The organism is Acinetobacter tandoii (genome assembly GCF_008867985.1).
Taxonomy (GTDB): domain Bacteria; phylum Pseudomonadota; class Gammaproteobacteria; order Pseudomonadales; family Moraxellaceae; genus Acinetobacter; species Acinetobacter tandoii.
The window spans coordinates 230,687-288,357 of the sequence record NZ_VXLD01000001.1; the positions used below are offsets into that span (position 1 = coordinate 230,687).

Here is a 57,671-nt window from a genome sequence, read left to right on the forward strand (position 1 = left end):
TAATTTGTTGCAAGTTTCTTAGTTTTAAATGAGAAATAGCGCTGTTGAGTAAGGCAGAACCTATACCCTGATGCTGCATTTCGGGCAATGTATAATTCAGCAGTATTTTGCCAGTGTCACTGACCATAATAAAACCGACAGTTTGTTGATTGACGCTGTAAATCCAACTGTCGTTATAATGCATCCATAACAATAAATTACTATGCGTTTTGTTTTCCAGCCAAGCCTGAATTTTACTTTCCACACGTTGATGATCTTGTACACAGGAACGGATACTCTCCTGCAATACATGAAGAATCTCAGGAATATCCTGAATTTTTGCTGCCCTAATCATTGTTTGTTCTTATTTCCTGAAAACAGGCTTATTTCATGTGAATTCGTGACATTGGAACAGTAGAGATTTGTTGTTTTTTTGGTGTGTTTTAGGGTTGATCTTTTAATAAAAAGTAGCCCTTAAATTTGAAGTAAATCACAAATTTTAACGAACTGTATATGCATTTAACTGATTTTTAAGATAATTGGGCTCATCCAAAATATAAAACAGCGTATGATATAAGTGAGCGTAATGCTGAAAATATGCCTGAATAGGGGGACAATATGTTTAAAATTATTGTTTTATGTTTATTAGGCTTTGCCCTGACAGCAGCGTGGCAGATTTTTATCAAAATTAAAGTGACTGAAAAGTATCGTGCTCGCTATTTTTCTAAAACCCTACCCGAAGATGCTCAAACAGAGCTGACGGAAACAAAATTAATAGAAAGCAAAGTAATCGAAATTGAATATTATGATCAATTGCTGTTTGATGATGCTGTGAAACAGTTTTTTGAGCAAAATATTCATATTCGCGATATTCAAGCAGCAGAAGAAATCCAACATAATTTGCTTAAAAAATTACCTGCTAAAGCGTTAACCCAAATTCGCAAGCTAGATTTAAATGAGTGGTCGATTTATTGGAATTTCTATGACCAGTCACTTGAATATTATGTTGGAAAGTATGGCGTGTTTTGTAGCCATGTTGACCGAAATGGTGCAGAACATAAGTCTGAGTTTAAGACGCATCCTGAAGTCACAGATCTCGTCTTTTAATCGCGTCAAAAGTTTCAAGATCATCTAGTTTGCCTCTTTTTATTGCAACTTGCGTTCTATGAAAAATTTCTCATAATGTGCCATCAGTTTTTAAAGTGAACCATTGATGTCTGGACTGGAAATTTTTGCTGTCATCATCAGCGTGATTGGCGTGGCGTTAACCATTAAACGCAATATGTGGTGTTGGTGGTTTAATTTTCTCGCTTTCGTTTTATATGCTTATTTGTTCTATACTTTTAAATTGTATGGAGAAACAATTTTACAGTTTTTCTTTATGGTGGTGAATTTCTACGGGTTTTATCATTGGCTGAAAGGTAAGCAGCAAGACCATTATATCCGTATCGAGCCGATTAAAACTAGTACGGTAATTTGGCAAATATTGTTGTCTGCACTGGCTGGATTGGCCTTTGGATTAAGTCTGAAATTCTGGACAGATGCAGCGGTGCCGATGTTAGATGCACAATTGGCAGCATTTAGCTTATTGGCAACCTATTGGACTAGCCGCAAACATATTGCGACATGGGTACTTTGGGTGTTTGTAGATATTGTTTATGTCGGGATGTTTATTTATAAAGATCTGTTTTTGACTGCAGGTTTATACGCTGCCTTTGTTGGTTTAGCCGCTTTTGGTTGGTGGCAATGGATTCAAGTCCAGAAAAAACAACACTTGGCAGGCATAAAAGCTGAATAGTAGGATTGGGGCAAGTGAATGTTGATCCATTTTAATCAAGCCAAGTTACAGCAGTTTGATGAAATTGCCCGTAAAATTATTCAAAATCCAGAACAATATTTACAATTTGATTCAGTTTCAGACTTTTATCAAGCCACTTGGCTTGACCTTTTTCCTAAAGGTACGACTTGGGCTGCAACAGGTTTAGATGATGGTGCTACAGAATTCTACGCCATCATTGAATTTCAACATCATTATTTAAAGATCAATTGCTTATCAGAAATCAGTGTGACTTTTGGCATTTCCAATACGTAAAACAAAAAATGGGTCAATGACAGTCTAAACAGAATTGACTTTAATCAGTCATGATATCAACGTATAGTCAACGTTGTTTTGTAATGAAAATACTCGCGCTTTTCCAATAGGATAAAACAAAAAAGAAGGAACCGTCATGGCACATCAGTTTATTGTCAATGCAACCATACAGGGTGTATCGCTAGAAGAATTTAAACGTTTAGCTGCTGATACGAGCCTACATGAACAAGTTTGTCGCCGAATTCCAGGTGAAAATTTGGAAATTTTAGAATCAAAAAAAGTAGGCGACATCTACACTCTGAAACGTGCTTATAATTTAGATGTAAACATTCCAGACATTGCCAAAAAACTATTAAAAGATGCATTTCGCTTGCATCGCACAGATATTAGTAATCTTGAAGCGATGACGTCTACTGTCGATTTAGGTGCGAATTTACCTTTACAAGCCAGTTGTAACCGTTCAGTCAAAGGCTCAGATCAACATATTGAATTTCAATTAGAGTGGACGGTCAAAGTGAAAGTCCCTTTAATCGGTGGAATATTAGAGAAACATGCTGAAGGGGAAATTCGTAAGTTCAGTGAAATTGAATTGACGATTGTTGAAGATGAATTAAAAAAGAATTTAACTGTTTAAACTTATTTAGGGCTGAGATCAGCAAAGGGCACAAGACTAGATGGCGCCCTTTGCTATTCCAAGCGATTAGGCTTGATTTACCTAGATATTCTAATATTTAGCTCTTTAATTTCGCCAACGCTTTTTTTAGTGGAAGTTTATCTGTCGCAAAGCCATAAATTGCAGCAAACGGTAGCGCTGTTCGTGCCAAATAAGCTACACGCCATAATCCACCATGATTGGCACCCTGCATCATCAACTCTAAAGGATGATTCATTACTGTTTCAGGATTTGCGACCGAGTCAGGATTACGTAAATCATGAATCCACAGCGCCGCCATAATGGCATTGGTCGTTTCAGGTTTAAAAGCTTCGACATCAAATAAACTGGCACCATTAAAAGCGGCTTTGAGCAGCGGATTTTTGGTCACAGAGTGTGTGGTGGTCGATGGGGCAATATTAATACTTACACGTTGCCCTTCATGACGAGCCAGAGTTGCGCGCCATTGCTGAATACGTTTCGCCAATGCGTAGTTCGGGCCTTGTTCAATCACCAGGCAGTCTGCGATTCCATAGACTTGACCATTGTCAGATTTAATCAGGTCATGCAGGTTTCTCTGGAAAAAATGTTTTAAAGATGCTGTTGCTACACCTTTAGTCAGCAGCTTCTGCATTTGAGAGCGATAACGGAATTTGTCTGCTGAAGACTCAATCACTTCTTTGGGTACAGCATAAACATCAGTTGGCGTACACATAAACATTAAGCTGGTGTCGGCTTTTTGTTCACTAACGACTTTCATAATGCTGTCCATGGCCATGGCAACGCGGACATGCTTCTCTCCATCGAGATAAGCAATAGCTGCCAAATCCAGTTGATGTTCGCTTTGTAATAGCCATTGTGCAATTTCTGGAGTTTGGGTAAGTAAATTTGCCCCAAGCTTGGCATAGAGTTCACGAGTTGGCGTCTGGTCGGAAAGAGAAGTCTGACTTGGTGCATACAACGTTGCATTACCATTTTGAATGGTATTGAGAATTTTTTGCCAAACTTTGCTGTTAGGTAAATCCACAGCCACAATATTGGCTTTCCATTTGGACAGCCATGTCAGTGGACCTGCTTCAGAACCTGCACCAAATAGCACCATGGTGCGGTCAGAAAGATCGAACCATTCAGGGTGTGCATTGGCTAAACGTAAGGCGTCTGCATGAGAAGGTTCAATAATGCCGTCATCTTCCCATTTTTGAACTTGTGCAAGTAAAGCTTCACCTTTGAGGTTTTGTCCGTGATAAGGAATGTACCATTCTGGATCAACTAAGCTTTCACCTTTTAACTGAACAGTATGCAACTGAGCTAAGGGCACATCCATCATGTCTTTTAATAAATAACGTTGACCATTACGGTAAAACTCAAAACTATGTTGAGCTTTATGCAGACCTTGTTTTGCAATGCTAATCGGATTGCTGCAATTGCGAATGCCATGTTCGACCAAGGCTTTAAAGTACTTTGGATAGTTTTTACGCCATTTCTTTTCTTTTAGCACTTGTTGGGCAGATTGATTGTCTACAATCGATAATGCCTCAGCAATAATTTCCTTGCCTGTGCGAGTTGTACTTGGTTTTTGAGTATCGGGTTGAACAGGGAACTGTAGACCCTCTAAAGTGCTGGACATGCAAAAAATCTCGTCTGATTACAGTATTAATATACAGATGTATTCATTATCTATGCCAAATTAAAGTTTGGGGTGGCATTAACTACCAATTTATGTCCTGAGCGTCTAAAGTTTTAAACTCAGTTTGTGAAAAGCTTGGAAGAGTGCGCAGAAATTTGCATAAATATTGAGGAAAATTGAAATCAGCAGGCACTGTCAGTCTAGTCAATCGACTGACAGTCAAAGAAAAATTCAATTTAAGCTGTGACTTAGCAACGCCCTTTCTTGGCTTGACCTGGTGGGCAGAAATCACCACCATGTTCGTAGTGTCCTAAGTTGCCATTCGGGTCAACAACAATACTGCCTTCGCGTGTATGTACAGCACAAGCCGTGAGTATGTTTAAGCTGAGACAAGTAGCGATAATCATGAGAAATTTATACATATATTTATTCTCCATATTCTATCTATTGTTTTAAACTTAATTTTAGTCAAATTATTTTATTGCTGCGATTTGTTTTATGTAAAAGCTGTTATGAAATAAAAGTTATTTTTAAAAATGGGGGGAACGTGAATGTATCCCCCATTTTTGATTAATCTAAAATATTAAAATGGTAGCTGGGTTAGCTTATTGAAGAAATGTGGAATTAAGCGGGGTTCAAGTAAAATGGTCACAACGACGCCATAAGCTGCACCCCATAAATGTGCACTATGATTAATATGAGAGTTGCCCCGTTTTCCTGACCAAATGCTATAGGCAATATAGAGCACCGCAAAAATAATCGCAGGTACAGGAATAAAGAATACAAAAATCAGCTTCCATGGTTCAAACAGGATATAAGCAAACAGAACCGCAGACACGGCACCTGAAGCGCCAAGACTGGCCCATTGGAAGTCGTTTTTGTGTTTTAAGTAGCTTGGTAAAATAGCAAAAATTAATCCACCCAAATAAAATAGGGCAAAGCCAAGGTCGTAAAAATACTGACGATAAAAGCTTTCAATAATACTCCCAAAGAAAAATAGGGTAATCATGTTGAAGAGCAAATGAGCGCCATCCGCATGAACAAAACCATGCGTGATAAAACGGTCATATTGTCCTTTTTGCATTGCAGGTGGCCAAAAGATCAAGCGACTCATCAATTTCTGATTGGAAAATGCCAGAAGGGAAACCACCACAGTAATGATAATCAGCGCAACAGTATGGTTGAAAGGCAGATTTAGCATATAGAAAAGGTTCAATTTTTAATGACTCAATCTCAATAATGCCATTAATTGATTCATTGCACAGGACTTTTAGAATAAATCCGACAATTTTAGTTGATTTTTTTTAATTTACCCGCATCTTCAGTTAAAATAGCGACTTCAGCTTGAGGAAATATTGTTATGTCGACTGAGAACACCAGCACTGCAGTTGCAGAAGAAATTCCAAACTTATTGATTACACCAACTGCACAAGAGTATTTACGTGATTTATTGGCGAAACAAAATACTCCAGGTATTGGTGTACGTGTTTTTGTGGAACATCCTGGAACACCTCGTGCTGAATGTTGTATGGCATATAGTGCGCCTGAAGAAGTTGTGCCAACAGATTATAAGCAAGACTATCCAGATTTCCCTGCTTATGTTGACGCACCATCTATTCCATATTTATTAGATGCAGTCATTGACTACAACAAAGACCGTTTTGGTGGTCAGTTGACTTTCCGTGCGCCAAATTCAAAAGTTCCACGTGTTGGGCCTGATGCTTCTGTCGAAGAGCGTATTACTTATGTTTTACAATCTGAAATCAATCCAGGTTTAGCAGGTCACGGTGGCAACTGTGCTTTGGTTGAAGTGGTTGCAGATGAAGAGCATGGTCTAACTGCTGTACTTAAATTTGGTGGTGGTTGCCAAGGTTGTTCAGCGATTGATGTGACCTTGAAACAAGGGGTAGAAACGACTTTGAAACAACACGTTCCAGAGTTACAGCGTGTGATTGACCAGACGGATCATACCCAAGCAGAAGGTGCATATTTCAAGTAATTACTTGAACGTAATAAATTAAAAACCTCCATAGTATGGAGGTTTTTTTATGTCTGTTTTATACAAAATGACCCTGATTTTAAATAACTATTTAATAGTAATGAGAATAATTATTAATAATAATTGCATTTATATTTATGTTTGTTACACTCTGAAACCGAAATTTCACGTTTTTTTCTATCTTCCACACCTTTGGGATATTTGTATGAACAGACGTATTGTCCAATCAGCATTAGCACTTTCAATTTTGTCGGTCATAAGTGTGATGAGTAATGCTGAAGATTTACAGACAGAACAGCAAACTTCTTCAACTGCGCAAATTACGACACAACAAACAGATCCAACCAAACTTGAAAAAATTGTTCTGACTGCCGAAGAGCAAGTAAAGCAATCCCTAGGGGCATCTATCATTACTGAAGAAGATTTAGATAAGCTTCCTGTAGTGAATGACATTTCTGAATATGTTCGTCGTATGCCTGGTGTGAATTTGACAGGTAACAGTGCAACAGGGCAACGTGGCAATAACCGTCAAATTGATATTCGTGGTATGGGGCCGGAAAATACCTTAATTTTGATTGATGGTAAGCCCGTTAACTCTAGAAACTCAGTTCGTTATGGTTGGCGTGGTGAACGTGATACGCGTGGAGATTCAAACTGGGTACCAGCAGATGCAATTGAATCGATTGAAGTGTTACGTGGTCCTGCTGCTGCGCGTTATGGTTCAGGTGCCATGGGTGGTGTGGTCAATATTAAAACCAAGAAAGTAACCAATGAAGTACATGGTTCGGTTGAGCTTTATACCAATCAGCCAGAAGATTCCAAAGAGGGAGCAACCAATCGTGTTGGCTTTAATTTAAGTGGTCCGATTGTTAAAGATGTTTTGTCTTATCGTTTGTATGGTAATTACAACCAGACCGATGCAGATGCACCAGATATTAATCCGCTCACTGCGTCGGGAACGCGTGCGGCAGGTCGTGAAGGTGTAGAAAATCAAGATATTGCAGGACGACTGGCTTGGCAAGTGAATGATCAGCAAACCCTTTTGTTGGATATTGCAACAGGTCGACAAGGCAATGAATATACAGGTGATATTCAAAACAGTAACTTTGATGCTGCTGGTACAGGTGGAAGCTTTAGCAATGCAGATTATGTCCGAGGCTTATTAGGCCAAGAAACCAATACCATGTATCGGGACAGTTATGCTTTAACGCATGAAGGAAAATGGGACTGGGGCGATACTAAACTCATCGCACAATACGATAAAACCAAGAATAAACGTATTCCAGAATCTCTTGCTGGTGGGCCAGAAGGGAGTCCAAATTCATTTAATAAAAAGACTTCTACATTAGAGACGTTGCGTTTTAATGCGGAAACGAATATTCCTTTAGAGATTGTTGTTCCTCAAGTTTTAACTGTGGGTGCTGAATGGGTAGAAGATGACTTCAAGGATCCATCGAGCACAGTACAAACTGATGCTTCTGGACTCATCAACTTATCTGCTGACCGTGAAAGCATGCAATCACGAATCGCTTCTGCCTATATTGAAGATAACTTTAAGGTGACAGATAGTACTGATTTAGTCCTTGGTGTTCGTTTTGATGATCATGATAAATCAGGTTCGAATTGGAGTCCGAGCTTAAACATTACCCAAAAATTGGGCGATTACTTTACCCTGAAAGGTGGCATTGCAAAGGCGTATAAAGCGCCAAATATGTATCAAACTTCAGAAGGTTATTTGTTATATACCCGTGGTAATGGTTGCCCAATTAAAGCCACACAAATTTCCCAATGCTATTTAATCGGTAATGCGGATCTAAAACCTGAAACCTCGATTAATAAAGAACTGGGTGTTCAATTCGAAAAAGATATGGTCAATGCCAGCTTAACGTGGTTTAGAAACGATTATGAAAATAAAATTACAGCAGGAGAAACTGTTTTAGCCACTTCAACAGCGGGTCATAACATTTTACAGTGGGAAAATGTGCCTGAAGCATTGATTCAAGGGCTCGAAGGAAGTGTAACCTTAAGCTTTGATAATGCAAGTTGGACCAATAATGTAACGTATATGATGGATTCGGAGAATAAAAAAACAGGTAATCCGCTGTCGATTGTACCGAATTATACGATTAACTCCATCTTTAACTATAACGTGACCGATGCCATGGATGTGAACTTTGTATATACCCAGTATGGTCGCCAAAAGCCACGTCAATATGCAGAATCGAATACTGAAAATGGCGCTATGAATGTTACTGCCGTGAAAAGTTATGGTATAGCAGGCATTAATGCAGGCTATAAATTTACGGATCAAATCAGTGGTCGTCTTGGTGTTAGCAATTTGTTTGATGAAAAATTATTACGTGATAACTCTGTGAACCAAACTTATAACGAACCAGGTCGTGCTTATTATGCAAGTCTGAAATATGAGTTTTAAGCTGATTTAAATGTAGAACAAAAGGGCGCTATTCAGCGCCTTTTTTCAAGATTGCTAAGGTACTGTCAGAATAATAGAACTTCTCTAAATAATGACGTGCACGTTGAGTGAGGTAATCTGATTGCAGCATATTCTGAATAATCGGTTCTAACAGATGTTGTAACTGATTTTGGATTAATGCTTCATCAATATTTAAGTCACGGAACAATAAATCAAAGCTTCGGTCTTGATTCCGTGCATACCATGCAGAGATGCCATCTTTCACTTGTTGTGCCATGTATTCACTTTGACGTAAGTGATCCCAAATTTCATGACCTAAACCAACAGTGTGTTGTAAGTCATCAATTTCGATATAATTTTTTAACACATTGAGCGGAAGGTCTTTAATTTTATGCCATAAATTGGCTTGAAAATGATAAAGCTTATCGTCATTAAAATGCTGATTTAACACTTGTTCACTCATTTGACTGAGTTTCTGAATATTTTTTTGTAAATAATGCTGAATGGCTTGATCTAAGTTTGAATCAGTCACACTTTCTAAAACAGATTTCCCCATTTTCATAAAACGAGAAACGCCCGGCACATGCTTGACCATAACGGAATTATCTAAATAGTCATGAATCGCGTGTTGAATCAGTTGCGTGATCATGGCAGCGAAAGCAGGGTTATTCACAACGGTATGAATTAAGCGTTGTCTATGCCCACTTTTACTGGCGACATATTGAGCAATTTTATCGACAGTAAGCACAGGAATGGCATCTGCGATTTTGGTCTGGTCATTTGCGGGATGAACCAAGGCAAAGCGAATATGTTCTGCAACTTGTTCAATTAAAAAATCACTGGCAGGCGTCTTTAAGATTTGCTGGTCAATTAATTGATGAATTTGTTCGACTGTCCAAATTTGTTTTAATTTTTGCTTTCTGAACCAATAATAAAACTCAACAAATTCATTTTTAATGGTTTCTGACTGAGTAAATTCATGATTTAAAAATTGTAGATGAGCTTCGATCAGTTGCTCAATCATCGGGTGTTTTTGCATAAAAGCTCAAATTTAATGTAAAGGAATCAGTTGATCCGCCAATGGATTTTTCAGATTTTGGGTCTTTGCGAGAAATGGGAGGTAATAATTCGCAACTTGTTTATCTGCTTCCAATAAAGGCATATGACCCACATTGTTCAGGATGACAGGTGCTTCGGCACGTTTCAACAGAGATTTTAATTCATCTGCAACTTCAACATTAAAGATTTTATCCTGTTTGCCCCACAAAATTAAAGTTGGTGCTTCTACATTGCGGGTAATTCGAGCAAATGTTTCAGGGGTATAGATGCGATTTAACGTCGAAATTTGCTCAATGACTAGATTATTTATACCTGATTGTGCAATCAAGAGTTGTTCTTTAGCATGTTTGAGCTCTGGAGAAAGTTTGGGGGGATTCTGCATGATCTCATGACGAACCTCATCATAATCACCAGGTTTTGACACAATAATATGCTTTAAAAAATGTGGGTCTCTCGTGTAGGGGGTGTTGGCTTTTTTGTAGATGCCTGCACTATTTAATAGAAATAAACTTTGTGTATCAAAAGGATATTGCGCAGCATAGAGAGTTGCAATTGAACCACCTAAAGAGTGACCTGCGATATTCAATTTATTCTCGATATCTATAGCTTCAGCAAATTGTCGAAGGCTGGAGGTGACGTTCGGAACAGCAATATCAAAATTGGATGGAACTTTGGTGTCCCCATAAATGGGTAGGTCGGGCACAATGACGTGATAGTTGGGAGTGAGATAAGAAGCAACGCGATTCCAATTGTCACGATTTCCTCCAAACCCATGAATCAGTAAAACAGTAGGTTTTTGACTCGATCCTCCTTCGTTATAGCTCCAAAAAATATCTCCGACTTTGAGGGTTTTGGTTTTTAATCCGCAATCTTCACGTTCTTGTTGTAAATAATTTTGTAGCGTAATTTGCTCGGGAGAAAGTTGTGGATTTTTAGCTGAAGCAACATTGGGCAATGACATCGTAATTAGGATTCCCATTGCAGTAACAAAATGAGAAAAATATTTACGAGTTTGTGTCATTGACTTAAATCCTTATCGCTAAAATTCTGTTGTAGAAAATCTATTCTTGAAACTGCAAAAAACTGGAATTGGTATAAAGAATAATCTTTGACTTTATAAAGATCTATTGTAAATACAATCACTAAAATGTCACGAACAAGTTTATTGAAATGATTGATATAAAAATAAAATAATGTGATTTACTTCAAGATAATAACAAAAAGCACTTGAACTTTTTTGCCAATCTAAAAAGGCTTAGCCGTATTCTTTTTTGCAAGTGACATTCCTTTTTGCTGGTATTAGAATATTGAAACTTCAAATCATGGTGGAAAAAAGAATGCTAACGGCTCAAGAAGCATTAGACCGTCTTAAAAAAGGAAACCAACGTTTTGTTTCTGGGGAAACAACCCTCCCTAAACAATTGACGCACCAAGAACGTGCTGAAATGGCAGAAGATCAAAATCCTTTTGCAATTATACTTGGTTGTTCAGACTCGCGTGTTCCTGCCGAGATGGTTTTTGACCAAGGCTTAGGTGATTTATTTGTTATTCGTGTCGCGGGTAACGTGGTTGCTCCTTCGCAAGTGGGTAGTGTGGAATTTGCTGCTGAACGTTATGACTGTGCAGTAGTTGTTGTTCTTGGCCATAGCCATTGTGGTGCCATTCAAGCGACCATTGACACTTTAATGAACCCAGAGTGTCCACCATCAAATAATTTGATGTCGATTGTGAACCGTGTGCGTCCTTCTGTCGAAACTTTGATGCAAACTGAGTTGAAACACGATTTGAAAAAACTTTCGAACCACGCTGTCCGTTCAAATGTGTTTGCTTCGGTAAATCAATTACGCCATGGTTCAGCTGTATTAGAACAATTAATTGCGAAAGGCAAGATGATTGTGGTCGGTGCGGAATATTCACTTGAAACAGGTGAAGTGATTTTTTTTGATTTCTAAGGCATTTGATCTATAAAAATATAGACGTGATTAAAGGCGCTTTATAAAGCGCCTTTAATATATGGATAAGCTAAATTCAGTAATTGGGGTTGTGCTTGAGCATTAGGATGAATTAAATCTTTTTGCATTAAATTCTGATGACCCGCGATGCCTTCTAAAAAGAAGGGCAGTAATTTCACTTGATAGCGTTGACTGACTACAGTGTAGTTTTGTTGAAAAGCCTTGCTATAGGCTGTGCCATAATTTGGCGGCATTTTCATTCCAAATAAAATGACTTTGGCTTTTGCCTTTTGGCTTTGCTCAACTAATCGTGCTAGATTTTGTTGAATCATTTGTGGTGGTTGACCACGTAAACCATCATTTCCGCCCAGTTCGATGACCACAATATTTGGCTTATAAGTAGCAAGTAATTTGGGTAAACGTGCTAAAGCACCACTGGTAGTTTCACCGCTCACACTCGCATTGACCACTTGATGCTGTTTCGGATACTGTTGGTCTAATCGTTTTTGTAACAGTGTGACCCATCCTTGCTGTGGCTGCAAACCATAACCTGCGCTAATACTATCACCGAGAATCAGAATAGTTTTAGCTGAAGCCATTACTGGACTTAGGCAGAGCATGAGTCCCATCACCCAAGAATAAACGAATACTTTAAAACGATATTGACGCATAGTAACTGACGAAAACCTGAGCACAATAGAAGAGAGATTCATCATGCCACAAGCCGTAATTTCTGCCCAGAATTTGACACAAAAAATACATCTTGCAGATAAAAGTCTCTCAATTTTTGAAAATCTAAATCTCGACATTATGGAAGGTGAACAAATTGCTATTACAGGACGTTCGGGTTCTGGTAAGTCGACTCTATTGGGAATTTTGGCCACGTTAGATCAAGCCAGTGCTGGTGAATTAACTGTTTGTGGAGAAAATATTGCGGCGCTTAATGAAGAACAACGAGCGCTTGTCCGTTTGAAATATATTGGTTTTGTTTTTCAGTCTTTTCAACTTTTGCCGCACTTAACCGCATTAGAAAATGTCATGTTACCTTTGCGTTTGCACGCTAATTTTCAATATGCAGAGGCAGAACACCGTGCTTTAGAGCTACTTAAAAAGGTCGGGTTAGAGCGACAGGCAGAGCAAACGCCAAAAGTACTTTCTGGTGGAGAACAACAGCGTGTGGCGATTGCACGTGCTTTAATTAGTCAGCCTAAAATTATTTTTGCAGATGAACCTACGGGTAATTTAGATAGCCAAACAGCCAAAGAGATTGAGCAGTTATTATTTGCTTTAAATCAGGAACTAGGCACCACCTTGGTACTGGTTACGCATGATTTGAAATTGGCAAGACAATGCCAACGTCATCTCCATTTATTTGAAGGTCAGTTGCATGAACACGTGCAGGGTGGTGATCACGTATGAGTGCTCTATTTCGACCTTTATTGCAGCAAAGTCTGAAAAGTAGTGGAATGTATCTGCTGATTATTGCTTTGGTACTGGCGATTAGTGTAACGACTGCACTGAAATTTAGTAATGAGCAAATCCAGAATGCGGTGACTTTACAAGCCGCAGAGCTGATGGCGGCAGATTTAGTGTTGTCAGATCAGTCGGAAATTGAACAACGTTGGAAAGATCAGGCGACAGCCCAACACTTAAAACAGTCACAGGTTACCGTGTTTAACTCCATGGCGCATACAGAGTCGCAATTTGTCATGGTGAATGTGAAAGCGGTTGATGCACATTTCCCGCTCCGAGGGAAACTTCAGTTACAACCGGAGCTACATCGCCCTATTCAAAGTGGTGAAGTTTGGTTAAGTCCACGGGTGATGGACTTATTGCGGGTAAAGTTGGGAGACCAAATTCAAATTGCAGATGGTACGTTTAAAGTCACCGCAAAGATTCAACATGACTCCAATCAGGAGCTTGGCTTTTCAGGTTTTTCACCGACAGTGATGATTGCACAACAAGATATTGCACGAACAAATGCTATTCAAGTCGGCAGTCGAATTGATTACCGTCTATTGATGGCGGGCGATACGAATAATATTCAACAGTTTCAAACACAATTCAAACAACAACAGAAAACGACAAAGAATGTCACGGGAATTAATACAGAAGATGCCAATGGGTTGAAACTGCGGAATGCCACCGAAGGCAATACTCGTCTGATGCGCCCAATAGAGAATTTAGATACCTTTTTACAGTTGGCGAATATTCTGACTATTTTGCTGTGTGGTATCGCGATTGCATTGACCAGTCAACGCTATGTACAACAAAATCAAGACTATATTGCGTTATTGCGTTGTATGGGGGCTTCTAAATCCCAAATCTTAAAAGTCTATGCTTATCTTTTGTTATTTATGTTGAGCATCGCGATTTTGATTGGTGTGTTGCTTGGTGTTGTATTGGGTTATGGCTTATTACAGCTCATGCTACAACTGATTCCGAACTTGCAGCTACAATTTTCTGCATGGGCAATGCTGAAAGGCCCTTTGCCGATTGCCATATTGACTAGTGCAGTGGTATTAACAGGTTTTATTTTGCCGAATTTGTGGCAGTTGATGTACACCCCGCCAATCCGTGTGATTCGTCAACAAACGCAATCTATGCGTGTTTTCTTGTGGACTTTAGTGTCGGGTACACTGAGTCTATTTATTTTTAGTATCATTCTTACCGAAAATTTGCCACTGACCAGTTTGGTGATTGGTGGCATCATTGCCCTGAGTGTACTTTTGTATGTTTTGGTCTGGTTGGTTTTGAAAGCTTTAAAACGCTTAAAAATGGCAGTTTCGGCTTATGTTAAAGTACCTTATCAGACTGCGTTTCAGATTACGGCGTTGGCGTTAGGTCTGAGTTTAATCACTGTTTTGGCTGTCCTGCGTACTGATTTGTTAGAGCGTTGGCAACAGCAGTTGCCACAAGGTACGCCAAATCAATTTGTTTACGGTTTGCCACCATTTGATGTACCCCAATTCAAGCAGCAATTACAGGCACATGGCTGGAACAGCACACCTTTATATCCCAATATTCGTGGTCGATTAGTCGCAAAAAATGAACAACCTTTTTCGGAACAATTGGTTAAGAAAAATAACTCATTGCGTCGTGAATTGAATCTAACTCAAAGTAGTAGCCTACCAACGGATAATAAAATTGTACAAGGACAAGCAAATTTCACGCATGTCGGAGAGGTTTCTGTAGAAGCAAAAACTGCGACAGAATTGGGTATACAGGTGGGTGATCGGTTAAGCTTTAGTTTGCCTGAAGGCATGCTACACGCCAAAGTAGTCAATTTAAGAGAAGTTGAATGGGAAAGTTTTAGCCCGAACTTTTTCTTTATTTTTTCTCCACAAACTTTGGATGAAAATGCAGGTAGTTATTTGGGCAGTTTCTATGTTCCAGAGCAAGACAGACCACAACTGATTCAATTAATTCAGCAATTTAGTAATACGGTCTTTATTGATGTGGGCTTAATACTGGATGAAATTAAGCGCTTGATGAATGTGTTGATTCAGGTTGTGACCATTCTGGCTACACTGGTCAGCCTTGCAGGCATTTTGGTCTTAATTGCCTGTCTTAATTTATTGATGGATGAGCGGAAAAGGGAAGTCGCTTTACTTCGTTCATTTGGTAGCTCCAAACGTATGCTCAAAAATATGCTGACACTGGAAATTGGATTTATGGGGTTACTGGCAGGTATTGTGGCTTGTTTCTTTGCCGAATTGATCAGTGCAATTGCCAGTTATCGAATGAACCTAAGCATCCAAGCCCATTGGGAAATCTGGTTGATTCTACCTGTGAGTATGATGGTGTTGTGCTCACTGATTGGGCGTTATCGTTTGAGTTATCTCTGTGATATCCCACCATTACAAAGTTTAAGAGAGATGAATCAATCTTAAGATTCATCTTTCTGTCTTTAAAAATGGTAGCGTTGACGCATAGCCTGTAATAATTCAGCCCAAATTGGTTGAATCAGTTGAACTTGTTGCAGGCAATACTGGTATAGGAACCAGCAGCTCACGACGGCTACAGTTGTACCCAAAATGAAGCTTAGGGCAGGTTTTTGCCACTTTTGGCACAGATACCAAATACCTGCAAGGACTGCGCCCATCAGCATTCCGCCAACATGCGCAGCATTATTAATTCCAGAGATCGTGAGTCCAATCACCAAGTTAATGCCCATGACCATAATTAAGGTCTTTTTATCTAGAATAAAGCGTTGTTGTGGTAGAACAGGAAAGAGAGAAAGTAAGGTTAAAGCACCACCTAAGCCCATCACAGCACCTGAAGCACCCGCACTGACATGTGGCAGTAAAGAGGGATCAATTACTTGCTGATTCAACATACTTACCGTGTCATGTATTGCCAAATAACCACTAAAGAGACTGCCCATTAATCCTGCTGCAAGATAGAGCATGAAATAATAAAAACGACCAAAGAGTTGTTCTGCGACACTGCCAAAAATATACAACGCCCACATGTTTAACATTAAATGAATAAGTCCAAAATGAAAAAACATGCTCGTGAATAGGCGGATGGGTTCCTCTAAAAAGGTTAAAGGTGCATAATCAGCTCCCCAGCGTATGGCATCTGGTAGGCTTGGATCACTGACATTGACTCCAGAGAAAATTTGCCAGAGAAATAACCCGACATTGACCGCAATGAAAAGGGTTGTGAGCCACCAATCTTGCATATTCAGTTTGCTTGGAAGCCAAGGTGGTGTTGAATGAGACATGCTATTGTTTGACTTTGAATCTATATTTTGACCAAGCTTAGCACGAAAGAATGAAAATATTTGGAGCAACTTACTGACATGAAAGCTTTTTTTGTTCGAACTTTGTTAGTCATTGTCAGTTTTATTCTACTTGTACAGCTATGGATATTTAGCAGTTTGCTGTGGTGGCGTACACATCCAGTCGAAACAACTATGTTCATGCGTCTAGATTACTGGTCTGAACCATCAAAACCAATTCAGCACTCATGGCGGGATTATGATGAGATTAGCGATTATGTAAAACGTGCTGTGGTCACATCTGAAGATGGAAAATTCATGCACCATCATGGTTTTGACTGGGAAGGCATGCAATACGCTTTAGAACGTAACCAAGACAAAGGCAAAGTGGTTGCGGGCGGATCGACTATTTCTCAGCAGTTGGCGAAAAACTTATTTTTATACAATAAGCGTTCTTTTATTCGTAAAGGGCAAGAGGCTGTCGCCACTTGGATGATGGAGCGTATGTGGTCGAAACAGCGAATTCTTGAAGTCTATTTAAACTCGGTAGAATTTGGTGAAAATATTTACGGCGTAGAAGCAGCAACACAGCATTATTTTGGCAAAAGTGCGCGAAGTTTAACGCGTGATCAGGCAGCATTTTTAGCTGCAATTTTACCAAACCCTAAATATTATCAAAATCATCAGAATGATCGAAAAGTCCAAATTCGTAAAAAAATGATTCGCAAATATATGCGTTATAGCGAAATACCTTAAGGTGACCGAATTCAGCGATCAGTATAGTGCAATATAAGCCCAAAATATTTTGGGCTTTTTTTATGAAAATGTCACAAAATTGAAGCATACTTATGACTATACAAATAACGTCTTAAAATCATGGGTTGATTATGAATACGGCGGCACAGACTCCATTAGAGCCAGTTGAATATACTTATAATGATCGATTTATTAATCGTGAACTTTCTATTTTAGATTTCCATTTACGTGTTCTTGAGCAAGCTGTCGATCCGTTGCATCCATTGCTAGAACGCATGAATTTCTTGCTGATCTTTTCAAGAAATTTAGATGAGTTCTTTGAAATTCGTGTTGCGGGTATGTTGGAACAGTTGGATTTGGGGAATGAAAGTCATACCCCTGATGGCCTAACCCCAAAACAGGTTTTGGAGCAAATTTCGCAAACAACACATGCTGCAATTGAACGCCAATACCGTATTTTAAATGAAGAAATCTTAGCCAAGTTACGTGAAGAAGACATATGTTTCTTGCGTCGTGGTGAGCTAACCCCAGCCCAATCTTCTTGGGTGAAAAAGTATTTCCAAGAACAGGTTGCCCCTGTATTAACCCCGATTAGTTTAGATCCAGCACATCCTTTCCCACGTTTAGTTAACAAGAGTTTGAATTTCATTGTGACTTTGGAAGGTAAAGATGCCTTTGGTCGTCAAATTGATTTAGCTGTTGTACCCGCACCACGTTCATTGCCACGTGTTGTACGTTTACCAGATGAGTTGACGGGTGGCAAAGAACACCATGTCATGCTATCTGCAATTATTCATGAGCATGTTTCCGACCTATTCCCAGGAATGACTGCAACGGGTTGTTATCAGTTCCGTGTAACGCGGAATGCGGACTTGGCTTTAAATGAAGATGTAGAGGATTTAGCGAAAGCATTAAAAGGTGAGCTAAATTCACGTCGTTTTGGTCGTGCGGTACGCTTGGAAGTGACTGAAAACTGTCCTAAACATATTTATGACTACTTGCTTGATGAATTCGATTTAGATGAAGAGCAGTTGTACAAAGTGGATGGTCCAGTAAATTTGGCACGATTATTGTCAAATTTTAAACGTCCTCATTTACGCTATGATTCACATACACCTGTGATTCCAAAAGTATTGAAAAAAGCTGAAAACATTTTTTCAGCGATGCAAAAGCAAGACATTTTATTGCACCATCCGTTTGAATCCTTTGCTCCAGTCATTAACTTTTTGCGTGAAGCTGCACGAGATCCACAAGTTCTAGCGATTAAGCAAACGTTGTACCGAAGTGGAGCCGATTCTGAGATTGTACAAGTCTTGGCAGAGGCAGCGCGGAATGGTAAAGAAGTCACCGCGGTGATTGAGTTACGTGCTCGTTTTGATGAAGAGTCGAATATTGCAGTGGCCAATGTTTTACAAGAAGCAGGTGCTGTGGTGGTGTATGGTATTGTCGGGTATAAGACACATGCCAAAATGATTTTAGTCGTCCGCCGTGAAAATAATAAATTGGTACGCTATGTCCATTTAGGTACAGGAAATTACCATGCGGGTAATGCCCGTATTTATACCGACTATGGTTTACTCACAACAGACAAAGAACTGTGTGAAGATGTACATCGCATTTTCCAAGAGTTGACAGGTATGGGCAAAATGGCAAAGTTGAAAAAACTTTTGCATGCACCATTTACGCTACATGCGCAATTAATCAATTTTATTGACGATGAAATTGCCAATGCCAAAGCAGGAAAACCTGCACAGATTATTGTGAAAGTGAATGCGCTAACGGAAGTGCAATTGATTAATAAATTGTATGAGGCTTCACAGGCTGGTGTTCAAATAGACCTGATTATTCGTTCAATTTGTTGCTTGCGTCCAGGGTTACCAGGCTTGTCTGAAAATATTCGTGTGCGGTCTATTGTAGGACGCTTCTTGGAACATACACGTGTTTACTATTTTAGTAATAATGGTAATCCGCATGTGTATTGTTCGAGTGCGGATTGGATGGATCGTAACTTGTTTAACCGTGTTGAGGCATGTTTCCCAATTGAAGATCCAGCATTGAAAAAGCGGATTTATCAACAAGGTTTACTCAACTATCTAAAAGATAATCAGCAAGCATGGTTATTAAAAGGGGATGGTTCATGGGTACGTGCTCAAGTCGCCGAAGGGGAAGAACCACATAATGCCCAACGTACTTTGTTAGAAATTATTAAATAGCAGTCAAAAGAAAGAGCCTCAAGTAGGCTCTTTCTTATTTATGGGTTAAATGTCGGTAAATCGATTTGATCCGTCCTTCTACGCTGTAAAGCGGAATTCCGAGTTGATGTGCGATTTCTCGAGTATTGAGCTGCTTAGCAAGTAAAGATAGAATTTCTAACTCTATATCACTGAATAATTGATTTGGTGTTTCTTTAAATTGGTTAATGAATTGCCGAGCTTGGTTTTGAGTTTGCGCATTAAGAATATGCTGTGCCAATTCACTGTGTAAGGTGGCACCGCCTCTTAAAATTGTTCTGATCTGCTGTAAAATTTCTCGGTCAGTCTGTTCTATAAAAAAGTAACCATGTGCACCCGACTGAATGCCACGGAAAATTTGCTCGGTTTGTCCCTGTGGTGCCATCAAAATAATAATGACATAAGGATGGTACGCTTTTAGTGAACGTATTAAATCGTGTAAAGGCACTTGAGTAAAATTCAGATCGATCAGCGCAATATTGGGTAAATGCAAACGATAGATTTCAAGGGCATCATCTAGATAGGGTGTAGAGTGAATTAAGTGCGCAGGGTAGCCTAACTCCATCAATAATATTTTAAGGCGAAGGTCTAAATTTATTTCTTCTGAGAGAATTAATACTGGTGCTGGGAGTAAAAGCTCATTCACTATTATATTGTCCTAAACTTGAGCATCCAATTATCTTTTGACTGTGTTCTAAATGCCAAAAATGTTCTATACCTGTAAATTGGGATTTTTAATCTCTGCTGCTAGTGTAAGTATTTGTTGAATAAAAATTAATTGAAAATGGTTTTAATTTTGTTGTGAATTTTAGGTAATTTGTTGAGATTCTTTTTAGGGTAAATGTTCATCAATATTATTATTTAAGACAATTAAAGTAAATCTTTACGTAGTTCACGTGCACTAGGTATAGAAGTATAACGAAATACCGTGTAACCCGCTTCGGTAAGCATGGCGTCGCGTTGCTGGTCTTCATCTTCTTTACCAATATGACTTGGGTCATCCAATTCAACAATTGCAATGACTCTCATCTCACGATTCAACACCACAAAATCTGTGACCTTTCGATTGAATTGTTGACGTATTTTGAAATGGTTGCTTGTAATGAGGGCGCTAAAGGCAACTTGTGCCAAAATATGATGTTCAGGCAGTGCTTCATTCAGACGAATAAACATTTTCTGTTCAAAGGCTGTAATGAGGGGCTTTTTATAAAATTGCTGACGTTTCCAAAATAAATGTTGCAATAGCATCAAAAGCAAAACAGAACTTGCCAGACAGCCAATAATAAAAAACAGCGTTTGAATGGATGTAAACACAAATTGAACTCAATAAAAAACCCACTACAAAGTGAGTGGGTCTTTAAAATCTTGGCTCTCCAACCTGGGCTCGAACCAGGGACCTGCGGATTAACAGTCCGTCGCTCTACCGACTGAGCTATTGGAGAATCTGGAACGCATTTTAGGGGGCTAAGTCTAAGAGGTCAAGTAAAAAGTAAAAAAATTCCAATATTTTCAGTTAAATGAATTAAAAATAGACAAAAAGATTATTTAATATGCAGTATTGCTTCAATATAAGTGGCTTGCGTTTTGAGCGGATTGGCTTGGCGACATGAATTGATTAATTGCATGAGTTCTTGTTGAGTCATATTGGTATGAATTTGTTTTTGAATAGCGGTTAAGACGCTAGGGTTTTTCCCAGCTAAATCACGGCTACATTGATATAAGCGTTCATACATGAGGGCAGAAGCGGACTTATTATTTTCAGACTTTTGCGTGCATTGAAAGGCCGCAAAAATAACCACAATGATAATAATCCAAAAAATCAGGGATTTTAGCCAAGGCAGATTCATTCTTATTCTCTGTACTGTTGTTATGTGGTGAAGATATTAAAAATGCAATCGAAATACAAATTGCTATTAGATTGATTCTAAAATATAGGCAATAAAAAACCCACTACATAATGTGTGGGTTTTTTAGAATCTTGGCTCTTCCACCTGGGCTCGAACCAGGGACCTGCGGATTAACAGTCCGTCGCTCTACCGACTGAGCTATTGGAGAATCTGATGCGCATTTTAGGGAGGAAAGTAGGTGTCGTCAACCCGTTCCTGAAGATAATTGTTTTATTTGATTTATAATTATGCAGTTAAAGCCCAAAAACAAAAAAATCACCCGTAAAGGGTGATTTTTTATGCAGAAAAATAAAAATTATTTTTCAACACCAGCTGCTTGACCAGCATATTTCGCGTTTGCATAGTCCCAGTTCACTAGGCTTTCTAAGAAAGTTGTGATGTATTTAGGACGAGCATTGCGGAAATCGATGTAGTAAGCATGTTCCCAAACGTCAATTGTTAATACTGCAACTTTACCGTGAGCAAGTGGAGTATCTGCATTTGAAGTTTTCATGATAGAAAGCGCGCCATTTACTTCGTCAGCAACTAACCAAGCCCAGCCAGAACCGAACTGAGTTGTCGCTGCAGCAGCAAACTCTTCAGCAAATTTTTCATATGAACCAAAAGTTTCATCAATTTTTGCTGCTAATGCGCCAGTCGCTTTACCGCCACCGTTTTTAGCCATACAGTTCCAGTAGAACGTGTGGTTCCAAACCTGAGCTGCATTGTTGAAAACACCTACTTTAGCTGCATCACCAGCAGAAGCTTTGATGATTTCTTCTAAAGTTTTACCTTCAAGGTCAGTGCCTTTGATTAAGTTGTTTAAGTTAACAACATAAGTATTGTGGTGTTTGTCGTGATGGTATTCTAAAGTTTCTTTGCTGATATGAGGAGCAAGATCTTCATAGCCATATGGAAGTGCTGGTAAAGTGATCGTTGTCATGATTTCAATTCCTTGCATTTTGCTGGGTTTTGACATTAAGTGGCACTATTGTAAAGGATTCTAGGCTAAATTTGCGCAATACTTTTAAATAACAATACAGAATAACGCTCGAATTTATACGTATATAAAAAATACTATAAATCTAATCATACTGCTTTAAATCCATATTTTAAGTAAGGAAAATTTGCTAAGCCCAAATTAAATCGGATTGTTTAATTCGAAATAACTATACTCAAGATTGAACTGTTGTGAAACAGCTTGTCCTAGGCGTTGTACACCATAGCGTTCAGTCGCATGATGTCCGCAAGCGTAATAATGAACATCCAATTCCTTCGCTTCATAATACGTTCGTTCACTCACTTCTCCAGATATGTAGGCATCACAAAGTTGATCGGCAGCTTTGCTAATAAAGTCTTGTGCAGCGCCTGTACAGAAACCCACTTTCTGAATGGTTTTCTTATTCGTATTTAAATGAATAGTGTTAAAGCCTAAACGTTCTGTGAGGATTTGTTTAAAAGACTCTGGAGAAATTGCTTGTTTTAAATAACCTATGTTGCCAATAGGGTGACGTTCCGAAGGATCTAAAGCCTCAATATTTTCCAATTCTAAAATTTCAGCAATTGCAGCATTATTGCCGAGTATTGGGTGTGAATCTAAAGGGAGGTGATAAGCGACTAATGAAATATCGTTGCGGATCAGCTTCTTAATACGATCTCCACGCATTCCTGTAATTGGGTAGGGTTCGCCTTTCCAAAAGTAACCATGATGCACTAAAAGTAGATCAGCTTGCTGTGCAATCGCAGCATCAATTGCCTCTTGAGAAGCAGTGACTGCGCAGAGAATTTTTTTAACTTCAGAGCATCCTTCAATTTGTAAACCATTGGGCGCATAGTCTTTAAATTCTTGGGTTTTTAAAGTGTCATTACACCATTGCAGAATTTCTTGCAGAGTTGCCATAAAAGTCTCTTAAGTTACGAATTAATATCATCAAAATATACTTTAAATTGTAACTAAAGCATCACAAAACTCTTGCATGAATTTTGTGTATCGAACTGTATTTGCCTTTACAATAAGCATAAATTCTTCGTTATTAAGAAATTAAAATATTTTAAGAGGATAGAAACGTGCGCCGGACCTTTACATGGTTACCTTGGGTGTTACTCATTATTGTGATTATTGGTTTTATTGCATGGCAACAATACCAAAAACCAAAAGCGCCAGTTGCACCTGATGGCGTAAAAATGCCTGCTGAAAAAGTTGAACCGTTGATTGATACATCCAGAACGGGTGGGGTAGTGTCTTATAGTGCAGCGGTAAAAGTTGCTGCACCTGCGGTGGTAAATATTTTTACCACACAGAAAGTTAAGCAACTTGATCACCCACTCATGAATGACCCAGCATTCAGAGAGTTTTTTGGTAATCAACTTCCAGAACAATTAAATCCTGAACAAAATGAAAATAGTCTGGGTTCTGGGGTGATTGTCCGTCCGGATGGTTATATTTTAACTAATAATCATGTTATCTCTCAGGCCGATCAAATTATTGTTGCTCTTCAAGATGGTCGACGTGCTGCTGCTAAAATTATTGGGACAGATCCTGATACTGATTTAGCTGTGATTAAAATTGAGCTGGATAAACTGCCTGTATTACCTTTTAAGCTGAGTGGTAACGAAGTGGGGGATGTTGTACTAGCGATTGGTAACCCATTTGGTGTTGGTCAAACTGTAACGCAAGGGATTATCTCTGCAACAGGACGTTCAGATTTGGGTATTAATACTTATGAAGATTTTATTCAAACAGATGCAGCGATTAATCCTGGTAACTCAGGTGGAGCTTTGATTGATGTGGCAGGTAACTTGATTGGGGTTAATACTGCTATTTTCTCGCAATCAGGTGGCTCATTGGGTATTGGTTTTGCTATTCCTGCAAAAGTCTGTCAGCAAGTGCTTAATTCAATTTTGAAAGATGGACGTGTGGTTCGTGGTTGGTTAGGTATTAGCTTAATGCCTGTACAGCAAGAAAACATTATGGCACCGAAACAGGCAGGTGTGGTGGTTGCAGACGTATTGAAAAATGGACCTGCAGCTCAAGCAGGATTATTAAAAGGCGATAAAATTACTCAAGTGAATGAGGAAAAAATTACCTCGGCATCGCATTTGATTAATTATGTAGCATTGCAAGCCCCAAATAGTACTATCAAAATTCAAGTTGAACGTGCTGGTAAGCCATTAACTCTGGATGTAGTGGTTGGGGAGCGCAAAGTTCAGAATTCTGATTCGCAATATATTCCATTACCGCAAAGATAAATGTTCTAAAAAAAGCTCCTGAAAAGGGGCTTTTTTTAGGCCTAGGGTAAACTTACTTAGGCGAATTGATAAGGACGTTTTACTTCATTCGTTTATTCATTTATGGTCAAATACAGCGTGAGAATATAAAGCAATATAGGGAAACACCATGACAAATCCAATGATGCATCAGGTCGTGATTACCGAAGTAGGTGGACCAGAAAAATTAGCCATTGAGCAAACTACAGTGCCAGAACCTAAAGCCGATGAGGTTTTAGTGCAAGTCCATGCTTTTGGATTGAATCGACCAGATATTTTGCAGCGTCAAGGTTTATACCCAATGCCGAAAGGCGTGACCCCTGTGCCAGGTTTAGAAGTTGCTGGTGAAGTTGTTGCAGTTGGATCGGATGTTCAAAAGTTTAAAGTTGGTGATCAGGTGTGTGGTTTAACCAATGGTGGTGGTTATGCTGAATATTGTGTTGTGCCTGAAAGCCAAACTTTAAATATTCCAACGGGCCTAAGTTATGTACAGGCTGCCGCAATTCCAGAAACATTTTTTACCGTATGGGCTAATGTGTTTCAAATGGGTAAAGCTAAAGCAGGAGAAACAGTACTCATTCATGGTGGCACTAGCGGTATTGGGACCACAGCATTAATGTTGTGTAATGCACTGGGTCTGAAGACCTTTGCAACCGTTGGTTCGGATGAAAAAGTTCATGCCATTGCTCACTTAACAGATGCAATTAATTATAAAACGCAAAATTTTGAAAGTTATATTTTAGAAAAAACCGATCAGGCAGGAGTTGATGTCATTTTAGATATTGTGGGTGCACCTTATCTTGAACAAAATTTGAATTTATTACGTAAAGATGGCCGTTTGGTTTATATCGCCTTCCTTGGTGGAGCAAAAGCCAAAGAGGTCAAGCTTGGTCAAATTATGATGAAGCGTTTGACCATTACTGGTTCAACTATGCGTGCGCGAAATACGGCTGAGAAAGCAGAGATTAGCCAAGGTTTACAAGAGCATGTTTGGCCGTTGTTGGAGCAAGGTCAATGCGTTCCGATGATTTACAAAACTTTTAAGTTTGACCAAATTCAAGATGCACATCGTGCTATGGATACAGGTGAGCATATTGGTAAAATCGTGGTTGAAGTCATTTAATCAAGAGCATGATTGATCGTGAAGTGAGCTTGAATATTGTGTAATGCGCATATATTGAAGCTTCTCCTCATGTTGCATGGCTACACATCAAGTTAAGACTGCTCTTTATGTTGGAAATATGAGAGAATACCCAATTCCTTTTAATGTAAATGAGCAGTGCATGACTGAACAATCTCCTGAGCAATTAAGTGATATCGAAATTTTAGACATCTTAAAGTCTATGAAAAACGATAAGCTCAATGTTGAAGCCAATCAAATCATTCGTGATGGAGGCAAGGCTGGACGTCAGGAAGCACACAAACAAGCTTTAGTAGCATTACATCAATCTTTTGAAGAGAAATTCGTTGAAGCGGTAACTTTGGCGTTACATTTGAATTCGACTCAAGCGAAAAAAATTCGCTATAAAAAAGACCGTATTCGTATTTTAAAAGCGCAAGGGATTGATTATTTAGCAATTGATGGTGCTGAAACTGCACAAGTTCTGGCTCAAATTGCGCAAGCGATTACTCGTGAAGATGCCACAGTTACTGAAGATTTACATAATGTTTTCCCTTTCTGGAAGCAAGGTTGGCCAATGGTACAGTTCGACAATGCATACAAAATTCTAGAAGATGATATTTTGATCCACTATCAAGCTGTTTTAGAGGCTTTATTAGAAAAGTATTAATCTTTTAATAAGCCTTAAAAATAAAAAAGAGCAGCATGAGTTGCTCTTTTTTTGGGGGAAGTTTTAATGCCAATGTTAAATGAAGTGAAAATATTTCAAAAATTACAGCGGTGACCAGCATCAGAAAGCAAATAACAACAGCTCCCTTGATTGTGAATTTTTAGTGTTCACCAAAATGGATTACTGCTAGCCCACACAATAAATAAGTTGATAGGACTAAAGGTGGCAAGAGATGTATTGATTGTCCAGCAATTGTCAAACACGCCCATTTCCACAAAGCTAATACCATATACCTAATAGCTTCCGACAGTGTGTGACAGTGTGTGACAGTGTGTGCAAGACGCAAAAATAGAAAGCATCGTTTTGACATCAAAAGGTAAAGGTGTATTAGTGATTGCATGGATTGGAATCAAATGGTGTACCATACTTTAAGGCAATCACCTTTGAGTGTGTTCGCTTTATTTAATATTGAAGTGAAATCAGTCGTATTTAAATCATGCTGATTTTTAAATATTTTTAACAACCCCATTCTTTTTTCTATTCAATAAAATACATTTATCTAATATGTCTAGGTGCAAAATTGCTATGGACGAGTATTGAATGAATGTAAAAAAGCCTTACAGGGTTTGTAAGGCTTTAGCTATGAAGAACAGCTAGCACTTATTCTTGTGGTTCTGTGTCACTTGCATCTTTAGGTTCTGGAAGCAAGCGAGTCACTAACAGCTGGTCGATCTTAAAATGGTCTACATCCACCACTTCAAATTTATAACCACCAAAAATTACGACATCCGCAGGGCGTGGAATTTTACGTAAGCGGTACATCATAAAGCCAGCGAGTGTTTCGTAGTTTTCTTCATCAGGCATTTCATCAATTTCGAGAGCATGTTTCATATCCTCAATGGGGGTGCTGCCATCAATCAACCATGAATTATCATCGCGCTTAATAATTTGTTGCTCTGCTTCAATCGGGGTAACCCAGTCACCCATGACTGTAATCATAATATCAGAGAGGGTAATGACACCGACGACCAATGCATATTCATTAATAACAACCGCAAATTTCTCCTTACTCGCACGGAATCGATCAAGTACTTCAGAAAGCGTTAAGGTATCTGGAATAGTGAGTACATTACGAATAGTCGATTCATTGAGTTGATTAATTTTTTGGTTATTGAGGATGCGAACCAAAATATCTTTAGCATCGACATAACCAATCACTTGATCAATATTTTCATTACAAACGAGAAATTTGGAATATGGGTATTCAGCCAGTTTTTGTCGAATACTGTCTTCTGCTTCATTTAAGGTGAAGTAAATGACATTTTCACGTGTAGTCATACTTGATGGGACATTGCGTTCTTCAAGTTCAAGCACATTTTCAATAAAGTGATGTTCTTGCTTTAATAATACACCTGCTTGTGCACCTGCATCCATGACAGCAGAAATATCATCAAAAGTGATGTTGTCATCACGGATAGTATTCACCTTAAATAAGCGGAAGAGCAGATTTGCAAGGGTATTAATGATCCAAGCCAAAGGTTTGCAAACTTTAATAAAAACTTGAATTGGATTAATGACTGCTATGGAGATTTTTTCAGGTGCAATCATCGCCAAACGTTTTGGCATTAAATCGGCAAATAGGATGAATAATGATGTGACTAAGGTAAATGAAAGTGCAAAGCTGATGCTCTCTGCCCAAGCACCAGAGTAAAAACGCGAAACAAAATTTAGAAAATAAGGTCGAAAAGCCCCTTCACCTAAAATACCACCCAAAATCGCGACTGCATTTAGACCAATTTGAGACGCTGCAAAAAAGTCAGCAGAATTTTCCTGTAAGTCTAAAACTTTCTGTGCTCGTTCTTCGCCTGCTTCAGCCAGAATTTTTAATTTGACTTTGCGCGCACCTGCAAGTGCAATTTCTGTCAGAGACAGAAATCCCGCTCCTGCAATCAGAAGGGCAATGATTATAATATTCTGGAACAGACTCACGAAATCCACCTGCGGATCATCATTATTATGAAATATTTTTAACACAAAAAAGCACTAGGGGAATAATTGAATTATGCCCGAAGTGCTAACAGTATAATCTTAAAAAAGAAGAATTTAAGAAAAATCTAATTAATAATGTGAAAATTGTGAGTTATTTAATAAAAATTCACGATTTTCTTCTTCGATCATTTGGCGTGCAACATACAAAATCAATTGGCGTAACCAACGATGTGCTGGATGATGGTGTAACAGCGGGCACCATGCCATTTTTAACTCGAATTCGGGAATATAGAACGGAGGATCTTTGATTAATAAATGCTGGCTCTTGGCCTGAAGGCGAGCAATACGTGTGGGCAAAGTCGCAATCAAATCTACATTTGATGCTAATAGCGCTGGCATTTGATAATGGCGCGTAAATACAGAAATTTTACGTTTTTGTCCGATACGTTCTAAGGCTTGATCAATCCAACCTAACCCAGCTTGTTTTTCAGGATTTACCCCAAAACCTACGCCCATCCCAGTTTTTGACACCCAAATATGTTGCGCATCAAGATAACTTTTTAAGTTTAAGTTTGATGCAGCTGGATGTTTACCATTCAGTAAACAAGAAAAACTGTCACGCCATACTAAAACTTGGTGGAAGCTTTGCGGAATTTCGTTGAATCGGTTAATCGCTAAATCAACTTTACCTTGTTCCATGTCACGATAGGAAACGTCACTTGGGGTAAGAAAGTCTAAAACAACATTCGGCGCTTCTGAACGCAAAGCTTTAACTAAACGAGGAACTAAGGTCGCTTCGGCATAGTCCGAAGTCATGATGCGAAAAACACGATTAGATGTATAAGGACGGAACTCTGTACGCGGTTCTAAAATCATGGAAAGGTCAGACAACGCATCGCGAATTCGCGGCTGTAATTCAAGCGCACGTTCAGTCGGTGTCATGCCTTCAGAAGAACGAATCAATAGAGGGTCATTAAAGAGATTACGAAGACGACGTAAGATGTTACTCATTGCAGGTTGGGTAACGCCCAATTGTTCTGCTGCGCGTGTGACATTTTTCTCACGCAATAATACATCAAGATAAATGAGTAAATTAAGGTCGACCCGCTCCAGATTCATAAAATAAATACCAAGAATAAACTTATGAAATTATGTTGATTATGCCATAAGCGATAAGGCTTGTGTAGAAAATATGATGAAAAAAAGCTGGAGGGAGGAGAACGGATTGGGAATGAATAGTAAAGTAAACCGACTAAAAATGAAAGTTAAAAGCCTTAAAAAGATCAAGAAATAGCAATTATGATTGAAGAGTTTAAATAAGCTAAAAATTATGATTTTATGGCTTAAATCGGTGTCCAAAATGGGAATCATCGAGTTTATATTTTATACATATGTATTTAAATGATTGGGCGGAAAACTATTGAATAAAGTCGCCAAAACTAAGCTCAAAATCTTAAATAAAAGGGGTGCAAGACTTAAGTCTAATGATTGTTTTTTAATCCAATTTCGCAATTTGTAAGAAATAATATTTTTTTGGAAATTAAATAAATATTTAAATAACAATACTTTGCTTAATGTTTGATTGCTTATAATACGACTTTGATCTACATATTTTTTTAAAAAATACCGAAAATTACTTGAGGATATTGGATTAATTTTATAACTCAATCTAATCTGTATTCATCGTAATGAAGTGTAGTAAATCTGAACAAAAATCATTATTCGGATTCTAATGCTTCAATTGATGAAATCCTAATATTATTACAGGAAAATATCATGACTACATACCAAACAGCGATTGATGCAATCCGCGAATTAAAAGCAAAATTCGGTAACACATGGGCAGACATCAGTCCTGAAGATGCTGCGCGTATGCAATTACAAAACCGTTTCAAAACTGGTTTAGACATTGCTAAATACACAGCGGCGATTATGCGTCGTGATATGGCTGCTTATGATGCCGATTCTAGCAAATACACTCAATCATTAGGTTGCTGGCATGGTTTCATCGCACAACAAAAAATGATTGCGAACAAAAAATACTTCGGTACAACTGAACGTCGCTACATCTACCTTTCTGGTTGGATGGTTGCTGCTCTTCGTTCAGAATTCGGTCCACTTCCTGACCAATCTATGCACGAAAAAACTTCTGTTCCTGCATTGATCGAAGAAATCTATACTTTCTTACGTCAAGCTGACGCGAAAGAATTAAACGATTTATTCCGCGCACTTAAAAAAGCTCAAGAAGCTGGTGATACTGCTAAAGCTGCTGAAATCACTGCTCAAATCGACAACTTTGAAACTCACGTTGTGCCAATTATTGCTGACATCGACGCTGGTTTTGGTAACGAAGAAGCAACTTACTTACTTGCTAAGAAAATGATCGAAGCTGGTGCTTGTGCGCTTCAAATTGAAAACCAAGTATCTGATGCGAAACAATGTGGTCACCAAGCTGGTAAAGTAACTGTTCCACACGAAGACTTCATCGCTAAAATCCACGCATTACGTTATGCATTCTTAGAAATGGGTCTTGACGACGGTATCATCGTTGCACGTACTGACTCTGAAGGCGCTGACTTGACTCAAAAAATCCCAGTGGTTAAAGAGCCAGGCGACATCGCTTCTCAATATATCAGCTATTTAGATACTGTTGAAATTGATATTGCTGATGCTCAAGAAGATGAAATCTTGATCAAACGTGATGGTAAATTACACCGTCCTAAGCGTTTAGCTTCTGGTTTATATCAATTCCGTGAAGGTACTCAAATTGACCGTGTTGTGCTTGACTGTGTAACTAGCTTACAAAACGGTGCTGACCTTCTTTGGATTGAGACTGCAACTCCAAACGTTGAAGAAATCGCTCACATGGTGAACCGTGTTAAAGAAACAATTCCAAATGCGAAACTTGTTTACAACAACTCGCCATCTTTCAACTGGACTTTAAACTTCCGTCAACAAGCTTACGATCGTTGGGTTGCTGAAGGTAAAGACGTATCTGCATACGACCGTGCTAAATTAATGAGCGCTGAGTATGACAACTCTGAATTGGCTGCTGAAGCTGATGAAAAAGTACGTACATTCCAGGCTGATGCTTCTCGTGAAGCAGGTGTGTTCCATCACTTGATCACACTTCCGACTTACCATACTGCTGCTCTTTCTACTCATGAGCTTGCACAAGGTTACTTCGGTTCTGAAGGTATGTTGGCTTATGTTGCTGGCGTACAACGTAAAGAAATCCGTGGTGGTATCGCTTGTGTTAAACACCAAGCAATGGCGGGTTCTGACATCGGTGATGATCACAAAGAAATCTTCTCTGGTGACAACGCTCTTAAAGCGCACGATGATGCTAAAAACACAATGAACCAATTCGCTGCTCACTAAGTCGCGATCTGATTCAAAAAACCCTGCATACGCAGGGTTTTTTAATGGAAAATTTTAAATAAAAATTACTTTAGTTGATTGCTTTATTTAAGATGTAATGTTCAGCCAAGTTCCCTTCAATTTTCTTACCATCTTGGTCAAGTGCATAAAGTCGATTTTCTGCAATAAAGTATTTGCGCTGATCACCATTTTTATCCAATGTAATGACACTACCACTATTGTCAAAACTGAATTGACCTTTAGCGTTAAATGGATTGTTATCACCTTTACCCAAGTATGTTTCAGTTAAGTGATAGGTTGAATCGGCATTTAAAACTAATAAGGTCTTAATGCCTTCACAGTCCGCGCAAGGCAATATACCCTGATAATCTCCAGCCCAGTCTAAAGAATTTTGGGCATTATGTGCAGAATCAATTTCGGCTGAAGAGGCAACTTTAGCTTCAGGTGTTGCAGTGTTTACTTCAGCATTTTGAGTGGGTTTAGAGCAAGCAGCTAATGCACAAGTAGTTAATAGTGTAGCAATCAGTGTTTTATTCATCATTAGATTCCCAGTATTGTCATAGAGTAAATAGTTAATTGATTTTATGACCAAAAGGTAAAATAAATTATTTGATAAATAACTAAAATATTTAAAATGTAAAACAAAGTAGCATTGTGTAATGTGCCTTACCCACCAGTAACCAAGTTGAATTCAGGTGTCCTAGCATTGATCGAATGGTATTGAAGAGACATTTGCTTACAAATGAAATGTGCTGTGGCAGTGAACAGTACTATGGCGTGAATAAGAATTAATTGGTTATTTATCTATATTTTCCGTAGTTTAATGTCTAAAAAATTACATGATGAAAATCATTCAATAATTAAAATTTTGAGCTAAAAAGCGGTAATAAACAATTTATACATTTATATATTAATGGGGCGATTTTTAATCAATTGGTACTTTTTTTATTCGATTAGACTGGTAGAATTCGCTGTCTTTTTTTGTTGGTTTTGGTGTTGCTGTGTTTGAGAAATTGGCTGAACAATCTTTGGCATTGATGGGGTGGAAGACAGATAATCAATGGCCTGAGCATTTAGATCAATGTGTCATGATTGCTGCACCGCACACCAGTAATTGGGATGCTCTTTACGCGCGTTTAGCTTTGAAAGCCCTTGGGGTCAATGTTCGTTTAACGATCAAGGATAGTTATATGAAATTACCTTTTGGTCCTTTTGTACGAGCAATGGGTGGAATTGGCATTAATCGTCGTCCTAAAAATGAAGGCGAAGCTCGACCAAGTATGGTGGAGTTAATGACGGATTTGTTTAAAATACATCCTAAATTAGTGATGCTTGTTACACCTGAAGGTACGCGTTCAAAACAGGAACAATGGAAAACGGGTTTTTATCATGTGGCTGTTAAGGCGGGTGTACCGATTGCCTTGGCCTATATGGATTATGAAAAAAAAGAAGCGGGTGTTGGTAAGATTGTTTACCCAACAGGTAATTATGAGCAGGACATGCAAGAAATTATGCAATTCTATGCTGATATTCAGCCTAAATTTCCAGAAAAATTCAGTGTTGATACCCGCTATTTGAATCAACAAGATGCTTAAAATAATTGAGCAAACAAAAAGCGAGGATAGTATTGTTATCCTCGCTTTTTTATTATTAGTGTGAATGCAGCTACTGGCTTATGCCACCGAGTGACTGACAAGCTTCTTTATAATGTTCATATTCAGCCGAAATGACCTCAGGTAGTGGCTCATGAAACAGAATGTCACCATCTTTGTAACTTTGAACATAAGCTTCAACTTTTTTTCTGGAGTTACCTAATGCATATTCATAATAATTAATGATAGGGCTATGCATCATCTGGCTAGATTCAATATTGTGGCATTGAAAATGTTCGAGTAGTTTTTCAGCTTGTTTTATTTCTTTGCTGGTGCCAAAAGCGCAACCTGTGAACAGCAGGGCACAAGTAATGAAGGAAAGGCGTAACATGAGGAATTGCGTTTTATAAAAGTGCTCAGCATTCTACGTGCCAATCAAATGATATAAAATCTTTTTAATGTATAGATTTGATTCTTTGCCCGTAAAGTAAACAGTGGTGCAGTAAAACCAAAAAAGAAAAATTCAAATAATCGTTTTTGAATGGTCAGTAGAATTCTAAAGAAGTAAGATAGAGCAGAATCAATTGCTGGTCCAAATCATGAAAATTGTGGCTGATGAAAATCTTGCTTTTACCGATTATTTTTTTGCAGAATTTGGTGCAATCCAACATGTCCCAGGTCGCAATTTAAGTCATTCTGATGTTGTAGATGCTGATGCACTCTTGGTTCGTTCTGTAACTAAGGTTAATTCAACATTACTACAAAATACAGCACTTCGTTATGTGGGTAGCGCTACAATTGGTACCGATCATTTAGATATTCAAGCCTTAAATGCTGCGGGCATTGCTTGGTCGAATGCTGCGGGATGTAATGCACAAGCGGTGGCCGAATATGTAATTACCGCGCTTTTACATTTAAAACCTGAACTGATTTCTGCTCAGCAAAATTTTTGTTTGGGCATTGTGGGATTAGGGAATGTTGGTTCTCGCTTAGCAACAATGGTAAAGCTATTGGGTTGGCAAGTGATTGCTTATGATCCGTTTGTAAATCGGGATCATGTGACTCAGGTCGATTTTACTCAGTTATTACAACAAGCCGATGCAATTTCAATTCATGTGCCTTTGACCAGAACAGGTCAACATCCAACTTATCATTTATTTAATGCGACAACTTTGGCTGAAATGAAACCAAATGCCATATTAATTAATTCGGCACGTGGCCCTGTGATTGCAGAAGCTGATTTAATGCAAGATATTCGAAACACTAATCGTACAGTGGTATTGGATGTCTTTGAACACGAGCCAGAAATTTCATCTGAACTATTAGAGCTTTTGGTACTGGCGACACCACATATTGCAGGGTATAGCTTAGAAGGCAAGGCACGTGGTACTCAGATGATTTATGAGGCATTCTGCCAAGTCTTTGCTCAAGCTGCGACAAAACGGTTTGAAACTCAACTTCCAAGTTGTGAGCAATATTTTGCCCAAGCTGATTTTAAAACCGTGCTGACTCAACATTTAAACCAGATTTATGATATTGCTCAAGATGATGCCAATTTAAGAGCATGTGTAAAGCAAGGTAAAGTTGAACAACAAGCATTTGATACTTTAAGAAAAAACTATCCGCTTAGACGTGAGTGGGCAGCACATGGAGGCCCACAGGCATGAGTCAAGTTCATTATCAACCGACTTGTGATTTAGCGGCAATGCAAGCACGTGCCAAAATGTATGCACAAATTCGACAGTTTTTTGCTGAGCGTCAAGTTTTAGAAGTTGAAACTCCAATTTTATCGCAAGCTGGTGTAACCGATGTGCACTTGGCTTCGGTGCAGGCAAAGCGCCATGTACAAGGTAAACTTGCAACACATTATTTACAGACTTCGCCAGAATTTGCCATGAAACGTTTATTGGCAACGGGCAGTGGACCAATTTATCAAATTTGTAAGGTTTTCCGTGACGATGAGCATGGGCGTAAGCACAACAGCGAATTTAGTATGCTGGAGTGGTATCGTCCGCACTTTAGTTTAAAAGATTTAATGTTCGAAGTTACTGATCTATTAAATGTGACTTTGGCGCAGCGTTTTGGTGAAATCCGTCCGACTATTTTAAGTTATAAACATGCGTTTATGGATCGATTGGAGTTGAATCCTTTACAGGCTAGCTTGAAAGAACTGAAAGATTGTTGTCAGCGCGTCGGTTTAAATCTGGATTTGGGTGATGATCGACTTGGATATATTGATTTACTGTTTTCACATTTTGTAGAGCCTAGTTTAGGTTTTGACACGGCTGTATTTTTGACAGATTTCCCACCTGAGTTAGCCTCTCTGGCAAAAACCAAACATGATGAAGATGGTGAATTGGTTGCAGCACGTTTCGAACTGTATATCGAAGGTTTGGAATTGGCGAATGCTTATGATGAATTGATTGATGCAGATGTATTGCGGCAACGTTTTGAGGCAGATAATCAAGAGCGTAAGCAATTAGGCTTGCATGTGATGCCTATTGATGAATATCTATTAGCTGCTTTGCCAAATATGTCAGAATGTGCAGGGATTGCTTTAGGTTTAGATCGTCTGTTGATGGTGGCGACTGAAAAAATGCGCTTGGAACAGGTGATTACTTTCCCTGCGCAGATTTCATAATCATAAATTACTTCCAAGATACAAAGCCCCTGATTGATTGAGATCAGGGGCTTTTATTATTCTGACTTATTTGTCGCTGCATGTTGCGCTTTATAAGCTTCCAAAGCTTGAATACGACGTTGAATCAACATTTCACCAATTTCAGAACCTTGGACATTCTCAGGTAAATCTTGTGCTTTAATTGTGCGCACAATTTCCATCGCATCACGCATATAGGTGGCTTGAGGATACTCACGATCTTCTAGTCCAAGACGTCCGCGTGCATCACACTCACAGGCTTGTATGAAGGCTTCAACACGTTCTGGACGGCGTAGTACATCAAGACGCTGTAGAAGACGCCAGAGTGTTCCAGGTTTCAATGCAAATGCTTGATGGCACTTTAAGTGTTCTTTACAAACGGCCAAGGCCAATTGTTTGGTTTGAGTCGGTACTTTTAATCGATCACAGACTTGAGTTACGGGTGGAATTCCACGCTCTTCATGCATGATATGCCGAGGTAATTCATGCTCAGGGGTGAGGGCTTTACCCAAATCATGCACCAAAACAGCAAAACGTACATCGAGTGAATAATTCGCTTTACAGGCTTGATGAAGAGACATAAGTGTATGAACGCCACAGTCAATTTCGGGATGATATTCAGGACGTTGCGGAATGCCGAAGAGTGCATCAATTTCAGGAAATAAAACTTTTAAAGCCCCGCAAGCTTCTAAAACCTCGAAATAAACATCTGCATGAGGTTCCATGAGTGCACGTGAAGTTTCTTTCCAAACGCGTTCGGGGGTGAGTGCATTCAATTCACCTGATTCAGCGAGTTGACGCATTAAATCAAGCGTTTCTGTGGCAATACTAAACCCTAAAGGTTTATAACGTGCAGCAAAGCGAGCTACACGTAATACGCGAAGTGGATCTTCTACAAATGCATCGGAAACATGGCGGAGTATTTTATTGGCTAAATCTTGTTGACCTTGATAGGGATCATAGATTTTTCCTGCTTCATCCATCGCTATCGCATTAATGGTTAAGTCACGACGAATTAAATCATCTTCAAGGGTTACGCTAACATCGGTAAAGAACTCAAAACCATGATAACCCTGTCCTGACTTACGCTCAGTACGGGCTAAAGCATATTCTTCTTTTGATTCTGGGTGTAGAAAAACGGGAAAATCTTTGCCTACAGGCTGATAGCCAAGTGCCAGTAATTGCTCTGGAGTAGCACCAACAACAACATAATCTTTTTCGTGATAGGGGTGTCCGAGTAAGTGATCTCGTACTGCACCGCCTACTAAATAAACTTGCATGAAAAAACCTCTATTCTTCAAGCAATCATGCTACAGAATAGAGGTTTTCTCAAGTCAATAACTTGAGCTTTTCACTAAAGATTAAAGTGCTTCAGTTTCAGCTTGCTGAATTTCAGCCACAGTTAATGCTGTCATGTTTACTAAACGACGTGTTGTCGTCGTTGGGGTAAGGATATGAACAGGTTTCGCTGCACCTAATAAAATAGGACCAATAGTAACGTTATTACCAGAAGTTGATTTCAATAGGTTGAATGAAATGTTGGCAGCATCTAAGTTCGGCATAATTAACAAGTTCGCAGAACCTTTGAAACGTGAGTTCGGGAAGGCAAAATGACGAATGGTTTCGTCCATTGCCGCATCACCGTGCATTTCACCTTCAACTTCAAGTTCAGGTGCAATTTCACTCAAGATTTCAAATACTTTACGCATTTTTTGTGCACTTGGGTCATTTTGATCTGAACCAAAACTAGAATGCGAAAGTAGAGCAACACGTGGAGTAATACCAAAACGACGCACTTCTTCAGCTGCTAGAATGGTCATTTCAGCCAACTGTTCAGCTGTTGGATTCGTATTTACATAAGTATCCGCAATGAACAAGTTACGATCTTCAAGCATTAATGCATTTAAGGTAAAGAAGTTAGTACGACCTTCTTTCAAGCCAATCACATTTTTCACGAAGTCTAAATGAATGTCATAGCTTGAATATGTACCACACAGCATACCATCCGCTAGACCATGTCGAACCAACATACCCGCGATTAAGGTAGAACGACGACGTGCTTCACGATGTGCGTATTCAGGTGTTACCCCTTTACGTTGCATGATGTCGTAGTAGTCTTCAGCAAATTTTTCGTAGTTCGGGTTTTTCTCTTGGTCAACAATTTCAATGTTTACGCCATTTTCTAAGCGTAGACCTAATTTCTTAATGTTGGCTTCGATCACCGCAGTACGACCCACCAAAATTGGTTTCGCCATGCCTTCATCTACAGCAATTTGTACAGCACGTAATACACGTAGATCTTCACCTTCTGCATAAGCAATACGCTTAGGATCTGTTTTTGCTTGAGCGAAAATCGGTTTCATAATGAATGCAGAGTTATAAACAAACTCAGACAAACGTTGGCGATATGCCGAGAAATCTTCGATTGGACGTGTTGCAACACCAGAATCCATAGCTGCTTGCGCAACTGCTGGCGCAATTTCAAGGATTAGACGTTGATCAAGTGGGCGTGGAATTAAATAGTCACGACCAAAAGATGCAGATTTTTCACCATAAGTTGCAGCATCTGCTTCAATGTGTGCCATACGCGCAATTGCGTATACACAAGCAATTTTCATTTCTTCGTTAATGGTTGTTGCACCCACATCAAGTGCGCCACGGAAGATATATGGGAAGCAAAGTGCATTGTTTACTTGATTTGGATAGTCTGAACGACCTGTTGCCATGATCACGTCATCACGAACTTCATGTGCATGTTCAGGTAAAATTTCTGGATCTGGGTTAGCAAGGGCAAAAATAATAGGATCTTTTGCCATGACCTTAACCATTTCTTTGGTTAGGATACCTGCTGCTGAAAGACCAAGGAACATGTCTGCATCTGCAATCACGTCAGCTAGCTGTGTACCTTCAATGTCTTGTACATAGCGTTTTTTCGAGTCATCTAGACCTTCGCGCTTGGTTGTAAGTAGACCACGTGAGTCAGCAACGATAATGTTTTCTTTCTTTGCACCAATTGCGCAAAGTAAGTCTAAACATGAAAGAGCAGCAGCACCTGCACCAGAAGCAACGATTTTGATTTCTTCAATTTTTTTGCCATTTAACTGAAGTGCATTCAATAAAGCAGAACCTACAATAATTGAAGTACCGTGTTGGTCATCATGGAACACAGGAATATTCATGCGTTCGCGAAGTTTACGCTCAATGTAGAAGCATTCAGGCGCTTTAATGTCTTCGAGGTTAATCCCGCCAAAAGTTGGTTCTAATGCTGCAACAATATCAACGATTTTGTCTGGATCATTTTCAGCGATTTCGATGTCGAAGACATCAACACCAGCAAATTTTTTGAACAGGACGCCTTTACCTTCCATGACTGGTTTTGACGCCAATGGACCGATGTTACCTAGTCCAAGTACTGCGGTACCATTACTGACAACGGCAACAAGGTTACCACGTGCAGTATATAGGGCGGCAGTTGAAGGGTCGCGTTCAATCTCTAAACAAGGCGCAGCCACACCTGGGGAGTAAGCAAGTGCTAAGTCATGTTGGTTGACCAGCTGCTTGCTTGGTGTAACACTGATTTTACCTGGGGTTGGAAACTCGTGATAATACAAAGCTTGCTGTTTTAATGATTGATCGTCCATCTGAATCTCGTTTGTTACTGAGTGGTCCAGCGTATGCTGGTGGTTTTGCTGAATTTGCTCGAATATACCATTACTTGTCTTTTAAGCCCAGTCGAACACGCTTCTTTTTTACACAAACTTAGACCTCAAGCCTATTGACTTAGACTAAGAAGGGATAAGTTTATGTAATTGCAAGTATTCGGTGGCATTTTTTTCAGAGAGTGGTTTAGAAAAAAGATAACCTTGGGCAATGTCGCATTGTAGTTTTTCCAGATAGCAGAGCTGCTGTTCAGTCTCAATTCCTTCAGCGACGACTGTTAATCCCATTGCTTTACCCATGGCGACCATGGCACTAATAATGGCATCTTGTTTGCCATCTCCAATGTTGGCAATGAAGGCACGATCTATTTTTAGAATATCAATTGGGAAATCTGCGAGATAAGCCAGAGAGGAATAGCCTGTACCAAAATCGTCTAGGGCAATATTAATATGACGTTGCTTAATTTGGTCCAATAATATTTTGACAGTTTTTGAGTTTTCAATCAGGGAAGATTCAGTAATTTCAAGTTCTAAACTTTCACCAGAAATTTGATACGTTGCAATGGCTTCATCTAAATCGGAGAGAAGTTGTCCACGTTGTAATTGTTGAGCAACGACATTGACAGATACGCAAATATTTTTAAAACCAATCGAATTCCAATAGCTAATTTGCTTAGCTGTTTTACGAATGACAATTCTTCCAATATCTGAAATTAAGCTGGTTTTTTCAGCCATTGGAATAAAAAGTGCAGGGGGAATAATGCCTTTGGTTGGATGATTCCAGCGAACCAAAGCCTCAAAACCGTAAACATGTTGATCTTTAAAGTCGATTTTAGGTTGATAATAAACAACCAGCTCATCATTACGAATGGCTTGGCGTAAGTCGCGTTCTAAATAAATGCCTTGTTCAAGTAAAGCGGTGTTATCGCTCGAATAATATTTCATGGTGTGACCGCCTAAACGTTTCGCTTCAGTCAAGGCTTGTTCAGCACAATTATTTAAATAATCAAGTTGTCGACCATGTTCAGGATAGAATGAGATACCCATTGATACGGTAATAATATGTTCTTGTCCAAAAATCTCAAAAGGTTCGGCAAAAGCATCTTGAATACGCTGACAATGTTGTTGAATTGATGGGCGGATATGAGAAATCTCATACACAATGGCAAAATCATCACCATTTAAATGTGCTAAGAACAGTGCATCCGTGTTGGTCAAGCGCAGACGCTGAGCGACTTGTCTTAACAGTTCATCGCCACCATTATTGCTTAAATATTCATTGAGAGGGCGGAAGCGGTCAATATTGAGTCGAATCACAGCAAGCTGTTGAATGGAATCTTGATGAGATACTAAGTATTGATGTAGTTGATAATTATAATAAAAACGGTTTGGTAAGTCCGTTAATGTGTCGTAATTTTCTAAATAAGATAAGCGTTGTTCCTGAAGTTTACGTTCTGTCAGATCAGAAACAATCCCAATATAGTTTATGACACGATTATGCTCATCCTGTATGGCATTGATATGTAGCCAAAATGTCAGTTCTTTCCCTGTGCTAAATTTTTCAGTGAGCTCGCCATCATATTCCCCTGTACGGGCTAATTGCTCCAAAATTGCCTGATGATTTTGTTGCTGTGAGGATTTATGGTTTGATGTGATTGCAAAAAGATGCTGACCTAAAAATTGGTCTTTATCAAAGCCTGTGATCTTTTCATAAAAAGGGTTTACATTGACATAATTTAAATGTTTGTCGAGGATAAAAATACCTTCAGCTGCTTGCTCTAAGACACTGGCAGCCAGTTTTAAACGCTCTTGATCGGTACGTTCCTGATGAATATCACGCTGTATACCCACCATACGCAAAGGTTTCTTATTGGTTGGATCACGTTCAATCACACGTCCAATATCATGTACCCACGTCCATTCACCATTGGGTTGCTGTACACGATAGGTCGCTTCATAACGATCGGTCTCGGCACGAAGATGCTGTTTTAACGCTTTTTTAAAACACAACAAATCATCTGGATGAATGATGTTTTGTAGCTGAATACTGTGTTCTTTTGAATGCTTACGCTTTTTTTGCTGCTGGTAGTTACTGACTGATATGTGACGTTTTTTAATATTCCAGTCCCAAGGTTTTAAACCTGCGATTTCATGGGCAAGATCCAAGTTTTGTTGCTGATTTTCTAGATTACGGTTCATTTGTTCAATATCAAAAGTACGTTCTTGAATTTTTTGCTCTAAGTGCTGGTTATTTTGCTGTAGTTGTAATTCAATTTCTTTAGATTTGTTCATTTCATTTTGCAGTTGTTCGCATAATTCTTCAGTCCGAATCACTTGTTGCTCAGCATTTTTTATGAGTTGACCATTGTGCAAATATAAAGCAGATAAGCGTTTATGAATTCGTACAGTTGAATTGGCACACAATAAAATGACGATGAGAACGAAGTTCACGGTCAGATGAAATAATTGGTTAATTTGATCAGTAAGTATAAATTGAGATATAAAATAGGGAACAATAGATGGAATGAAAATTAAGCAAAAATAATCAAGCCGTTGGGTTAAGAAGGTAAGTGCTAATGCTTGAGTCACGATTAACAGTAAGGCCGATAATGTTAAAGCGTGGACAGGTTCAAAACTTGGATTGACCTGAGGTAAATAGTAATAAATAAGACTGATTCCAGTGGCAATCAGAATACCTGTTCCTAGGCAGAGAAATTGCACCCAGTGATGTGCTTGGGAGATGGTGTATTGTTCAAATTTAAATCGAGTTGTGGTCAGTATCCAAAAACTGCCAACGAAGAGCTCTGTGAGCAAGAACCAAACATTAAAATAGAGAGAAAAGTGTGAAAAATTAAATTGGTAAACACAATAAACATATAAAAAAATAATGAGAATACTCACCAAAAATAATTGGATATGCCTTATGGAATTATGAATTTGCGCAGCTTGTAACTGCGATCTAAGATTCGCATCTAAAAAATCGAGCATAACATTCATAACCTTATTTTTGTTTTGTTCTAGATACTGTATAGGTTATACGTTCCATTTATTTACTTAGTCTTTTAATAAAATCACAAGGCATTGAATCACTTTTAGATTAATCAGGTTATGCATAAATATCAATCTTATCTATCCGTATTTTCGTCTTTTTAGAAAAACTATGGTCTAACACTGTAATTTAGGATGGCTAATGCAACAACAGGGGCAGTTTCGGTACGTAATACTCGCTCGCCGATGCACCAGTTAACAAAACCAACTTCATTTGCAGTTTGAATTTCGGTTTCACTTAAACCACCTTCGGGCCCAATGAGCAGTGCAATATTTGCCTTTGCGTTGCTCAAAGGACTTGTTTCATCCTTATTAGGTGCGAGCACAAGTTTAGTCTCTGGCAGTTCAGACGCAAGCCATTTCTCTAAACTGAGTGGTGCAAGAATTTTTGGCACAATGTTCATGCCACATTGTTCACAGGCTGCAATCGCAATGCCTTGCCAATGATCTAACTTCTTTTGATCACGGTCATATTTCAAGCGCATTTCACAGCGTTCAGAAGTCAACAGTTGAATTTCGGATACACCCAGTTCAACAGCTTTTTGAATGGCATAATCCATTCGATCTCCCTTGCTCATCACTTGACCAAGTAAGGTACGAATAGCAGGAGTACGATCGGATGGGTTAAATGTTGATACTTGAACTGTGGCTGACTTTTTGGATACTTCAGTAAGTTCTACGTTATATTCCCCCCCTTGTCCATTAAACAAGGTGGCTTGGTCTCCCACTTGCGCGCGTAGTACTTTACACCAATGATGAAAAACAGTTTCGGTCAGTTCAATCTGTGTATCAACCGCTAATTCAGCTTCAATATAAAAACGTGGCATAAAGTACAACTCGTCAAGTTAGGGTTAAGCTAAACCAAGGTCAGTGACAAGCTGACGAGTTGGATCAGTAGTATTCATCGTGTAAAAGTGCAAGCTTGGAGCACCACCAGCAATCAGGCGTTCACAAAGTTTGACCACAACTTCATGGCCGAAAGCTTTAATGCTTACCGTATCATCACCATAAGTTGCTAGTTGCTTGCGAATCCAGCGTGGAATCTCAGCGCCCGTTCCATCTGCAAAGCGAATCAAGTTGCTTGCATTGGTAATTGGCATAATGCCAGGTGCAATTGGAATATTTACACCTTCTTTTTGAATACGATCTACAAAGTAAAAGTAGGCATCTGGATTAAAGAAGAATTGGGTTAAACCAGCGTTAGCACCTGCATTGGCTTTATCGCAAAAACGTTGAATATCTAAATCAAAGCTTTCTGCTTGTGGATGCATTTCAGGATATGCAGCAACTTCAATGTGAAAGTGATCATTTGAATGTTCACGAATAAAGCGAACCAAATCTGTTGCATAAGGTAATTCACCTAAACCGACCTGACCAGAAGGCAAATCCCCACGTAAAGCGACGATGCGGTCAATACCTTGGGCTTTATAGATGTCGAGTAATTCAGCGATACGAGCTTTGTCATCACCAATACAAGATAAGTGTGGTGCAACTGGTGTGCCTTTACCATTAAATTCAGCAATGGCAGCTAAGGTACGTTCACGAGTTGAGCCACCAGCACCATAAGTAATTGAGAAGAACTCAGGGTTTAGGAGTTGTAATTCTTGGTGTACGACTTTGAGCTTCTCTGCGCCCGCATCCGTTTTGGTCGGAAAAAACTCAAAAGAAATAGGAATGTGTTTCGACATGTTCAAATCCTTTTTTATAAATGCTTGTATTAATTTTTACCCTCAGCCTGAAACCTCTCCTAGAGGGAGAGAGGAACCTTGCGGTATTTAATTCAGGGAAAAATCCTCTCCTGTCAGGAGAGGATTTAGCAGAGATGAAAAATTAGTATTTATAAGCGTCCGATTTGAATGGACCTTCAACCGCTACACCTAAGTAGTCTGCTTGTTCTTGAGTCAATTGAGTCAAGACACCACCAAAACCAGCAACCATTGCTGCAGCAACTTCTTCATCTAATTTCTTAGGTAGAAGCTCTACACGAATCGCAGCTTGCTTTTGATCTTCAGGAAGATCAGCAAATTTTTCAGCGAATAAGTGCATTTGCCCCAAGACTTGGTTGGCAAATGAACCATCCATAACACGTGAAGGGTGACCTGTCGCGTTACCAAGGTTAACCAAACGACCTTCTGAAAGAAGAATGAGGTAATCGCTGTCATTTTCAGAGCGGTAAACTTGGTGAACTTGTGGCTTAACTTCAACCCACTTGTAACCACGTAAATATGCTGTGTCGATCTCAGTATCGAAGTGACCGATATTACATACAACAGCGCCCGCTTTTAATGTATCTAACATTGCAGCGTCACAAACGTGGTAGTTACCCGTTGTCGTTACTATGAGGTCAGTATTTTGAAGAAGGTCAAGATTGATATCTTCTTTTTTACCTGTTTGCACGCCGTTTTTGTAAGGAGCAACAACTTCGTAACCGTCCATACATGCTTGCATTGCACAGATTGGGTCAACTTCAGTTACACGTACAATCATGCCTTCTTGACGAAGAGATTGTGCAGAACCTTTACCTACGTCACCATAACCAATCACAAGCGCACGACGACCAGAAAGGAGCATGTCAGTTGCACGTTTAATGGCATCATTTAATGAATGGCGGCAACCATATTTGTTGTCGTTTTTAGATTTAGTTACTGAGTCGTTAACGTTAATTGCAGGAACTTTAAGTGAACCGTCTTTCCACATTTCAAGCAGACGTTGAACACCTGTCGTGGTTTCTTCAGTAATACCGTGAATTTTAGCTAAAACATTTGGATACTTGTCATGTACAAGTGCAGTTAAGTCACCGCCATCATCCAAAATCATGTTGGCATCCCAAGGTTTGCCATTCACATTGATTTGTTGTTCTAAGCACCATACATATTCTTCTTCTGTTTCACCTTTCCAAGCAAATACAGGTACACCAGAAGCAGCGATTGCAGCAGCAGCGTGGTCTTGAGTAGAGAAGATGTTACAAGAAGTCCAACGAACTTCTGCGCCCAATTCAACCAATGTTTCAATAAGAACAGCAGTTTGAATGGTCATGTGGATACAACCAAGGATTTTTGCGCCAGCAAGTGGTTTTGCAGCAGCATAACGCTTACGTAGCCCCATCAATGCTGGCATTTCTGCTTCAGCAAGTTTGATTTCTTTACGGCCGTAGTCAGCTAGAGTGATGTCAGCAACTTTGTAATCTGTAAATGAAGCATTAACCGCGTTCATTACGATCTCCTTAATTAAAAATAAAAATTGATCATTATGTTCGCGGATGCCGTTGTTGATTAGCACGAATGTCTAACCGAATCGTCGAGCCTAGCGATTTCACATTACTGTTTTTGAAAATCAGCCTGTGAAAAAGTCGCAGCATCCCTCGACTGCGGAGTATTGTACCCACATTTTGGTTTTGTTCCAATGAAGATTGTATAAAAACGTATCAACTGTATTCAGCAGAATTGTGATGTCTTAAACTTATCTACTGATAAATATAAATATGTGAAATGAATGGATGAATGAAAAGTTGGATACTGTAAAAGAAAATGTAGTACAGATATTTGGGGGAATCGCAGTAGTTTTTGGGCTTTATTTGATGTTTTTCTACGGAGAAAATCTACGCATAGTGGTTTATGCCGTCGTATTTCATTTTGCTATTTATTTGTTAATCCTTAGAAAATATATATCAAAACATCGGATTCTATTTCAATTTTTATTTGTTATGTATTTTTTCAGATGATTTGGGGTGCTTCTCCTAAATTACAATTAAAAGAATTTGAATGGACGCATCCTCATTGACAGCATGTCAGTCAAGTTCAACTCATCGATTCACAATCAAATGTTTATCGGCGTTCGAGAAGTGTGAGTTATGCCTATATGAATGTAATTTATCAATATGAATATCAAGGTAAACATTATTTAGCAGAACAAAGTGATTTAGTCCGTCAATATGCAATGTTGTTGACAGATGAACCACCGGGACTGCGTCAACTCACTGAATCTAAGTTGAAAAATCAATTTTTAAATGGTCAGGCGATGGTGTTAGTTAACCCAGCTCAACCACAAAAATCTATGTATTTTTATTCACAGCAATGGTTTGACCTACGTGGTTCGTGGTTGGCAAAAATTTTATGGGGCTTGCAGCTTATTAGTATCTTTGCCTTATTGGCGGCTTTAGGCTTAATGATAAAGAAAGCCATCAATCCATCTCATACAATTCAAACGTGGTCTAAACCTAAACGCTATGTATTTATTGCTGTATTCTTTATTGTAGGGTGGACAATATTGTTTGCAGGTTGGATTTTATTCATGTATCTCAAAAATGCACCATGACGATAAAGAAAACTATGTAAAAATGAACTATAAAGCGACTATGTTTTAATAAATCTTAATTTTATCGATCAATTTATATATCATCCGCCTCATATTATCTTGAGAGTGAACGTATGGCTTTAGAGATTCCTGATTCTTTGCTGAATCTAGAAGCGAATTGTGGTGTATTTGCCGTTTGGATGTTGTTACAGCATCATGGTACACATGTCGATATGAATGAGCTGATTAAGTTATGCCGACATGATCGTCAAGATGGTACATTTACCATTGCATTAGCGGTTGCTTTAAAGAAGATTGGATTTCACGTTTCTTTCCATACCGATCCCGACCCGAATATTGACCGAACCGAACGACAAAGTTATGCCGAAGCGAAAGCTTTACGTATCCCAATTGAGCCTGCGCTGAGCTATACCCAGATCCAGTCCCAGATTGAGCAGGGTAAAATGGTGATTGTCTACTATGACACATTAGATGAAGTGGGCAACCAGTCCTTGGTCTATTCAATCGATGATCAGGAAATTTGTTTCTTTGATAATTTTGAACCAATGCCTGCCTTAGTATTTGAACAGCAACGAAAAGCAGAAGGGATTTGCCGACAAGCGATTGTGATTGATGATCGTGAGGTGAAACTTCAATCGACTACGCTGAACTAAATGATTCGAACTTTGACTTTATCTATTTCGTTAAACTCTAGAATGGATAAAGTCATGCTGTTGAGTAGAGTTTAATATCAAGGGTGAAGTGTAATATTGATCTGATTATCAATTATTGGCTTATGTATAAAGTATTGAAGAACTAAAAATAGAAGAAGGATGAATAAGATGAAATGGGGTTATGGTTTAGGGCTCTTGTGTCTGTGTGGTTGGGTCAATGCCAATGATAGTACAGGTTTTGTGGCGACAGGTGGTGTGCAATATCTGAAAAATCCTAAAATCTCCATGCAAAGTGAAGATTTATTTGTGAGTAAAAAGCAGATTCGCGTGGATTATCAATTTAAGAATCTGACTGATCAAGATATTCAAGAAACGGTCTTATTTCCTTTACCTCGTGTGGGAAGTTCACGTGAAAGCGATTTTGCGAATACTGAACATTTGCTGCAAAGTTTTAAAATACAAGCCAATGGTAAAAGCATTCAACCACAGCAGCATGTACGGGCTTTTTTACCAACGCTGACCAAGCAAGGTGAAGTGAATTGGGAAGCTGATCCTATTGATGTGACCAGTGCTTTAAAGAAATGTGGTTTTACTGAACACGATTTGATGTATCCGTGGAATATGCAGCAAGACGTTGATTACAGTGGTCGGATGTTTGCCTGTAAAGAACCTCAAGTGCAGCAATTGTTAAAACCTTATCAAGCAGGTGATGAAATCTATTGGGAAGCGCAGGTTATTTATAGTTGGCAGCAAAATTTTAAAGCCAACAGTACTACGCGTATTCAGCATCAATATGCACCATTGGTAGGTGGTTCAGTATCACTTTATCCAGAAGAAGATGAAAAAACCTACTGTATGGATCAGCACTTTAAAGCGGGACTTGCCAAAGCTAAGGCACAGCACGCGCCCTATCAAGCATTAAGTTATATTTTAACAACAGGGGCAAACTGGGCAAAACCGATAGCAGATTTTAAACTGACTGTAGAGCGAGATGCAGGGGAGTTGGTGTCATTTTGTTGGGACGGAGAAGTCAAAAAAATTAGCCCAACACGTTTTGAAATGAGGAAAAAGAATTTTCTACCAAAGCGAGATTTAGACCTTATTTTTGTTCATGTTCGTTCGTAAATAGAGGATATTAAAACAGAAACCCGTTTCAAAAAGAGTTTCTGTTTTTATTACTCAAGCTTAGCTAGCTTGTTGCGCTTTATTGTCCCATTCATCTGCTTTGGCTTCGTCAATTTCAACGCCTAAACCATGAGCATAAATACAAGCTAAGTCGCGCATGGCTTGTACTTCACCCAGCTCTGCGGCTTGTTGTACCAAGGCTACAGATTTTACAACATCTTTTTCGACCACATCGCCACGACGGTAGAAACCTGCCAGTTCTAAAATAGAAGCCGCATGTTTGACGCTACTAGCCTGCTTAAGCCAATGGTAGGCTTGTTCAAAATAATATTTGGCTTCTTCTGGATCTTCATCTAGCAGTTCTTTTGCATAAACGGTATAGCCTTCACCGAGCCAGTACATGGCTTCGACATGACCATTTGCAGCCGCTTTCAGCGCCCATTCTTCGGCAAGCTCAATGTGCTGTTCATCTTCACTTTCCATGTATAAAGTGGCAACCTCGAACTGTGCTGCTGCATTACCAGCAATTGCACGATTAATCAGTTCTGCTGAAATAGAAGGAAGTTGAGACATAGAAATTCCAAAGGCAGTCAATTAAAAAAGCCAATCCGAAGATTGGCTCAGTGATTATAGCCTAAAAGCTTTGACGGAGTGCAGCATTAAAACCATAGTATCGTTGCACTCATGAGACTAAGCATACAAAGTGCAAGTGTAAAGGCTTTGATTTTCTGCTCAAAATAACTCAAAGATACACCGACACATAAAGCAGCAAAACTGAGGACACCTACCCAGAAACTGAGCATATTGCTGAGTTTTCCTGACAGGATACATATCACTAGACTAAAGGTGAGTAGTAGCCATCCTATGATTGTGGCGTAGCGCGTTTGTATGGCGTTGAGTTCATTGCCAAAAATCTGTTTTTGATGTTTCGACATCGAACTGGCTAAGGCAATAAAGGCTAAGCTAGATAATGACCAAATCAATAAAAAGAACATCATGATGTTAGCTCCTGTGGCCGAGGAGCTGTTTTGGTTTTTTTGGCAGTTAATCCTTTATGATTTTTGACTTTAAGATAAGCCATGCCAAAGATGAATGCCAAAGCCCATGCCATGAGGTCGAAACTGGCAATCATCCATTGTCCTTCTGCAATACTGAGCCATAACGCATGACCACCTGTCAGTGCATTTAAAATAGGCAGCAAAGCAAACATGATGGTCGCGAACCCGAGTAATTCCAACCAAGCCTGACGATGGGTACGGAAAATGGCATAAATAAGGCAGCATAACCACGTAATCAAGAAAATATTAATTTCCCAATCTAAACGTGTTTCGAGTTGCACTGGTAATAATCGGTTTGCATAAAAATAACCTGCACAAGCCAAAGGTAAACCAATAATTACCGTAATATTGGTGACTTCAACTAAGCGATAACCAAAAGATTTATAACCTTGTTTTTGTTGTTGTGGCGCACGTTTGACACACCATAAAATAAGTCCTGTTGCGACCATTAAAGTGCCCAGAATCCCAGAACAGAACAATAACCAACGTAGTGTTAAATCTAGGCCACGTGCTTCATGTAAAACAGTCACGACATTATAAATGCCCATTGGAACTGAGGCCCGATAAGGTGAATTTTGCTCTGTCGTGTTGATACCAGTCATTCCATTAAAGGTAAACGTGGGCATAATATTTCGTGCAATGACACTTTCTGCATACAGTGCTTTAATTTCGACACTCGCCGCCGTGGTATTTGGAGCAATGATTTGAATTGAACCAATGGGATTGTTTTGCCACTGAGATGCTGCATAGTTCAACATTGGAGTCAGATCAGCCATTGGTGCCGCTTGAGGTTCTGCTTCTCTTTTATGACGTCCATGCTCACCACGCTCTTGTTCCCCCCGTCCAGAACCACGTAATTCTGATGGCGGCTTTGATGGTTGAGCATTACTTTGTGGACGTAAATCCTTGAGAAATTCTTGACGATCTGAATAGATCTGATTAATTCCCCAAGGCATAAACATGAACATCAGGAGTAATAAACCACTGAAGGTGATCATGATATGAAAGGGCAGTGCAAAGACCGCGGTTGCATTATGCGCATCTAACCAAGAACGTTGTCCCTTGCCTGAACGGAACGTAAAAAAGTCTTTGAAGATTTTTTTGTGAGTAATGATGCCACTTACAATTGCAACCAGCATGAGCATGGTGGCTAATCCTACTAACCAACGAGTCCAAAGTCGTGGTAATCCGTACAGTTCAAAATGGAAACGATAGAGAAAACTGCCGCCACGTGTATCTCGTGCCTGTAAAACTTCTCCAGTTTGGCTGTCTAAACTAATACGTTCACCACCACGTCGAGCATGCGGATCTTCGCCTTGTTTACGCACCATAATTTCAGTGGTGGTTTGACGAGAGTTTGGCAGAGAAATCATCCAACTTCCTGCATTAGGATGATTCTTTTGCAGATAATTTAATGCAATTTGAGTTTGTTGGATTTGGGTATTATTGGCGACGGATTGATGCAGTTCTGGTTTCATCCATACGGTAATTTCGTTCTGGAAAAAACTGAGCGTGCCCGTTACAAAAATGGCATATAGCAGCCAACCTAAAATCAGACTTGCCCACGTGTGTAACCACGACATGGACTGACGAGGGCCTTCAACTTTGTCATCTGGACGCATATCAAGCCCCTAAAAATTGCGAAGTTAACCAAAGAACGAGGCATGGAATAAAAATGCCAAGGCTGGCTTTGATCGTTTTATGCACCATAAATACCCAAATAAATGCAGCGCAATGAATGCAAAAAGCCAATAGGGTTGCGGCGATTACAGCAGTCGCTCGAGAGTCGATAAATGCTTTCGCAATAACAATTGCGGTCAGGGCTGAAAGTAGATAGCCACCGAAAATGGCTAAAACAAAACGATAAAACACCATGCAACGATATTTGAGCAAGGTCGAGTCTGTCTGCGATTTGGGTTTAATTTTGAGTGTGGGGGCTGCTATCAGCTGGTCTGGCGCACTTGAATTATTCATGAGAGAGCATCTGAAGATAGGAGTTGGTTAAATATTAATGCAAATGATAACAATTATTATTTAATAAATAAATGTACTTTATTGAAATTGTGGATGAAACATTAAAATACTTATTTTTACTGAAGTTTGATTCTCAGGTATGCAATGTCATTTTTAATTTGATGTTAGAAATCATATGGTTTGTGAAGTAAGAACGGTCACTTGTGTTTTAAGAAGTAATCATTCCACAATATACACACTCATAAATTTGAAAAAAGGGAACTCATGCTGAAATTAATTTACTACGTTCCAGAGAGTCACCTAGAGTCGACTAAACAAGCCATTTTTTCAGCAGGTGCGGGGGGAATTGGAAATTATGAACATTGTGCATGGCAAGTTCTGGGTATGGGGCAGTTTAAGCCTGTACAGGGGGCAAATCCATTTATTGGTGAGTTGAATCGTTTAGAGCAAGTGCCTGAATGGCGAGTAGAAACGATTGTGCCAGAAGCTCATGCCAAAGCAGTGGCTCACGCGCTTAAAACCAGTCATCCTTATGAAGAACCAGCTTTTGAGTTTATTCAAATCTTGGATATTTAGCCCAAATAGCTTTTACAAACTGAAAATTAGATACACGGAAATTTCATCTGCAATTGTTTGAGACAGGACGAATTATGAAAAAAATGGTTCTGCGATGCATTGAAATGCAAACGGTATTAGCCGAGTTTTGCAGATCTTGCGCTGCTATAGTCGCACCTCAGGTTTTGCCTACTTTTCCCAAAAGAAAAGTAGGCCGAACCGAAGGTTATTCTATTAACTAGAATCTTATTGAAAAGATTCCATCTAGAAAAATCGTTAAACCTTCTGAATAAATAACTCACGATCAAAACGGTATTGTGGGAAAAACACGCCGTCTTTCGCACGTTCGCCTGCTGCAATGACCATGACAGGATATTGCTGGTCATTTAGTTTTAAGATTTTTCGAACCATTGGCTCATCAAAACCTTCCATCATGCAGCTATCAAACCCATAGGCACGCAAAGCCAAAACCAGATTTTCACACGCCAACGCTGTGGTTTTACTTGCCCATAATTTAGCATCGGCAGAGTTAAAAGCAGTAACAGGCAATTGCTTATCAAATGTTCGAACCAATTTGAATGCGACTTTTTTGACGTTGCCTAACGCATTGAAATAGCCTGTTTTGTAGTTATAGGGAATGACGCGATAATATTTTTGTACCGCGGGTGGCGTTTCGGGGAACGGAAATTCACTGATGTTGCGTTTTGCCATATCATCCAAACGGTCCGTACGTGCAATACAGACAATCAGTTCAGCCGCGGTTTTTGCTGCCAATTGGTTTAGGCAGGCTTTTATCAATTGCTTTTTCTTGCTCGGGCTTTGTACGACATAAAAAGTCCACGGTTGTAAATTGGATGAGTTGGGCGCGAGCAGCGCTAAATCTAAACAGGCATCCAAAACGTCGCTAGGAATTGTGCGATCAGTAAATTTACGTACTGAACGGCGGCTTTCAATGACCTTACGGAAATTAGCAACATCAATATCTTGCGGGGCAGGCTCGTAGTAACGAGATTTACCTGATTCATCTGTAATGAAGTTAGGTTGGTTGGTATTTGTCATGAGATTTATAAATTTTAAATGTTGTGGCTTTAGGATATATCGGGTGTAGTGACCCTGTTGTTGTATTTCAGTGAGCTAAAACAAAAGGGGCAAAATGCCCCTTTTGATACTCAATTAGTTAAATTGAGAAAAATCAGGTCTACGCTTTTGCATAAATGCAGCAACGGCTTCAGCCATTTCTGGTGAAGATACCCGTTTCATGAAAATCTCGGCTTCATGGTCAATACAGTCCACAATGCTGTCTAGATTATGTTTCATGAGTGCCTTGGTTTGACGTAAAGATGCCAAAGGTAGTGCAGCTAAAATTTGCGCTTGCTTGAGTGCAGCTGCATAAACATCTTCTTCAATGCTGTTGACTAGACCCGCAGCAACGGCTTTTTCGCTGTTAAATTTTTGGGCAGTAAATAATAATTCAGCCGCTTTGTGGTAGCCCGCTTGTTGAATCAGTAATTGGCTGGCTGCACCTTCAGGTGAAAGTCCAAGACTCACAAATGGAATTTGGAATAAAGCAGTTTGGTCGCTATACACAAGATCAGCATGAAGCAAAATAGTCACGCCAATACCAATCGCTACACCACGCACCGCAGCAATTAATGGTTTAGAGAAACGTGCTGCTGCTTTTAACACCACAAATGGCGGTGCATCGCCAGCTTTACCTTGTAATGGGGATTGAATGAATTGCATAAAGTCTTGCATGTCATTTCCCGCAGTGAAATCGGCATCTTCACCTCGTAAAATCACCACGCGTACATCTTTAGATTGATCCGCTTCATCAAGGGCTTGAGCAATCCATAAATACAATTCACCATACAATGCATTTTTTGCTTTTGGACGGTTAATGGCTAAAGTCAAAATACCGTTGTCTAAATTTGCATTTAAATGTTCATGTGGTTGTTGAATACAACTGAGTGTCATCGTACTATCCTTGCTTTAAAATTTAGTTAAGTTAAATTTTATGAGCCATTATGTCGTATCTTAAACAATAACGCTGCTACTGATGAGTTCATAAAAAAGTTCATTCTCTATGAAACATACATTTGATTATCTGGTATTTATTGGTCGTTTTCAGCCCTTTCACCTGGCACATATGCGAACCATTCAAATTGCATTGGAGTTGAGCGACCATGTTATTTTGGCATTGGGTTCGGCGCAGATGGAACGGAATATTAAAAACCCATTTACCGCTCAAGAACGTGAACAGATGATTTTGTCGAACTTCTCTGCGGAAGATGCAGCGCGAATTCATTTTGTACATGTTGTTGATGTTTATAATGATAAAAAATGGGTGAATTTGGTCAAAAGCTTAGTGGCAACTGTGGTAAAACCTGAACATAAAGTGGGGTTGATTGGGCATTTTAAAGATGAATCTTCTTATTATTTAGAACTTTTTCCAGAATGGGAAATGGTTGAAATTGATAGTTTAGAAGGTGCGATGTCTGCAACACCGATGCGCGAAGCTTTTTATCGTGGTGAAATTTGGGAAGAGACTTTCCCGCAAGGCACGATTGCATTTTTACAAAACTTTATGCAAAGCGTGATCTATCAACAATTACAACACAAATACCAGACCCAAGACAAAACTAATCTTGAGTAAACTATATTTTCATCACCTCGTATGAGGGAATGGATATGATATGTCACGTTGAACCTTATGGAACTTCATTTCTATTTTGGTTTTCTAGGTGCGGTTATGTACTTGCCATACTTATGTCTATGCAATCTGTTCGGGCAAGTTCGTGGCATTTAACCCCCCATTCTGAAGTTGGTTTTCATATAGATACATTTGGCATGACTTTTGTGAAAGGTCAGTTTGAAAAAGTCCAATCCAGCCTACAGTTTAATCCACAACAACCTGAACAAGCCACAGCCGAGGTGATACTTGATATCATCAGTATCGACTTAAATAAACCCTCATTCAAACAGATGGTTTTGGGCCCAGACCTATTTTATGTAGAAAAATATAAAACAGCGACATTTACCAGCACTCAATTTAAAGCACTTGGAGATCATCGTTATCAGATTCTCGGCAATTTGACCTTAAGAGACGTGACCCGTCCAATTTCGTTTAATGCCAAATTAGTTCCAAATTCGAATAATTCAGATCTGTTAGATGTCGAAGCGTATACCCTAATCCGCCGCAGCGATTTTGGCATGAAAAAAGCTTTCGGTGGTGTTGGTGAAAAAGTAAAGATTCAGGTGATTGGGCAATGGAAAAAAAGCGACTGAATTAATTCAGAAGCTCCTGAGCTTTTTGGGTCAAGAGCTGTGTCAGTTGCTCAAGTTGAGCCGATTGTTGTTTCCAATGATGCCAATAGAGCGCTAAGTCGATGCTTAAATCTTCTGAAACTTCGATGAGTTTGCCCGACTGTAAATATGGATTTGCTTGATAGTCTGGAAGCCAGCTATACCCTAAACCCATTACAGTTGCATCTACGAATGCAGTCGAACAGGGAATAAAAAAATGGGGGTATTGGGTTGGGTTAAGTCCAAATTTTTGCTGGATAAAGCCTGTATGCATGAAATCTTTTTCGTTGTAAATCAGGGCAGGAGCAAGACGTAAAGTCTCTCGATTTACCCCTTGTTTAAACCATTGTTGTTTAAATTGTGGTGTTGCAACAAAGCGATAATGCATTTTACCTAAATAGGCTGCGATACATCCTTTCATTGGCTTAGGTTCAGTGGTTAAGCACGCATTCACTAGCCCTGCTTCAAGTAAGTGATGTGTATGTGACTGATCATCAACTTGAAATTGCAGCACAATTTTGTTTTCAATTAAGTTTTGCTTGAGCAAGGGTAATAACCAAGTGGCAAGGGAGTCAGCATTGGTAGCAATATTGATTTGATAAAATGCAGATTCTGCGGATTTACCCGTCAAATTTTGCATTAAATTTTGTTCAAGTAATCTACTGTGCTGCAAATAGTGCAATAAAGATAGGCCTGCCTGAGTGGCACGGCAAGGACGCTCACGTACAATCAACAAATGCCCCAAAGATTTTTCTAAACTCTGTACGCGCATGGTGACTGCCGAAGCCGTAATGCATAAGCGTTCGGCGGCCAAATCAAAACTGCCTGTTTCAGCGACAGCTAAAAATGCATCACATTGTTTACTATTTAGCATGGAAGGGCTCAGTTTTATTCATGAATAAGCTAAGGCTATAATCTAAGATAAATTGAGTTAAATTGATATTTTTTTAGTTTTATTTAGTTAAATAAAAAATGATTGATAATGCGATGGAGCAAAAATAGAGTTGAAAAAGTCATGTTACAAACGTATTTACAGGGCATCGCGATTGGTTTTAGTCTGATTGTAGCGATTGGAGCGCAAAATGCTTTTGTTTTAAAACAGGGCTTAAAACAACAATCTGTATTTTGGGTCTGCTTTGTTTGTGCGCTGTCCGATTCAATTTTAATTTTATTAGGAATCACAGGTTTTTCTGTGGTGCTTCAGCATTACCCGTCTGTACTCGGAATGGCAAAGTGGGCAGGTGCATTATTTTTATTTTGGTATGGCTTTCAACATTTGTTAGCAGCTTTTAAATCGAATCAGGGGTTGCATGCAGCGCAGCAAAATGAAACTAATTTAGGTCAGATCTTGTTGGTATGTTTAGCATTAACTTGGCTAAACCCACATGTTTATTTGGATACAGTGGTACTGATTGGTTCAATCTCAACCCAATTTGAGCAGAGTAAACTCTATTTTGCACTGGGCACTATGACTGCATCATGGTTATTCTTTTTCAGTTTAGGATATGGGGCACGACTATTAACACCAGTTTTTGAAAATCCTAAAGCATGGAGAGTTTTGGATGGTTTAATTGCTTTGATTATGTGGGGTATCGCACTGTCTTTAATTTTAAATACTTAATGATAAAAGCCGCTGAGTTGAGTAATCATTACAGCGGCTCTATTGATTAAGCTTGTAAAGCTTTTAAATCAGCAAGAACTTGTTCTGCATGTCCCGCAGCTTTGACTTTACGATATTCTTTTACGAGTTTGCCTTGATGGAAAATGAACGTAGAGCGTTCAATGCCCATGACTTGTTTGCCATACATATTCTTTTCTTTAATTACATCGAAGTGTTTGCACAGAACTTCTTCTTTATCACTGATTAAATTAATGGTTAACGCCTGTTTTTCGGTAAAGTTTTGATGGGCT

General features: G+C 39.1%; 56 protein-coding genes and 2 tRNA genes (2 of these 58 running past the window's edge). 25 read left to right on the top strand and 33 right to left on the bottom strand.

The annotated features are described in order from the left end of the window. Nucleotides 1-334, bottom strand: the 5' portion of a protein-coding gene (locus F4W09_RS01055) for a GNAT family N-acetyltransferase (RefSeq protein ID WP_044737395.1). Its footprint begins 110 nt before the window's first position; 334 of the gene's 444 nt are visible here — the first part of the coding sequence; it begins with the start codon at nt 332-334; its stop codon lies off the left edge, out of view. A 263-nt stretch (nt 335-597) separates the two neighbouring features. Here F4W09_RS01055 and F4W09_RS01060 point away from each other — a divergent pair, with 263 nt between their 5' ends. From F4W09_RS01060 to F4W09_RS01075, 4 genes are all read left to right on the top strand, one after another. After that, on the top strand, nt 598-1,086 hold the full coding sequence (locus tag F4W09_RS01060; protein ID WP_151503734.1) for a hypothetical protein: 489 nt from the start codon (nt 598-600) through the stop codon (nt 1,084-1,086). A 106-nt stretch (nt 1,087-1,192) separates the two neighbouring features. Beyond that, a complete protein-coding gene (gene pnuC / locus F4W09_RS01065; protein ID WP_151503735.1) occupies nt 1,193-1,777 on the top strand; it encodes a nicotinamide riboside transporter PnuC in 585 nt (194 codons plus the stop codon). A gap of 18 nt (nt 1,778-1,795) precedes the next feature. Beyond that, nucleotides 1,796-2,071 (top strand): hypothetical protein, encoded by a 276-nt coding sequence (locus tag F4W09_RS01070; RefSeq protein ID WP_151503736.1) that lies wholly within the window; start codon nt 1,796-1,798, stop codon nt 2,069-2,071. A gap of 136 nt (nt 2,072-2,207) precedes the next feature. After that, entirely contained in the window at nt 2,208-2,705 is a 498-nt protein-coding gene (locus F4W09_RS01075; protein ID WP_151503737.1) for a DUF2505 family protein, read from the top strand. Between the two features lie 97 nt (nt 2,706-2,802). Here F4W09_RS01075 and F4W09_RS01080 read toward each other — a convergent pair whose 3' ends face one another. The 3 genes from F4W09_RS01080 to F4W09_RS01085 form a co-directional block, all read right to left on the bottom strand. Continuing rightward, nucleotides 2,803-4,350 (bottom strand): hypothetical protein, encoded by a 1,548-nt coding sequence (locus tag F4W09_RS01080; protein ID WP_044737390.1) that lies wholly within the window; start codon nt 4,348-4,350, stop codon nt 2,803-2,805. A gap of 248 nt (nt 4,351-4,598) precedes the next feature. Beyond that, the gene (locus F4W09_RS17075) at nt 4,599-4,772 is read right to left on the bottom strand and encodes a hypothetical protein (RefSeq protein ID WP_016166913.1); all 174 of its coding nucleotides are present in this window, start codon (nt 4,770-4,772) and stop codon (nt 4,599-4,601) included. A 161-nt stretch (nt 4,773-4,933) separates the two neighbouring features. Further along, on the bottom strand, nt 4,934-5,551 hold the full coding sequence (locus F4W09_RS01085; RefSeq protein ID WP_016166912.1) for a rhomboid family intramembrane serine protease: 618 nt from the start codon (nt 5,549-5,551) through the stop codon (nt 4,934-4,936). 159 nt (nt 5,552-5,710) lie between these two features. On the opposite strand from F4W09_RS01085, the gene nfuA reads away from it, so the two are divergent. Both nfuA and F4W09_RS01095 read left to right on the top strand, forming a co-directional pair. Continuing rightward, on the top strand, nt 5,711-6,349 hold the full coding sequence (gene nfuA / locus F4W09_RS01090; protein ID WP_131322138.1) for a Fe-S biogenesis protein NfuA: 639 nt from the start codon (nt 5,711-5,713) through the stop codon (nt 6,347-6,349). A gap of 205 nt (nt 6,350-6,554) precedes the next feature. Next, nucleotides 6,555-8,783: a TonB-dependent siderophore receptor gene (locus F4W09_RS01095; RefSeq protein WP_151503738.1), complete on the top strand. Its 2,229-nt coding sequence runs from the start codon at nt 6,555-6,557 to the stop codon at nt 8,781-8,783. A gap of 28 nt (nt 8,784-8,811) precedes the next feature. On the opposite strand, the gene F4W09_RS01100 is transcribed toward F4W09_RS01095, so the two are convergent. Further along, entirely contained in the window at nt 8,812-9,822 is a 1,011-nt protein-coding gene (locus tag F4W09_RS01100; protein ID WP_151503739.1) for a hypothetical protein, read from the bottom strand. Between the two features lie 12 nt (nt 9,823-9,834). Next, nucleotides 9,835-10,803: an alpha/beta fold hydrolase gene (locus tag F4W09_RS01105; protein WP_244948534.1), complete on the bottom strand. Its 969-nt coding sequence runs from the start codon at nt 10,801-10,803 to the stop codon at nt 9,835-9,837. Nucleotides 10,804-11,179: 376 nt separating this feature from the next. Between F4W09_RS01105 and F4W09_RS01110 the strand changes: the two genes are divergently transcribed. After that, the gene (locus F4W09_RS01110; protein ID WP_151503741.1) at nt 11,180-11,794 is read left to right on the top strand and encodes a carbonic anhydrase; all 615 of its coding nucleotides are present in this window, start codon (nt 11,180-11,182) and stop codon (nt 11,792-11,794) included. A gap of 41 nt (nt 11,795-11,835) precedes the next feature. On the opposite strand, the gene F4W09_RS01115 is transcribed toward F4W09_RS01110, so the two are convergent. After that, entirely contained in the window at nt 11,836-12,423 is a 588-nt protein-coding gene (locus F4W09_RS01115; protein ID WP_418655076.1) for an arylesterase, read from the bottom strand. Between the two features lie 85 nt (nt 12,424-12,508). Between F4W09_RS01115 and F4W09_RS01120 the strand changes: the two genes are divergently transcribed. Both F4W09_RS01120 and F4W09_RS01125 read left to right on the top strand, forming a co-directional pair. Then, complete coding sequence (locus F4W09_RS01120; protein ID WP_151503743.1) at nt 12,509-13,213, top strand: ABC transporter ATP-binding protein; 705 nt, start codon at nt 12,509-12,511, stop codon at nt 13,211-13,213. Next, nucleotides 13,210-15,687: an ABC transporter permease gene (locus F4W09_RS01125; RefSeq protein ID WP_151503744.1), complete on the top strand. Its 2,478-nt coding sequence runs from the start codon at nt 13,210-13,212 to the stop codon at nt 15,685-15,687. The genes F4W09_RS01120 and F4W09_RS01125 overlap by 4 nt, the downstream gene beginning before the upstream one ends. A 17-nt stretch (nt 15,688-15,704) precedes the next feature. Here F4W09_RS01125 and F4W09_RS01130 read toward each other — a convergent pair whose 3' ends face one another. Continuing rightward, on the bottom strand, nt 15,705-16,523 hold the full coding sequence (locus F4W09_RS01130; protein WP_151503745.1) for a rhomboid family intramembrane serine protease: 819 nt from the start codon (nt 16,521-16,523) through the stop codon (nt 15,705-15,707). Between the two features lie 78 nt (nt 16,524-16,601). Here F4W09_RS01130 and mtgA point away from each other — a divergent pair, with 78 nt between their 5' ends. Beyond that, on the top strand, nt 16,602-17,276 hold the full coding sequence (mtgA, locus tag F4W09_RS01135) for a monofunctional biosynthetic peptidoglycan transglycosylase (protein WP_151503746.1): 675 nt from the start codon (nt 16,602-16,604) through the stop codon (nt 17,274-17,276). 131 nt (nt 17,277-17,407) lie between these two features. Continuing rightward, nucleotides 17,408-19,489 (top strand): polyphosphate kinase 1, encoded by a 2,082-nt coding sequence (gene ppk1, locus F4W09_RS01140; RefSeq protein WP_151503747.1) that lies wholly within the window; start codon nt 17,408-17,410, stop codon nt 19,487-19,489. Nucleotides 19,490-19,523: 34 nt separating this feature from the next. Here ppk1 and F4W09_RS01145 read toward each other — a convergent pair whose 3' ends face one another. The 7 genes from F4W09_RS01145 to F4W09_RS01175 form a co-directional block, all read right to left on the bottom strand. Continuing rightward, entirely contained in the window at nt 19,524-20,153 is a 630-nt protein-coding gene (locus F4W09_RS01145) for a response regulator transcription factor (protein WP_151503748.1), read from the bottom strand. Nucleotides 20,154-20,377: 224 nt separating this feature from the next. Beyond that, on the bottom strand, nt 20,378-20,821 hold the full coding sequence (locus F4W09_RS01150; protein ID WP_044737381.1) for a DUF2726 domain-containing protein: 444 nt from the start codon (nt 20,819-20,821) through the stop codon (nt 20,378-20,380). Nucleotides 20,822-20,873: 52 nt separating this feature from the next. After that, nucleotides 20,874-20,949 (bottom strand) — tRNA-Asn (locus F4W09_RS01155). Between the two features lie 99 nt (nt 20,950-21,048). Continuing rightward, nucleotides 21,049-21,354, bottom strand: a complete 306-nt coding sequence (locus tag F4W09_RS01160) for a hypothetical protein (RefSeq protein ID WP_151503749.1) — start codon at nt 21,352-21,354, stop codon at nt 21,049-21,051. 132 nt (nt 21,355-21,486) lie between these two features. Further along, a tRNA-Asn gene (locus F4W09_RS01165) sits at nt 21,487-21,556 on the bottom strand. Between the two features lie 153 nt (nt 21,557-21,709). Further along, nucleotides 21,710-22,336, bottom strand: a complete 627-nt coding sequence (locus F4W09_RS01170; protein WP_016166897.1) for a superoxide dismutase SodB — start codon at nt 22,334-22,336, stop codon at nt 21,710-21,712. 198 nt (nt 22,337-22,534) lie between these two features. After that, nucleotides 22,535-23,293 carry a Nif3-like dinuclear metal center hexameric protein gene (locus F4W09_RS01175; RefSeq protein ID WP_151503750.1) on the bottom strand — a complete coding sequence of 253 codons (759 nt, stop codon included), beginning with the start codon at nt 23,291-23,293 and terminating at the stop codon, nt 22,535-22,537. Between the two features lie 167 nt (nt 23,294-23,460). On the opposite strand from F4W09_RS01175, the gene F4W09_RS01180 reads away from it, so the two are divergent. The 3 genes from F4W09_RS01180 (at nt 23,461) to F4W09_RS01190 (ending at nt 26,450) form a co-directional block, all read left to right on the top strand. Then, nucleotides 23,461-24,642 (top strand): S1C family serine protease, encoded by a 1,182-nt coding sequence (locus tag F4W09_RS01180; protein ID WP_044739938.1) that lies wholly within the window; start codon nt 23,461-23,463, stop codon nt 24,640-24,642. A gap of 148 nt (nt 24,643-24,790) precedes the next feature. Then, nucleotides 24,791-25,783, top strand: coding sequence for an NAD(P)H-quinone oxidoreductase (locus tag F4W09_RS01185; protein WP_151503751.1), 993 nt, complete (start codon nt 24,791-24,793; stop codon nt 25,781-25,783). A gap of 160 nt (nt 25,784-25,943) precedes the next feature. Then, nucleotides 25,944-26,450 carry a hypothetical protein gene (locus F4W09_RS01190; protein WP_016166893.1) on the top strand — a complete coding sequence of 169 codons (507 nt, stop codon included), beginning with the start codon at nt 25,944-25,946 and terminating at the stop codon, nt 26,448-26,450. A 660-nt stretch (nt 26,451-27,110) separates the two neighbouring features. Here the strand turns inward: F4W09_RS01190 and paeA are convergent. Further along, entirely contained in the window at nt 27,111-28,439 is a 1,329-nt protein-coding gene (gene paeA, locus F4W09_RS01195) for a polyamine export protein PaeA (protein ID WP_016166892.1), read from the bottom strand. Between the two features lie 129 nt (nt 28,440-28,568). Continuing rightward, complete coding sequence (locus F4W09_RS01200) at nt 28,569-29,558, bottom strand: LysR family transcriptional regulator (RefSeq protein ID WP_016166891.1); 990 nt, start codon at nt 29,556-29,558, stop codon at nt 28,569-28,571. Between the two features lie 657 nt (nt 29,559-30,215). Here F4W09_RS01200 and F4W09_RS01205 point away from each other — a divergent pair. After that, nucleotides 30,216-31,820, top strand: a complete 1,605-nt coding sequence (locus F4W09_RS01205) for an isocitrate lyase (RefSeq protein ID WP_016166890.1) — start codon at nt 30,216-30,218, stop codon at nt 31,818-31,820. A gap of 70 nt (nt 31,821-31,890) precedes the next feature. Here the strand turns inward: F4W09_RS01205 and F4W09_RS01210 are convergent, their stop codons facing one another. Continuing rightward, on the bottom strand, nt 31,891-32,358 hold the full coding sequence (locus F4W09_RS01210) for a copper resistance protein NlpE (RefSeq protein WP_026440871.1): 468 nt from the start codon (nt 32,356-32,358) through the stop codon (nt 31,891-31,893). Nucleotides 32,359-32,821: 463 nt separating this feature from the next. On the opposite strand from F4W09_RS01210, the gene F4W09_RS01215 reads away from it, so the two are divergent. Beyond that, nucleotides 32,822-33,415 carry a 1-acyl-sn-glycerol-3-phosphate acyltransferase gene (locus F4W09_RS01215; RefSeq protein WP_151503752.1) on the top strand — a complete coding sequence of 198 codons (594 nt, stop codon included), beginning with the start codon at nt 32,822-32,824 and terminating at the stop codon, nt 33,413-33,415. A gap of 70 nt (nt 33,416-33,485) precedes the next feature. On the opposite strand, the gene F4W09_RS01220 is transcribed toward F4W09_RS01215, so the two are convergent. Beyond that, nucleotides 33,486-33,803: a hypothetical protein gene (locus F4W09_RS01220; RefSeq protein WP_151503753.1), complete on the bottom strand. Its 318-nt coding sequence runs from the start codon at nt 33,801-33,803 to the stop codon at nt 33,486-33,488. A gap of 208 nt (nt 33,804-34,011) precedes the next feature. On the opposite strand from F4W09_RS01220, the gene F4W09_RS01225 reads away from it, so the two are divergent. Both F4W09_RS01225 and epmA read left to right on the top strand, forming a co-directional pair. After that, a complete protein-coding gene (locus tag F4W09_RS01225) occupies nt 34,012-35,079 on the top strand; it encodes a 4-phosphoerythronate dehydrogenase (protein ID WP_151503754.1) in 1,068 nt (355 codons plus the stop codon). Next, nucleotides 35,076-36,053 carry an EF-P lysine aminoacylase EpmA gene (gene epmA / locus F4W09_RS01230; protein WP_151503755.1) on the top strand — a complete coding sequence of 326 codons (978 nt, stop codon included), beginning with the start codon at nt 35,076-35,078 and terminating at the stop codon, nt 36,051-36,053. The genes F4W09_RS01225 and epmA overlap by 4 nt, the downstream gene beginning before the upstream one ends. 56 nt (nt 36,054-36,109) lie before the next feature. Here the strand turns inward: epmA and F4W09_RS01235 are convergent, their stop codons facing one another. The 6 genes from F4W09_RS01235 to ahcY form a co-directional block, all read right to left on the bottom strand. After that, nucleotides 36,110-37,351 carry a multifunctional CCA addition/repair protein gene (locus F4W09_RS01235; protein ID WP_151503756.1) on the bottom strand — a complete coding sequence of 414 codons (1,242 nt, stop codon included), beginning with the start codon at nt 37,349-37,351 and terminating at the stop codon, nt 36,110-36,112. A gap of 81 nt (nt 37,352-37,432) precedes the next feature. Beyond that, nucleotides 37,433-39,712 carry an NADP-dependent malic enzyme gene (locus tag F4W09_RS01240; protein ID WP_016166883.1) on the bottom strand — a complete coding sequence of 760 codons (2,280 nt, stop codon included), beginning with the start codon at nt 39,710-39,712 and terminating at the stop codon, nt 37,433-37,435. 144 nt (nt 39,713-39,856) lie between these two features. Beyond that, entirely contained in the window at nt 39,857-42,718 is a 2,862-nt protein-coding gene (locus tag F4W09_RS01245) for a sensor domain-containing protein (RefSeq protein WP_151503757.1), read from the bottom strand. A gap of 170 nt (nt 42,719-42,888) precedes the next feature. Beyond that, nucleotides 42,889-43,605, bottom strand: coding sequence for a 16S rRNA (uracil(1498)-N(3))-methyltransferase (locus tag F4W09_RS01250; RefSeq protein WP_151503758.1), 717 nt, complete (start codon nt 43,603-43,605; stop codon nt 42,889-42,891). Between the two features lie 24 nt (nt 43,606-43,629). Beyond that, nucleotides 43,630-44,466 (bottom strand): methylenetetrahydrofolate reductase [NAD(P)H], encoded by an 837-nt coding sequence (gene metF, locus F4W09_RS01255; RefSeq protein ID WP_151503759.1) that lies wholly within the window; start codon nt 44,464-44,466, stop codon nt 43,630-43,632. A 142-nt stretch (nt 44,467-44,608) separates the two neighbouring features. Further along, on the bottom strand, nt 44,609-45,991 hold the full coding sequence (gene ahcY / locus F4W09_RS01260) for an adenosylhomocysteinase (protein ID WP_016166879.1): 1,383 nt from the start codon (nt 45,989-45,991) through the stop codon (nt 44,609-44,611). Between the two features lie 645 nt (nt 45,992-46,636). Between ahcY and F4W09_RS01265 the strand changes: the two genes are divergently transcribed. The 3 genes from F4W09_RS01265 (at nt 46,637) to F4W09_RS01275 (ending at nt 48,870) form a co-directional block, all read left to right on the top strand. Then, nucleotides 46,637-47,092 (top strand): hypothetical protein, encoded by a 456-nt coding sequence (locus tag F4W09_RS01265; protein ID WP_151503760.1) that lies wholly within the window; start codon nt 46,637-46,639, stop codon nt 47,090-47,092. A gap of 113 nt (nt 47,093-47,205) precedes the next feature. Beyond that, nucleotides 47,206-47,745 (top strand): cysteine peptidase family C39 domain-containing protein, encoded by a 540-nt coding sequence (locus F4W09_RS01270; protein ID WP_044739946.1) that lies wholly within the window; start codon nt 47,206-47,208, stop codon nt 47,743-47,745. 168 nt (nt 47,746-47,913) lie between these two features. Beyond that, nucleotides 47,914-48,870 carry a DUF4424 family protein gene (locus tag F4W09_RS01275; protein WP_151503761.1) on the top strand — a complete coding sequence of 319 codons (957 nt, stop codon included), beginning with the start codon at nt 47,914-47,916 and terminating at the stop codon, nt 48,868-48,870. A 60-nt stretch (nt 48,871-48,930) separates the two neighbouring features. Here F4W09_RS01275 and F4W09_RS01280 read toward each other — a convergent pair whose 3' ends face one another. The 4 genes from F4W09_RS01280 to F4W09_RS01295 all read right to left on the bottom strand — a co-directional run bounded on the left by F4W09_RS01280 (nt 48,931) and on the right by F4W09_RS01295 (nt 51,902). After that, the gene (locus F4W09_RS01280) at nt 48,931-49,443 is read right to left on the bottom strand and encodes a tetratricopeptide repeat protein (RefSeq protein WP_151503762.1); all 513 of its coding nucleotides are present in this window, start codon (nt 49,441-49,443) and stop codon (nt 48,931-48,933) included. Nucleotides 49,444-49,529: 86 nt separating this feature from the next. Beyond that, a complete protein-coding gene (locus F4W09_RS01285; protein WP_151503763.1) occupies nt 49,530-49,868 on the bottom strand; it encodes a DUF3325 domain-containing protein in 339 nt (112 codons plus the stop codon). Beyond that, nucleotides 49,865-51,550, bottom strand: a complete 1,686-nt coding sequence (locus F4W09_RS01290; RefSeq protein WP_151503764.1) for a PepSY-associated TM helix domain-containing protein — start codon at nt 51,548-51,550, stop codon at nt 49,865-49,867. The genes F4W09_RS01285 and F4W09_RS01290 overlap by 4 nt, the downstream gene beginning before the upstream one ends. A gap of 1 nt (nt 51,551) precedes the next feature. Then, nucleotides 51,552-51,902 (bottom strand): hypothetical protein, encoded by a 351-nt coding sequence (locus tag F4W09_RS01295; protein WP_151503765.1) that lies wholly within the window; start codon nt 51,900-51,902, stop codon nt 51,552-51,554. 264 nt (nt 51,903-52,166) lie between these two features. On the opposite strand from F4W09_RS01295, the gene F4W09_RS01300 reads away from it, so the two are divergent. Continuing rightward, nucleotides 52,167-52,478 (top strand): YqfO family protein, encoded by a 312-nt coding sequence (locus tag F4W09_RS01300; RefSeq protein ID WP_151503766.1) that lies wholly within the window; start codon nt 52,167-52,169, stop codon nt 52,476-52,478. 255 nt (nt 52,479-52,733) lie between these two features. On the opposite strand, the gene F4W09_RS01305 is transcribed toward F4W09_RS01300, so the two are convergent. Continuing rightward, the gene (locus F4W09_RS01305) at nt 52,734-53,516 is read right to left on the bottom strand and encodes a nitroreductase family protein (protein WP_104441723.1); all 783 of its coding nucleotides are present in this window, start codon (nt 53,514-53,516) and stop codon (nt 52,734-52,736) included. A 114-nt stretch (nt 53,517-53,630) separates the two neighbouring features. Further along, a complete protein-coding gene (locus F4W09_RS01310; RefSeq protein WP_151503767.1) occupies nt 53,631-54,431 on the bottom strand; it encodes an enoyl-CoA hydratase in 801 nt (266 codons plus the stop codon). A 109-nt stretch (nt 54,432-54,540) separates the two neighbouring features. Between F4W09_RS01310 and F4W09_RS01315 the strand changes: the two genes are divergently transcribed. Together F4W09_RS01315 and F4W09_RS01320 are read left to right on the top strand one after the other, a co-directional pair. After that, the gene (locus tag F4W09_RS01315) at nt 54,541-55,110 is read left to right on the top strand and encodes a nicotinate-nicotinamide nucleotide adenylyltransferase (protein WP_151503768.1); all 570 of its coding nucleotides are present in this window, start codon (nt 54,541-54,543) and stop codon (nt 55,108-55,110) included. A gap of 113 nt (nt 55,111-55,223) precedes the next feature. Next, entirely contained in the window at nt 55,224-55,742 is a 519-nt protein-coding gene (locus F4W09_RS01320; protein WP_244948525.1) for a YceI family protein, read from the top strand. Nucleotide 55,743: 1 nt separating this feature from the next. Here the strand turns inward: F4W09_RS01320 and F4W09_RS01325 are convergent, their stop codons facing one another. Further along, nucleotides 55,744-56,634, bottom strand: coding sequence for a LysR family transcriptional regulator ArgP (locus F4W09_RS01325; protein WP_151503770.1), 891 nt, complete (start codon nt 56,632-56,634; stop codon nt 55,744-55,746). A gap of 141 nt (nt 56,635-56,775) precedes the next feature. Between F4W09_RS01325 and F4W09_RS01330 the strand changes: the two genes are divergently transcribed. Then, complete coding sequence (locus tag F4W09_RS01330) at nt 56,776-57,381, top strand: LysE/ArgO family amino acid transporter (RefSeq protein WP_151503771.1); 606 nt, start codon at nt 56,776-56,778, stop codon at nt 57,379-57,381. Between the two features lie 46 nt (nt 57,382-57,427). Here the strand turns inward: F4W09_RS01330 and F4W09_RS01335 are convergent, their stop codons facing one another. Beyond that, nucleotides 57,428-57,671: the 3' portion of a peroxiredoxin gene (locus F4W09_RS01335; RefSeq protein ID WP_104441729.1), read on the bottom strand. Its footprint extends 215 nt past the window's final position; only the last 244 of its 459 coding nucleotides appear in the window; the start codon falls outside the window, past its right edge; it ends in the stop codon at nt 57,428-57,430.

What these genes read in the sequence shown, in the direction of transcription:
- F4W09_RS01320 (WP_244948525.1), top strand. Translation starts at nt 55,224, where the DNA reads ATGTCTATGCAATCTGTTCGGGCAAGTTCGTGGCATTTAACCCCCCAT.
- F4W09_RS01295 (WP_151503765.1), bottom strand. Translation starts at nt 51,902, where the DNA reads ATGAATAATTCAAGTGCGCCAGACCAGCTGATAGCAGCCCCCACACTC.
- F4W09_RS01310 (WP_151503767.1), bottom strand. Translation starts at nt 54,431, where the DNA reads ATGACACTCAGTTGTATTCAACAACCACATGAACATTTAAATGCAAAT.
- F4W09_RS01170 (WP_016166897.1), bottom strand. Translation starts at nt 22,336, where the DNA reads ATGACAACGATCACTTTACCAGCACTTCCATATGGCTATGAAGATCTT.
- F4W09_RS01240 (WP_016166883.1), bottom strand. Translation starts at nt 39,712, where the DNA reads ATGGACGATCAATCATTAAAACAGCAAGCTTTGTATTATCACGAGTTT.
- F4W09_RS01220 (WP_151503753.1), bottom strand. Translation starts at nt 33,803, where the DNA reads ATGTTACGCCTTTCCTTCATTACTTGTGCCCTGCTGTTCACAGGTTGC.
- F4W09_RS01280 (WP_151503762.1), bottom strand. Translation starts at nt 49,443, where the DNA reads ATGTCTCAACTTCCTTCTATTTCAGCAGAACTGATTAATCGTGCAATT.
- F4W09_RS01185 (WP_151503751.1), top strand. Translation starts at nt 24,791, where the DNA reads ATGACAAATCCAATGATGCATCAGGTCGTGATTACCGAAGTAGGTGGA.
- F4W09_RS01085 (WP_016166912.1), bottom strand. Translation starts at nt 5,551, where the DNA reads ATGCTAAATCTGCCTTTCAACCATACTGTTGCGCTGATTATCATTACT.
- F4W09_RS01330 (WP_151503771.1), top strand. Translation starts at nt 56,776, where the DNA reads ATGTTACAAACGTATTTACAGGGCATCGCGATTGGTTTTAGTCTGATT.
- F4W09_RS01075 (WP_151503737.1), top strand. Translation starts at nt 2,208, where the DNA reads ATGGCACATCAGTTTATTGTCAATGCAACCATACAGGGTGTATCGCTA.
- F4W09_RS01160 (WP_151503749.1), bottom strand. Translation starts at nt 21,354, where the DNA reads ATGAATCTGCCTTGGCTAAAATCCCTGATTTTTTGGATTATTATCATT.
- F4W09_RS01210 (WP_026440871.1), bottom strand. Translation starts at nt 32,358, where the DNA reads ATGAATAAAACACTGATTGCTACACTATTAACTACTTGTGCATTAGCT.
- F4W09_RS01265 (WP_151503760.1), top strand. Translation starts at nt 46,637, where the DNA reads ATGAATGTAATTTATCAATATGAATATCAAGGTAAACATTATTTAGCA.
- F4W09_RS01120 (WP_151503743.1), top strand. Translation starts at nt 12,509, where the DNA reads ATGCCACAAGCCGTAATTTCTGCCCAGAATTTGACACAAAAAATACAT.
- F4W09_RS01080 (WP_044737390.1), bottom strand. Translation starts at nt 4,350, where the DNA reads ATGTCCAGCACTTTAGAGGGTCTACAGTTCCCTGTTCAACCCGATACT.
- epmA (WP_151503755.1), top strand. Translation starts at nt 35,076, where the DNA reads ATGAGTCAAGTTCATTATCAACCGACTTGTGATTTAGCGGCAATGCAA.
- F4W09_RS01190 (WP_016166893.1), top strand. Translation starts at nt 25,944, where the DNA reads ATGACTGAACAATCTCCTGAGCAATTAAGTGATATCGAAATTTTAGAC.
- F4W09_RS01290 (WP_151503764.1), bottom strand. Translation starts at nt 51,550, where the DNA reads ATGCGTCCAGATGACAAAGTTGAAGGCCCTCGTCAGTCCATGTCGTGG.
- F4W09_RS01125 (WP_151503744.1), top strand. Translation starts at nt 13,210, where the DNA reads ATGAGTGCTCTATTTCGACCTTTATTGCAGCAAAGTCTGAAAAGTAGT.
- F4W09_RS01110 (WP_151503741.1), top strand. Translation starts at nt 11,180, where the DNA reads ATGCTAACGGCTCAAGAAGCATTAGACCGTCTTAAAAAAGGAAACCAA.
- ppk1 (WP_151503747.1), top strand. Translation starts at nt 17,408, where the DNA reads ATGAATACGGCGGCACAGACTCCATTAGAGCCAGTTGAATATACTTAT.
- F4W09_RS01250 (WP_151503758.1), bottom strand. Translation starts at nt 43,605, where the DNA reads ATGCCACGTTTTTATATTGAAGCTGAATTAGCGGTTGATACACAGATT.
- F4W09_RS01095 (WP_151503738.1), top strand. Translation starts at nt 6,555, where the DNA reads ATGAACAGACGTATTGTCCAATCAGCATTAGCACTTTCAATTTTGTCG.
- F4W09_RS01115 (WP_418655076.1), bottom strand. Translation starts at nt 12,423, where the DNA reads ATGGGACTCATGCTCTGCCTAAGTCCAGTAATGGCTTCAGCTAAAACT.
- nfuA (WP_131322138.1), top strand. Translation starts at nt 5,711, where the DNA reads ATGTCGACTGAGAACACCAGCACTGCAGTTGCAGAAGAAATTCCAAAC.
- F4W09_RS01225 (WP_151503754.1), top strand. Translation starts at nt 34,012, where the DNA reads ATGAAAATTGTGGCTGATGAAAATCTTGCTTTTACCGATTATTTTTTT.
- F4W09_RS01245 (WP_151503757.1), bottom strand. Translation starts at nt 42,718, where the DNA reads ATGCTCGATTTTTTAGATGCGAATCTTAGATCGCAGTTACAAGCTGCG.
- F4W09_RS01315 (WP_151503768.1), top strand. Translation starts at nt 54,541, where the DNA reads ATGAAACATACATTTGATTATCTGGTATTTATTGGTCGTTTTCAGCCC.
- F4W09_RS01130 (WP_151503745.1), bottom strand. Translation starts at nt 16,523, where the DNA reads ATGTCTCATTCAACACCACCTTGGCTTCCAAGCAAACTGAATATGCAA.
- F4W09_RS01070 (WP_151503736.1), top strand. Translation starts at nt 1,796, where the DNA reads ATGTTGATCCATTTTAATCAAGCCAAGTTACAGCAGTTTGATGAAATT.
- pnuC (WP_151503735.1), top strand. Translation starts at nt 1,193, where the DNA reads ATGTCTGGACTGGAAATTTTTGCTGTCATCATCAGCGTGATTGGCGTG.
- mtgA (WP_151503746.1), top strand. Translation starts at nt 16,602, where the DNA reads ATGAAAGCTTTTTTTGTTCGAACTTTGTTAGTCATTGTCAGTTTTATT.
- F4W09_RS01275 (WP_151503761.1), top strand. Translation starts at nt 47,914, where the DNA reads ATGAAATGGGGTTATGGTTTAGGGCTCTTGTGTCTGTGTGGTTGGGTC.
- F4W09_RS01300 (WP_151503766.1), top strand. Translation starts at nt 52,167, where the DNA reads ATGCTGAAATTAATTTACTACGTTCCAGAGAGTCACCTAGAGTCGACT.
- F4W09_RS01175 (WP_151503750.1), bottom strand. Translation starts at nt 23,293, where the DNA reads ATGGCAACTCTGCAAGAAATTCTGCAATGGTGTAATGACACTTTAAAA.
- F4W09_RS01270 (WP_044739946.1), top strand. Translation starts at nt 47,206, where the DNA reads ATGGCTTTAGAGATTCCTGATTCTTTGCTGAATCTAGAAGCGAATTGT.
- F4W09_RS17075 (WP_016166913.1), bottom strand. Translation starts at nt 4,772, where the DNA reads ATGTATAAATTTCTCATGATTATCGCTACTTGTCTCAGCTTAAACATA.
- F4W09_RS01105 (WP_244948534.1), bottom strand. Translation starts at nt 10,803, where the DNA reads ATGTCATTGCCCAATGTTGCTTCAGCTAAAAATCCACAACTTTCTCCC.
- ahcY (WP_016166879.1), bottom strand. Translation starts at nt 45,991, where the DNA reads ATGAACGCGGTTAATGCTTCATTTACAGATTACAAAGTTGCTGACATC.
- F4W09_RS01235 (WP_151503756.1), bottom strand. Translation starts at nt 37,351, where the DNA reads ATGCAAGTTTATTTAGTAGGCGGTGCAGTACGAGATCACTTACTCGGA.
- metF (WP_151503759.1), bottom strand. Translation starts at nt 44,466, where the DNA reads ATGTCGAAACACATTCCTATTTCTTTTGAGTTTTTTCCGACCAAAACG.
- F4W09_RS01325 (WP_151503770.1), bottom strand. Translation starts at nt 56,634, where the DNA reads ATGCTAAATAGTAAACAATGTGATGCATTTTTAGCTGTCGCTGAAACA.
- F4W09_RS01200 (WP_016166891.1), bottom strand. Translation starts at nt 29,558, where the DNA reads ATGAATCTGGAGCGGGTCGACCTTAATTTACTCATTTATCTTGATGTA.
- F4W09_RS01285 (WP_151503763.1), bottom strand. Translation starts at nt 49,868, where the DNA reads ATGATGTTCTTTTTATTGATTTGGTCATTATCTAGCTTAGCCTTTATT.
- F4W09_RS01205 (WP_016166890.1), top strand. Translation starts at nt 30,216, where the DNA reads ATGACTACATACCAAACAGCGATTGATGCAATCCGCGAATTAAAAGCA.
- F4W09_RS01100 (WP_151503739.1), bottom strand. Translation starts at nt 9,822, where the DNA reads ATGCAAAAACACCCGATGATTGAGCAACTGATCGAAGCTCATCTACAA.
- F4W09_RS01305 (WP_104441723.1), bottom strand. Translation starts at nt 53,516, where the DNA reads ATGACAAATACCAACCAACCTAACTTCATTACAGATGAATCAGGTAAA.
- F4W09_RS01060 (WP_151503734.1), top strand. Translation starts at nt 598, where the DNA reads ATGTTTAAAATTATTGTTTTATGTTTATTAGGCTTTGCCCTGACAGCA.